50 protein-coding genes (2 of these 50 cut by a window edge) are annotated in these 57,671 nt (G+C 34.9%); 20 read left to right on the top strand and 30 right to left on the bottom strand.

What is annotated here, in order from left to right:
- The 3 genes in view from rimO to B0A64_RS06435 are tightly spaced (at most 43 nt apart) and all read left to right on the top strand, a layout consistent with a single transcriptional unit that may run on beyond the window.
- Positions 1 to 1,057, top strand: the 3' portion of a protein-coding gene (rimO, locus tag B0A64_RS06445) for a 30S ribosomal protein S12 methylthiotransferase RimO (RefSeq protein ID WP_089478698.1). Its footprint begins 257 nt before the window's first position; the window shows 1,057 of its 1,314 coding nt (coding positions 258–1,314); its start codon lies beyond the left edge, outside the window; it ends in the stop codon at positions 1,055 to 1,057.
- Between the two features lie 43 nt (positions 1,058 to 1,100).
- Positions 1,101 to 1,673, top strand: coding sequence for a hypothetical protein (locus B0A64_RS06440; protein WP_089478773.1), 573 nt, complete (start codon positions 1,101 to 1,103; stop codon positions 1,671 to 1,673).
- Positions 1,674 to 1,706: 33 nt separating this feature from the next.
- Positions 1,707 to 2,612 (top strand): N-acetylmuramoyl-L-alanine amidase, encoded by a 906-nt coding sequence (locus tag B0A64_RS06435; protein ID WP_089478697.1) that lies wholly within the window; start codon positions 1,707 to 1,709, stop codon positions 2,610 to 2,612.
- A 402-nt stretch (positions 2,613 to 3,014) separates the two neighbouring features.
- Here the strand turns inward: B0A64_RS06435 and B0A64_RS06430 are convergent, their stop codons facing one another.
- The 7 genes from B0A64_RS06430 to B0A64_RS06400 form a co-directional block, all read right to left on the bottom strand.
- A complete protein-coding gene (locus B0A64_RS06430) occupies positions 3,015 to 4,088 on the bottom strand; it encodes an outer membrane beta-barrel protein (RefSeq protein ID WP_089478696.1) in 1,074 nt (357 codons plus the stop codon).
- A gap of 614 nt (positions 4,089 to 4,702) precedes the next feature.
- Entirely contained in the window at positions 4,703 to 5,668 is a 966-nt protein-coding gene (locus B0A64_RS06425) for a glycoside hydrolase family 5 protein (RefSeq protein WP_165769769.1), read from the bottom strand.
- Between the two features lie 10 nt (positions 5,669 to 5,678).
- Entirely contained in the window at positions 5,679 to 6,914 is a 1,236-nt protein-coding gene (locus B0A64_RS06420) for a glycoside hydrolase family 27 protein (protein ID WP_089478694.1), read from the bottom strand.
- Between the two features lie 92 nt (positions 6,915 to 7,006).
- Complete coding sequence (locus B0A64_RS06415; RefSeq protein ID WP_089478693.1) at positions 7,007 to 8,062, bottom strand: HAD family hydrolase; 1,056 nt, start codon at positions 8,060 to 8,062, stop codon at positions 7,007 to 7,009.
- A gap of 17 nt (positions 8,063 to 8,079) precedes the next feature.
- A complete protein-coding gene (locus B0A64_RS06410) occupies positions 8,080 to 9,678 on the bottom strand; it encodes a RagB/SusD family nutrient uptake outer membrane protein (protein ID WP_089478692.1) in 1,599 nt (532 codons plus the stop codon).
- 11 nt (positions 9,679 to 9,689) lie between these two features.
- Positions 9,690 to 12,887: a SusC/RagA family TonB-linked outer membrane protein gene (locus tag B0A64_RS06405; protein ID WP_089478691.1), complete on the bottom strand. Its 3,198-nt coding sequence runs from the start codon at positions 12,885 to 12,887 to the stop codon at positions 9,690 to 9,692.
- A gap of 314 nt (positions 12,888 to 13,201) precedes the next feature.
- The gene (locus B0A64_RS06400; protein ID WP_089478690.1) at positions 13,202 to 14,080 is read right to left on the bottom strand and encodes an AraC family transcriptional regulator; all 879 of its coding nucleotides are present in this window, start codon (positions 14,078 to 14,080) and stop codon (positions 13,202 to 13,204) included.
- Between the two features lie 331 nt (positions 14,081 to 14,411).
- Here B0A64_RS06400 and B0A64_RS06395 point away from each other — a divergent pair, with 331 nt between their 5' ends.
- From B0A64_RS06395 to B0A64_RS06360, 8 genes are all read left to right on the top strand, one after another.
- Entirely contained in the window at positions 14,412 to 15,512 is a 1,101-nt protein-coding gene (locus tag B0A64_RS06395; RefSeq protein ID WP_244285362.1) for a glycoside hydrolase family 26 protein, read from the top strand.
- A 283-nt stretch (positions 15,513 to 15,795) separates the two neighbouring features.
- Complete coding sequence (locus B0A64_RS06390) at positions 15,796 to 17,187, top strand: MFS transporter (RefSeq protein ID WP_089478688.1); 1,392 nt, start codon at positions 15,796 to 15,798, stop codon at positions 17,185 to 17,187.
- Positions 17,188 to 17,216: 29 nt separating this feature from the next.
- Entirely contained in the window at positions 17,217 to 18,407 is a 1,191-nt protein-coding gene (locus B0A64_RS06385; RefSeq protein WP_089478687.1) for a glycoside hydrolase family 130 protein, read from the top strand.
- Between the two features lie 6 nt (positions 18,408 to 18,413).
- Entirely contained in the window at positions 18,414 to 19,604 is a 1,191-nt protein-coding gene (locus B0A64_RS06380; RefSeq protein ID WP_089478686.1) for an AGE family epimerase/isomerase, read from the top strand.
- Positions 19,605 to 19,649: 45 nt separating this feature from the next.
- Complete coding sequence (locus tag B0A64_RS06375) at positions 19,650 to 20,171, top strand: carbohydrate binding domain-containing protein (protein ID WP_089478685.1); 522 nt, start codon at positions 19,650 to 19,652, stop codon at positions 20,169 to 20,171.
- Between the two features lies 1 nt (position 20,172).
- Positions 20,173 to 21,408, top strand: coding sequence for a glycoside hydrolase family 26 protein (locus B0A64_RS06370; RefSeq protein ID WP_089478684.1), 1,236 nt, complete (start codon positions 20,173 to 20,175; stop codon positions 21,406 to 21,408).
- A 220-nt stretch (positions 21,409 to 21,628) separates the two neighbouring features.
- Positions 21,629 to 22,918, top strand: coding sequence for a glycoside hydrolase 5 family protein (locus tag B0A64_RS06365; protein WP_089478683.1), 1,290 nt, complete (start codon positions 21,629 to 21,631; stop codon positions 22,916 to 22,918).
- 136 nt (positions 22,919 to 23,054) lie between these two features.
- Positions 23,055 to 25,040 (top strand): glycoside hydrolase family 97 protein, encoded by a 1,986-nt coding sequence (locus tag B0A64_RS06360; RefSeq protein WP_089478772.1) that lies wholly within the window; start codon positions 23,055 to 23,057, stop codon positions 25,038 to 25,040.
- Between the two features lie 40 nt (positions 25,041 to 25,080).
- Here the strand turns inward: B0A64_RS06360 and B0A64_RS06355 are convergent, their stop codons facing one another.
- The gene (locus B0A64_RS06355; protein WP_089478682.1) at positions 25,081 to 26,037 is read right to left on the bottom strand and encodes an aldo/keto reductase; all 957 of its coding nucleotides are present in this window, start codon (positions 26,035 to 26,037) and stop codon (positions 25,081 to 25,083) included.
- Positions 26,038 to 26,149: 112 nt separating this feature from the next.
- Here B0A64_RS06355 and B0A64_RS06350 point away from each other — a divergent pair, with 112 nt between their 5' ends.
- The gene (locus B0A64_RS06350) at positions 26,150 to 26,338 is read left to right on the top strand and encodes a DUF433 domain-containing protein (RefSeq protein ID WP_089478681.1); all 189 of its coding nucleotides are present in this window, start codon (positions 26,150 to 26,152) and stop codon (positions 26,336 to 26,338) included.
- A gap of 290 nt (positions 26,339 to 26,628) precedes the next feature.
- On the opposite strand, the gene B0A64_RS06345 is transcribed toward B0A64_RS06350, so the two are convergent.
- The 4 genes from B0A64_RS06345 to B0A64_RS06330 form a co-directional block, all read right to left on the bottom strand.
- Positions 26,629 to 27,207 carry an HdeD family acid-resistance protein gene (locus B0A64_RS06345; RefSeq protein ID WP_089478680.1) on the bottom strand — a complete coding sequence of 193 codons (579 nt, stop codon included), beginning with the start codon at positions 27,205 to 27,207 and terminating at the stop codon, positions 26,629 to 26,631.
- A 162-nt stretch (positions 27,208 to 27,369) separates the two neighbouring features.
- Positions 27,370 to 29,682, bottom strand: coding sequence for a beta-glucosidase BglX (gene bglX / locus B0A64_RS06340; RefSeq protein ID WP_089478679.1), 2,313 nt, complete (start codon positions 29,680 to 29,682; stop codon positions 27,370 to 27,372).
- 384 nt (positions 29,683 to 30,066) lie between these two features.
- On the bottom strand, positions 30,067 to 31,446 hold the full coding sequence (locus B0A64_RS06335) for a sialate O-acetylesterase (RefSeq protein WP_089478678.1): 1,380 nt from the start codon (positions 31,444 to 31,446) through the stop codon (positions 30,067 to 30,069).
- Positions 31,436 to 32,530 carry an SGNH/GDSL hydrolase family protein gene (locus tag B0A64_RS06330; protein WP_089478677.1) on the bottom strand — a complete coding sequence of 365 codons (1,095 nt, stop codon included), beginning with the start codon at positions 32,528 to 32,530 and terminating at the stop codon, positions 31,436 to 31,438. Before B0A64_RS06330 ends, B0A64_RS06335 begins: the two co-directional genes overlap by 11 nt.
- Positions 32,531 to 32,750: 220 nt before the next feature.
- Between B0A64_RS06330 and B0A64_RS06325 the strand changes: the two genes are divergently transcribed.
- Positions 32,751 to 33,257 carry a C40 family peptidase gene (locus B0A64_RS06325; RefSeq protein ID WP_089478676.1) on the top strand — a complete coding sequence of 169 codons (507 nt, stop codon included), beginning with the start codon at positions 32,751 to 32,753 and terminating at the stop codon, positions 33,255 to 33,257.
- Between the two features lie 163 nt (positions 33,258 to 33,420).
- Here the strand turns inward: B0A64_RS06325 and B0A64_RS06320 are convergent, their stop codons facing one another.
- Both B0A64_RS06320 and B0A64_RS06315 read right to left on the bottom strand, forming a co-directional pair.
- Positions 33,421 to 35,001, bottom strand: coding sequence for a L,D-transpeptidase family protein (locus B0A64_RS06320; RefSeq protein ID WP_089478675.1), 1,581 nt, complete (start codon positions 34,999 to 35,001; stop codon positions 33,421 to 33,423).
- A gap of 163 nt (positions 35,002 to 35,164) precedes the next feature.
- Complete coding sequence (locus B0A64_RS06315; protein ID WP_089478674.1) at positions 35,165 to 35,581, bottom strand: DUF1573 domain-containing protein; 417 nt, start codon at positions 35,579 to 35,581, stop codon at positions 35,165 to 35,167.
- Between the two features lie 161 nt (positions 35,582 to 35,742).
- Between B0A64_RS06315 and B0A64_RS06310 the strand changes: the two genes are divergently transcribed.
- From B0A64_RS06310 to B0A64_RS06300, 3 genes are all read left to right on the top strand, one after another.
- Entirely contained in the window at positions 35,743 to 37,005 is a 1,263-nt protein-coding gene (locus B0A64_RS06310; RefSeq protein ID WP_089478673.1) for a sensor histidine kinase, read from the top strand.
- Positions 37,002 to 37,685: a response regulator transcription factor gene (locus tag B0A64_RS06305; protein WP_089478672.1), complete on the top strand. Its 684-nt coding sequence runs from the start codon at positions 37,002 to 37,004 to the stop codon at positions 37,683 to 37,685. Before B0A64_RS06310 ends, B0A64_RS06305 begins: the two co-directional genes overlap by 4 nt.
- Positions 37,686 to 37,884: 199 nt before the next feature.
- The gene (locus B0A64_RS06300; RefSeq protein WP_089478671.1) at positions 37,885 to 38,649 is read left to right on the top strand and encodes an MBL fold metallo-hydrolase; all 765 of its coding nucleotides are present in this window, start codon (positions 37,885 to 37,887) and stop codon (positions 38,647 to 38,649) included.
- Position 38,650: 1 nt separating this feature from the next.
- On the opposite strand, the gene B0A64_RS06295 is transcribed toward B0A64_RS06300, so the two are convergent.
- The 5 genes from B0A64_RS06295 to B0A64_RS06275 all read right to left on the bottom strand — a co-directional run bounded on the left by B0A64_RS06295 (position 38,651) and on the right by B0A64_RS06275 (position 44,678).
- Positions 38,651 to 40,873, bottom strand: coding sequence for a B12-binding domain-containing radical SAM protein (locus B0A64_RS06295; protein WP_089478670.1), 2,223 nt, complete (start codon positions 40,871 to 40,873; stop codon positions 38,651 to 38,653).
- A gap of 96 nt (positions 40,874 to 40,969) precedes the next feature.
- Entirely contained in the window at positions 40,970 to 42,334 is a 1,365-nt protein-coding gene (locus B0A64_RS06290) for an alpha/beta hydrolase family protein (protein WP_089478669.1), read from the bottom strand.
- Positions 42,335 to 42,377: 43 nt separating this feature from the next.
- The gene (locus B0A64_RS06285; RefSeq protein WP_089478668.1) at positions 42,378 to 43,040 is read right to left on the bottom strand and encodes an SdpI family protein; all 663 of its coding nucleotides are present in this window, start codon (positions 43,038 to 43,040) and stop codon (positions 42,378 to 42,380) included.
- 3 nt (positions 43,041 to 43,043) lie between these two features.
- On the bottom strand, positions 43,044 to 43,298 hold the full coding sequence (locus B0A64_RS06280; RefSeq protein WP_089478667.1) for an autorepressor SdpR family transcription factor: 255 nt from the start codon (positions 43,296 to 43,298) through the stop codon (positions 43,044 to 43,046).
- A gap of 102 nt (positions 43,299 to 43,400) precedes the next feature.
- Positions 43,401 to 44,678, bottom strand: a complete 1,278-nt coding sequence (locus B0A64_RS06275; protein WP_089478666.1) for an MFS transporter — start codon at positions 44,676 to 44,678, stop codon at positions 43,401 to 43,403.
- 272 nt (positions 44,679 to 44,950) lie between these two features.
- On the opposite strand from B0A64_RS06275, the gene bshC reads away from it, so the two are divergent.
- The 3 genes from bshC to B0A64_RS06260 all read left to right on the top strand — a co-directional run bounded on the left by bshC (position 44,951) and on the right by B0A64_RS06260 (position 48,671).
- A complete protein-coding gene (bshC, locus tag B0A64_RS06270) occupies positions 44,951 to 46,540 on the top strand; it encodes a bacillithiol biosynthesis cysteine-adding enzyme BshC (protein WP_089478665.1) in 1,590 nt (529 codons plus the stop codon).
- A 231-nt stretch (positions 46,541 to 46,771) separates the two neighbouring features.
- The gene (locus B0A64_RS06265) at positions 46,772 to 48,043 is read left to right on the top strand and encodes an acyltransferase family protein (protein ID WP_089478664.1); all 1,272 of its coding nucleotides are present in this window, start codon (positions 46,772 to 46,774) and stop codon (positions 48,041 to 48,043) included.
- A gap of 208 nt (positions 48,044 to 48,251) precedes the next feature.
- Complete coding sequence (locus tag B0A64_RS06260; RefSeq protein WP_055095565.1) at positions 48,252 to 48,671, top strand: nucleoside-diphosphate kinase; 420 nt, start codon at positions 48,252 to 48,254, stop codon at positions 48,669 to 48,671.
- Between the two features lie 168 nt (positions 48,672 to 48,839).
- Here B0A64_RS06260 and B0A64_RS06255 read toward each other — a convergent pair whose 3' ends face one another.
- A complete protein-coding gene (locus B0A64_RS06255; RefSeq protein WP_089478663.1) occupies positions 48,840 to 49,136 on the bottom strand; it encodes a DUF721 domain-containing protein in 297 nt (98 codons plus the stop codon).
- The gene (locus tag B0A64_RS06250; protein ID WP_244285361.1) at positions 49,117 to 49,722 is read right to left on the bottom strand and encodes a hypothetical protein; all 606 of its coding nucleotides are present in this window, start codon (positions 49,720 to 49,722) and stop codon (positions 49,117 to 49,119) included. Before B0A64_RS06250 ends, B0A64_RS06255 begins: the two co-directional genes overlap by 20 nt.
- 117 nt (positions 49,723 to 49,839) lie before the next feature.
- Here B0A64_RS06250 and B0A64_RS06245 point away from each other — a divergent pair, with 117 nt between their 5' ends.
- Positions 49,840 to 50,904 carry a serine hydrolase domain-containing protein gene (locus tag B0A64_RS06245; protein ID WP_089478661.1) on the top strand — a complete coding sequence of 355 codons (1,065 nt, stop codon included), beginning with the start codon at positions 49,840 to 49,842 and terminating at the stop codon, positions 50,902 to 50,904.
- A gap of 185 nt (positions 50,905 to 51,089) precedes the next feature.
- Here B0A64_RS06245 and ftsY read toward each other — a convergent pair whose 3' ends face one another.
- The 9 genes from ftsY to B0A64_RS06195 all read right to left on the bottom strand — a co-directional run.
- Positions 51,090 to 52,043: a signal recognition particle-docking protein FtsY gene (ftsY, locus tag B0A64_RS06235; protein WP_089478659.1), complete on the bottom strand. Its 954-nt coding sequence runs from the start codon at positions 52,041 to 52,043 to the stop codon at positions 51,090 to 51,092.
- A gap of 270 nt (positions 52,044 to 52,313) precedes the next feature.
- Complete coding sequence (locus tag B0A64_RS06230; RefSeq protein WP_007805819.1) at positions 52,314 to 52,466, bottom strand: DUF4295 domain-containing protein; 153 nt, start codon at positions 52,464 to 52,466, stop codon at positions 52,314 to 52,316.
- A 120-nt stretch (positions 52,467 to 52,586) separates the two neighbouring features.
- Positions 52,587 to 52,769, bottom strand: coding sequence for a 50S ribosomal protein L33 (rpmG, locus tag B0A64_RS06225; protein WP_008253902.1), 183 nt, complete (start codon positions 52,767 to 52,769; stop codon positions 52,587 to 52,589).
- A gap of 27 nt (positions 52,770 to 52,796) precedes the next feature.
- Positions 52,797 to 53,033: a 50S ribosomal protein L28 gene (rpmB, locus tag B0A64_RS06220; protein ID WP_008468080.1), complete on the bottom strand. Its 237-nt coding sequence runs from the start codon at positions 53,031 to 53,033 to the stop codon at positions 52,797 to 52,799.
- A gap of 71 nt (positions 53,034 to 53,104) precedes the next feature.
- On the bottom strand, positions 53,105 to 54,358 hold the full coding sequence (locus B0A64_RS06215; RefSeq protein ID WP_089478658.1) for a CinA family nicotinamide mononucleotide deamidase-related protein: 1,254 nt from the start codon (positions 54,356 to 54,358) through the stop codon (positions 53,105 to 53,107).
- 229 nt (positions 54,359 to 54,587) lie between these two features.
- Complete coding sequence (locus B0A64_RS06210; protein ID WP_029272722.1) at positions 54,588 to 54,932, bottom strand: Hpt domain-containing protein; 345 nt, start codon at positions 54,930 to 54,932, stop codon at positions 54,588 to 54,590.
- Entirely contained in the window at positions 54,932 to 55,543 is a 612-nt protein-coding gene (locus B0A64_RS06205) for a fumarylacetoacetate hydrolase family protein (protein WP_056252334.1), read from the bottom strand. Before B0A64_RS06205 ends, B0A64_RS06210 begins: the two co-directional genes overlap by 1 nt.
- Positions 55,544 to 55,619: 76 nt before the next feature.
- The gene (locus B0A64_RS06200) at positions 55,620 to 56,390 is read right to left on the bottom strand and encodes a 3'-5' exonuclease (protein WP_089478657.1); all 771 of its coding nucleotides are present in this window, start codon (positions 56,388 to 56,390) and stop codon (positions 55,620 to 55,622) included.
- A 216-nt stretch (positions 56,391 to 56,606) separates the two neighbouring features.
- On the bottom strand, positions 56,607 to 57,671 hold the 3' portion of the coding sequence (locus B0A64_RS06195; protein WP_089478656.1) for a dihydrolipoamide acetyltransferase family protein. The gene runs 255 nt beyond the window's last position; 1,065 of the gene's 1,320 nt are visible here — the last part of the coding sequence; its start codon lies beyond the right edge, outside the window — the gene reads right to left on this strand; the stop codon is at positions 56,607 to 56,609.

The following is a 57,671-nucleotide window of genomic DNA, read 5'->3' as shown; positions in this document are numbered from 1 at the left end:
TTTTGTAACAGGATGTTTATCTGAGCGTTACAGACCTGATTTAGAAAAAGAAATTCCAAACGTAGATCAATATTTTGGTACAACTGAATTACCTCAATTATTGAAAGCTTTGGGAGCCGATTATAAACATGAACTATTAGGAGAACGTTTGACTACTACTCCTAAAAATTATGCTTACCTGAAAATTGCCGAAGGTTGCGACAGACCTTGTAGTTTTTGTGCAATCCCGTTAATGAGAGGTTCTCACATTTCGCAACCAATTGAAAAACTGGTTAAAGAAGCACAAGGCTTAGCCAAAAATGGGGTTAAAGAACTAATTTTAATAGCGCAAGACTTAACGTATTATGGTCTTGATATTTATAAAAAGAGAAATCTTGCTGAACTTTTAGAAGAATTAGCAAAAGTAGAAGGCATCGAATGGATTCGTTTGCATTATGCCTACCCTACCGGTTTCCCGATGGATGTTCTGGAATTAATGAAACGCGAACCTAAAATTTGTAATTACATAGATATTCCGTTACAACATATCTCAGATTCTATTTTAAAATCAATGCGCCGTGGTACTACTCAGGCAAAAACGACTCAATTGTTGAAAGACTTTCGTGCTGCGGTTCCAGGAATGGCAATCAGAACGACTCTAATTGTTGGATATCCCGGAGAAACGAAGGAAGATTTTGAAATCCTGAAAGATTTTGTTCAGGAAATGAAATTTGACAGAATGGGATGTTTTGCGTATTCTCATGAAGAAAACACACACGCTTATTTACTGGAAGATGATGTTCCGGACGATGTAAAACAAGCAAGAGCAAATGAAATAATGGAATTGCAATCGCAAATTTCATGGGATTTGAACCAGGAAAAAGTGGGACAGGTTTTCAAATGTATCATTGACAGAAAAGAAGGTGCTCATTTTGTTGGAAGAACAGAGTTTGATAGCCCGGATGTAGACAATGAAGTATTGATTGACGCCTCTAAACATTATGTAAAAACAGGTGAATTTGTTAATATAAGAATAATTGAGGCAACAGAATTTGATTTATACGGAGAACCTGCTTAAATTTACGCTAAACAATTATCAATTTTTAGATAAAAAGAATTTTATGAAACCTATACAATCTTTATTTCTTTTGGCTTTTACTGTATTCTGTTTCAATTCTGTTTCGGCTCAATACGGAAATGGATACAATAATGGCGGTTACGGCGGCGGCGGCGGATATGGCAACAATGGCTACGGAAGAGGTAGCGGGATGGGTATGGACAGAAGTATGATGGGAGGCCCACAAGGCAACACCAGCAAACCTAAAGAAATACCACCGGAAGAAACTGCAGCTAAAATTGTTGAGCAAATGAAACCGGTACTAAATCTTGATGAACTTCAGGCAATTGCGATCACGAATGTTTTTACAGACAGTATGAAAGAACAAGGTATTCTTTTGAAAAACGAAAGCAGCAGCCAGGATGAAAAAATGGAGCAAATTAAAGCGCTAAGAGAAAGTACTACTAAAAAGGCAACTGCTTTTTTGAATCCGGATCAAGTAGAAAAATACACTGCCTTTATGGCTGATTTTAAAGAAATTAAAAAAACTTCTAAATCAAAAAAGAAAAAAGATTCTAAAGACAAAGACACTAAAGAAGTTAAAGAAGACACAGAAACAAAAAAAATCGAAGAATAATTGTTTCAACCTCATCTTAAAATGTACTTAACCATGGCAAAAAAACATTTTTGTTATCTGATTTTAGCACTTATTATTACTGCTTGCTCGACAAACCCTTACAAAACAACAGAAAAGGTTTACGATCAGCAACTTAAAACTTTAGAAAATCAAATTACCAATAAAGAAGCTCAACCAATACCTGCCGTTAGCCCTGTAGTGATAGACACTACTTATGCACAGCAATTGGGTATTGTAAAAGACACTTTATCAAAAACAGGCTCTACTTATTTACTAAACGGTATCAATACAGAATGGATTGGAACTGTAAACTTCAATTTAAGAAAACCCAGTTTCATTATTATTCATCATACTGCACAGGATTCTATTCAGCAAACTATAAAGACATTTACTAAAACTAAAACACAAGTAAGTGCTCATTATGTAATTTCTGAAAACGGAAAAGTGGTTCAGATGCTAAATGATTATTTAAGAGCATGGCATGCAGGAGCATCAACTTGGGGAAAAAATACAGACTTAAATTCATCTTCTATCGGTATAGAACTGGACAATAATGGTTTTAAACCTTTTACAGAAGCACAAATTAGCAGTTTGGTAGCTCTTTTGACAAAACTAAAAAAAGACTACAATATTCCAACTCAAAATATATTAGGTCACGCAGATATTGCTCCAGGCAGAAAACAAGACCCGAGTGCTTTATTCCCATGGAAAACCCTTGCGGAAAAAGGATTTGGAATCTGGCCGGATCCAGTTTTGGAAGAAGCTCCTTTTGATTTTAAAATCGAACAGGCGTTAAGAATTATTGGTTATAATACCAAAAATCTTTCGGCAGCAATTATGGCATTCAAACTACATTATATTCAAACCGATGTAACTGCTACTCTGGATCGAAAAACAATAGACACCATCTATTCGATTTACAAAAAACAGATTCAATAATAAGAGAACTTATAAAATACAAAGCGCGTTTCTAAAAATTTAGAAACGCGCTTTGTATTTGTAGTTGGTTGGTAAAAGTTTGCCACTAATTACACGAATTAGCACAAATTAAAACAGTGAGACAGATTAAAAGAATTTAAAAAGATTGTTTTTATCCTTTTAGCACAAAGAATTAAAACTGGATTGTAATATTTACTTCAACAAGCAACAATTCCCTTTGCTTGAAAATATTTAAAAATTAGTGGGAATTCGTGTAATTTGCGGCTAAAAAAATCTTCAAAAGAACAAACCAATCTCTTTAAATCCTTTTAATCAGCAAAAAAAATACAAATAAAAAAGCTGCCAAAACATTAGTGTATTTTGACAGCTCCAAAAAAAAAAAAAAAATATCAATCTTTATCTCTAGAAAGAGTATGTTGTAGCAATTAATCCAAAGAATGATCCTCCTGTTGGAGCAGCATCTTTATCTAAAAAGATATCCTCTGATGCAGCATCGTATCTTAGCTCAGGAATAATTGTCAGTTTTCCTACTTTATAATTTAATGAAACCGTATTTGCAAAAACATTTGATCCTGTTAATGTTCCTAAACTTGCAGCAGCATCTTTGGCATCAAAATATTCCATTCTGTATGCCAGGCTCAAAGAGGGTTTGAAAGCATAATTAGCATATCCTACCAATGCAAACCAATCACCATCTAAATCACTATCAAAATCATTTTTAGTTTTAGCATAAGTAGCATTAAATCCTAAAGAAAATGCATCCGTTATTGTTTTTGATGCAACAAAATCGATTTGCGTTTTATTTTCATCAGATGCAGGGTTACTGCTACCTGAAGTAAAGTTTAAATAAGCACTTCCGGTATCACCAATATATCCTACTTGTGCGATGTATGTTTTTTGACTTGAGCCGGCATCCATTGCCGATTTAAAATCAGTAGGATTTGTGATCCCAAACATTGCCGTAAACTTCCCTGAAGTATATTGTGCTTTTACTCCGGTATTAAAGAACGGTCCATAAGAAAATGCATAAGACATACTGTAGTTTTTATTATCTACGGCATCTAATACTTCATACCCTATATGTGTTCCAAAACTACCTGCCACTACTTTGAATTTGTCTGTTATTTGATAGGTGAAAAATAATTGTTTAATTAAAAATTTTGCTGCAATATCTTTATCTGTTGTTTCATTATAGGAGAACTCTCCTGCTCTTTTTCCGAAACCTAAATCTACAAAAACAGAAGCTTTCCCGAACGTGTGGCTTGCTTCAATCGAAGCCATTCCTAATTCGAATGAATCTTGTGAGTTGGTAAAGCTCGTTAATCCATTCATTTGTTTTGAAAAATCATATTTATAGTAAGCGTCTGCTGATCCTCCCCAAGTGGTTGCCGGTGAAACTGAAGATTCAGTATCGTCTTGGGCAAAAGCAAAAGAACTTGTTAACATCGCGGCTAAAATGTGAAATACTTTTTTCATGTGTTAATTGGTTTTTAGTTATTAATTGATTCTGGTTAGTTAATCTTTTATATATCTATTCTTAATAGTATAAGTCATTTCTAAAACCTCTTATTCGCCTCTAAAACATCTTCATTTTCATTAGCGAATTTATTAACTTTTGTATGAGTAGAAGAATCGATATCTGTTTTTTTGCCCATTTCCGGAAAGAATTATGGATTACAAAAATTAACATGGCTATAATCGTGATTTGACATTTATACTTATTTATTTTTGAAAATTCAATAACCAATTTTCATGGTTTTGGCACATTTTACACAACAAAACAGCACGTACACCCATAAAAAACAAAGACAAATCAACATAAAATCATCTTTAAAAATAAATACCCCTATAAAAAATAGGGGTATTAAATTAAAACACTAAAAAATAAAAAATAAAAAACATCTCTGGAAAAGAATAGAACCCATAAAACCAGACACTGATAATTCCTACAAAAAAAACACATTCAAAAAATCTAAAACAACCTTCAATTTCAAATCTCTTCTCAAGAAACGATTTATATTTTTTTAACTAAAGCAAAAAAAAACCTGCTCAAAACGAAACAGGCTTTTCTAACTTTTATACAACTATCACTATTGCTGCGTATTGTACTTTCGTAAAAATTCACGAACTTTTATTCCGGATTCTTTAAGATCTTCGTCTTTCCATTTTCCTTCAGATTTAGCTGACTTTTTTAGGATAGAACAGGTTTCGTCTTTGTCAGATACAGACCAGGTGATATAGCTCAATTTTCGAGCTTCCATCCAATCTATATATTCCTGCCAGGATTTCATATTCAAAGGTCCGTCACCGGAAGCTTCCATACCGGCAGATTCTGAAACAAAAATTGGCAAGCCCTTTTTTATAGCATCATCTGTTCTGTCTCTTAATTCCTTGCCGTGTGTTGCAGCATAAAAATGCATGGTATACATTATATTATCAAATCCTTTTATGGGATCTGCAGCCGGAAGATTAACATCCTGATCCCAATGTGGAGATCCTACCAAAATAATATTCTTCGGATCATTTTTACGAATAACTTTGATCACTTCTTCGGCATAAGCCTTAACCTCTGACCAGGTTTCATAATCAGGCTCGTTAAAAACCTCATATATAATGTTAGGATACTTGGCGTACTTTTTAGAAAATTCATCAAAAAATGCTTTTGCTTCTTCTAAATTAATATTATGGCTGTGCCAATCGACAATAACATATATATCAGCTTTTATAGCCCCGTTTATAACAGCTTCTATTTTTTGTTTTGAAAATTGTGGCTCCTTTATATAGGCCATCTCCCCTAACTCGACTCCCATTGCAGCACGAACAACATTGCAATTAAAATCTTTTTTTAGCCAGCCAACTGCTTTTTCGTTATAAAACCTTGGCCACATACTATGCCAGCCAAAACTTAGACCACGCAAGACAATTGGTTTATTATTTTTATCTGTCAACTGTGTTCCGCTAACGCTTAGCTGCCCATGATGTTTTACAAATTGTGCATTCGAAATCGAAAACATCAATAATAAGGTAAGCGTAAAAAGGTTTATTTTAGTTTTCATCATTTTACTTTTAAGGAATTAGTCGTAGCGCAATTACATCGTGAGGAGCAATATCAGCTGTAAAATTCTTTTTGGTATTTCCTGCCTCTTTATTCTTCCAAAGATCTTTTAACTTAAAAATTGTTGTACTAAAATTGGCTTCATAACCAAAATCAGCATCTTTGATCGTATGTTTTTTCCAATCAAAATTAATTTTTTTAGCGACTTCACTTCTGTTTAAAAAGGTTACTGCCCAGTTTCCGTCGGATAACGGTTTTACCCAAACTTCTAAACCATCCTCAGCAGAATATTTAAAACCCTGAATCCCTAATTTATCCTGGTCTACTGCAATTAATTCTTTGTTTGTTAAAATAGCCAAAGTTTCTTTAGACATTTTTCTAAAATCATTTCCGGCAACAAGTGGCGACGCCATCATGCACCACATCGAAAAATGTGATTTATCTTCGGTATCATTCATTTCATTTCCTACCTCCATCATATCAAAATCATTCCAATGGTCGGGACCGGAATATTTACGAATATCTTTTCTCATTTCTACGATTTTCATAAATCCCCAGGACGACCAATTTCCTTCTTCGTGTTTGTATTCACAGTCGAAACAAGGATAAATATCTCCTGAAATTCTCCATAAATTGCCAACTGGTTTTCCCCATTCCCAAGGCTTGTTATCTCCCCATTCGCAAAGACTGAATATGATAGGTTTTCCGGCAGTTTTAAGCGCATTACTCATGGTTGTGTAGGCTTCTTTGGCTGTAATTCCTTGTGTATTGCACCAATCATATTTTAAGAAATCTATGCCTAGTTTTGCATAAAAACGAGCATCCTGATATTCATAACCACGCGTTCCCGGATATCCGGCACAAGTTTGCGTCCCGGCACAATTGTACAATCCAAATTTTAACCCTTTACTGTGTACATAATCAATTACAGCTTTCATACCATTAGGAAATTTAACCGGATCAGGAATCAAATCACCGTTTATATCACGTTCTCTGGTCATCCAGCCATCGTCAAGTACAATATAATTATATCCTGCAGCAGCCATTCCGGACGAAACCATAATATCTGCCGTTTCCTTGACAAGTTTTTCATCGATACTTGTCCCAAAAGTATTCCAGGAGTTCCAACCCATTGGCGGGGTCATTGCCAAACCTTCGAACTTTCCGGCAACTTGCGTATGTGTATTTCCCTGGCCAAAACCTAAACTTACTACGCTTAAAGCGAATACTAAAATGATTTTTTTCATTCTTAAAAATTCAAATTAATTATATTAAAAAAAGTATTCCCTAATTGAGTGGATTAGGGAATACTTAAAACAAAACTCAAAACAAAAATGCTCTATTTGAGAACAAAGCCAAGATCATCAAACAATACTGTATTACCGCCATCGTTATTTGATTCCTGAAACGTAAGCTTAGTAACACTTGTAGGGTTTCCTAGTTTACTTAACGGAATTTCAAGATAAACCCAGGTTGTCGTAACTGGTATAACATAATTAGGTCCATCATTGATATTAAAATTAACCTGACCATTTTTAGAACCTTTTACAGCGATTCTCATTGCTTTATAAGGTGAAAGATCATAGTCAAAACCAAAATTTCCTCCGTCCCACGGTCCAAAAGTCCATTGCCAGGATTTTTCGCCCTGATAAGCATCTCCGTCAAAATCGAAGTTAATTCCTTTACCAGACCAGGGCCCGCCCCATTGCATACCATACATTTTATCATCGTACAAGGCAGTCCCGATAGCTTCAAGAGAAGTTGCAGTTCCGGATATATTGGTTACGGCAAGGTTTCTGTATTTTGCATTAGCAGGTATTTTTACAACGATTTGTTCTAATGTCGAAGAGATTACAGTAACAGGAACAGCAGGTTCTGTAGCTGTTTTGGCAAGTGTTACAATAGGATCTAAGAAATATTTACCTTTTATAGTTACCTCATCACCCTCTGCACAATTTATAAAATTAAAACTGCTGAATGTTGGCACTGGAGGAGCAACTTTAAAATCAAAAGTAGCGGTACCACTTCCTGTAACTACTTTTAATTGATTTGAAGCATCTGCAAAAGGGGTGTTTTCATCAATCAATACGATTATATCTGTATCTGTTACAAAAGTTGGCCTGAAATAAGTGTCAAAATCATTAAAATATACTTTCGTCGTCGAAAGTAGTCCTTTACCATGAATGATATAATAGTTTTTTGGATCGCCTATTGTTACAGGTGTTGATGGCAAAATTTTACCATCTAAGTCATAACCGGAACGCGATACAGATTCTATAACGGGTGCACCGGTATATGCTGAAGCACCATCATCATTTGAGCATGAAGCAAAAAACATTAAGGATAACATCCATGCCATACATGCTGTTAACGAAACAATTTTTATATTTTTCATATTTTTATTTTTAAAAATTATTTAAAAGTATACGGTGCTACTTCTGTCAATTTTGGATTTTTGATTAAATCATCTGCCGGATAAGGCAATAAAAGGTTTGTTGCAGAAATTGAGATGTGTTTTTCTGTCACTTTATCTCCTCTGTTTTGTGCTTCTAATATTGCTTTGGCTTTAGCAAAAGGCAAACGCCCCAGGTCAAAATAATAATCGCCTTCGCAGGCTAATTCTGCACGTCTTTCTTTAAAAATATCATCAAACGAAATGGATGCTTTTGCCGGAAGTCCAGCTCTTTTGCGAACCGCATTGAATGATTTTAGTGCCAAAGCATCTGTAGTACTACCTGATTGTCCGCCCAAAATAGCTTCGGCATGAATCAATAACAATTCGGCATAACGCATCATATAACTATTCATACTGCTTTCCCCGTTAAACGGAGGATTAAACTGACCTGTAATTGGTAAATTTTGTTTTCCGATTACATATTTTTTCAATCCCGCACCGGAGCTTTGAGCCTCATTTTCTACTGCAAATGTATACCCTAAAACCAATGGAGAATCTACATCAAGCGTTTTTGCATAGGTCAGGTTTGGATAGTAATCTCCCGGCAACATAAAGGTTTCTATTCTACGTTTGTCTCCATTTTCAAAACCATTTTTGATCAAATCCTGAGATGGTGCGATCTGACCTGAATACGTAGTCTCCACCAATCTGTTTTCCGGAGCAAATAAGGTATTCGAAAAATTACCTTCAAAATAAGTTCCTGCTCCTGTCCATTGCCATGAAAAGATTGACTCTTCGTTATTATTGTTTTTCTGCAAAAATAAATCAGCAAAAGATTTCGCAGGCAATTCATCCCCACCTAATAATTTAAACTCGCCACTACTAATTACGTCCTGAGCCATTGCTCTGGCTAAGTCATATTTTTTTTGATACAAGTATACTTTTGCCAAAAAAGCTTTGGCTGACCCGCTTGATACGTGCGCATTGGCAGCATAGTCTGAGCCTCTGTTTTTACTTCTTAAATTGGCTATTGCAAATTTAAGATCGTTTTCTATAAACTTATAAACATCTTCTGTAGGATTACTCGGGATCACGAAGTTTTTAGAATAATCTGCATTGTTTTCGATAATTGGCACATTGCCCCATAATCTTACTAAGAAGAAATAAGAAAAAGCTCTGATAAAATGAGATTCTCCCAAGGCATTATTCAAGGCTTCTTTGGTAACATTAGGCCCAACACTCTGAGGCAAATTACTAATGTAAGCATTAGAGTTTGCAATAGCTCCAAAACAAGATCTCCAGGCATCAGAAATAAAAGCTTGCGAATTGGTAAAACTCAAATCTGTAAACTTACCAAAGTCATTATACTGGCTTGCATACATATTACCGGAGATTACATCTGTAATACCGTAAAAAGCTGATTTATTCAAATTAAACCATACAATACCATACAATCCGTTACTGGCATTATCCAATTTTGTATCTGAGTCGTAATAATTACCTACTGTAGGTGTTCCTTCTGCCGGTACATCCAGAAAATCCTGAGAACAAGACGATGAGATCAGCAATAGCAATGCCATAGCAACAGCACTGTTTATTTTTAGTATATTTTTCATATTAATTCGTATTAAAATTCAACATTAAAACCAAACGTTATTTGTCTTGGCGTTGGGTAACGACCGTTATCGACCCCAGACAGCAATGCATCCTGGTTATAAGAACCTACTTCAGGATCATATCCTTTGTATTTTGTAAACGTAAATAAGTTTTGTCCCGAAGCATAAAGTCTTAATCTTGATAATTTTAGTTTTGAAATCATATCAGACGGTAGAGAATATCCTAAAGTCACGTTCTGAATTCTTAAATAAGATCCGTTTTCGATATAACGTGTCGAGATTGCGTTATTTATATTATCGTAAGTTGAGGGTCTAGGCAACGAAGCATTTATGTTTGAAGGGGAATAAAAATCTGCCGCTTCTTCTAAATAATTTGTTCCCAAGTTGCTATTCATGGTACCGGATAAACGTGTTAAGTTCATTAGTTTATTACCGGCTGATCCTTGCACAAAAACAGACAAATCGACATTTTTATATCTAAAGTTATTGGTAAATCCGTAAGTAAATTTAGGATTTGGGTTTCCAATAGCAACCATATCTTTTAGGTCAATAACACCATCGTTGTTTTGATCTTTATAAATAACATCTCCTTTTTGAAAACTTGGCAATAATGAGTTTGTTCCGTTTTTTAGAACCACTTTAGTTCCTGTACCATCATTATGACCGTAAGTTGTCAAATCATCATCTGTTCTGTAAATTCCCAAAGCTTCATAACCAACAAAAGAACCTATTGGTAAACCTTCTTGTGTTCTTGAAACTGTTACAGTATTATAAGCGAGTGTCCCCATTGTTTTTACAATATTTAACCCTGCCATATTCGTAACCTCATTTACATATTTAGTAAAGTTTAAATTAGCATTCCAGGAAAAATTCTCTGTAAATTTTTCAGTGTACCCCAATGTAATCTCAATACCTTTATTTTGCATGCTCCCCAGATTAAAATACGGAGGGTTTACACCACCTTCATAATCTCCACCACCGGAAAGGTAGTTAGGCAAAGGAACCTGATACAAGAAGTTTTTAGATACTTTTTTATACAAATCTACCGATGCTGTAAGTTTAGATTTAAACAAAGCAAAATCTAATCCTAAGTTGGTCTGATCCTGAGTTTCCCATTTCAAATCTTTATTTGGTGTATTCGATGGCAAATACGAAGTTCCCATTGAACTATTGATTAAGTGCAAGTTAGAATCATATAAATTATTACCAATTTGATTGTTTCCTGTTTGTCCCCAACCAAATCTAATTTTTATACCGTCAACATATTTTTTAGTACTTTCCATAAATTCCTCATTCGAAAGCTTCCATGAACCACCTACAGAACTAAAAACGCCCCATTTGTTTCCAACAAAAAACTTCGAAGATCCATCTGTTCTAACAGCTGCCGAAATTCCGTATTTATCACCATAATCATAAACTACCCTTCCTAAATAAGAAGCCAATGTTTGCGTTCCTGAATAAACACCGCTCGTTACTGCTTTAGACAAATCTGAAGCCGCCAGCGATTTATCATTATTGTCTTTATATCCATAACCTGTTATAGAATATCCTTCCCAATGTGCTCTGTTAGATTCCTGTACAGCCAAAACCGTAAAGTTGTGTTTACCAATAGTGTTTCTGTAAGTAAGCATGTTTTTTAAGTTCCATGAATTACCGCTGGATGGGTTGTAATATAAGTTGGCATAACTTTTTACAGCATTGCCCAATGAATACATAGGATCAAAACGCTTTCCTAAATTATCGTAGATATAACCACCCGCTTCAAAACGATATTCTAAACCCTTAAGTAAATCTATCTGAGTATAAAAGTTTCCGGAATAATTTTTTCTTACCAAAGTATTAGATCCTAATAAAGAAGTTGCTACGGGATTTACAAACGATGTTGCACCTCCTGCCGGCGGACCTGCAAAAGCACCTGATAACTCTCTGACAGCTACATCCGGAGTTGCTAATAATGAAGTCGCAACAACACCATTAAATTGTCCGTTTAGTGTTAATTTTTCATCTGTAAGCGCACCACTAATATTAACACCTACTTTAATGAATTTATTAACTCTTGCATCTATGTTACTTCTAAAATTGTATCTTTTAAATCCGGATTCGATTACAATACCATCCTGATTTAATACACCACCCGATATATAATAATTGATTCCCTCTTTACCACCTGAAAAAGACAACTGGTTCGAAGTCATAATTCCGGTTTCGTAAATTGCATCTTGCCAATCTGTCCCTTTTCCTAAAAGTTCAGGATGAGCAAATTCAGGACGTTTTGCAGTAGGATCATAAACATCTGCCAAAGCATTTTGATGTGTCGCATATTGCTGCAAGTTCATGGAATGCAATTTTTTGGGAAGATTGCTGATAGAATAAGAATTTTCGAAAGACAATTTGCCTGTCCCTTTTTTACCTGATTTTGTAGTCACGATCACAACTCCGTTTGCACCTCGTGAACCATAAATAGCAGTAGCCGAAGCATCTTTCAGGATATCGATAGACTCAATATCACTTGGGTTGATAAGTGCCAAAGGGCTTAAAGTAATATTACCTGAGTTCGAAAAGTTAGAATTTCCGGATGCATTTCTCCCCGAAGTCGAAGAGTTACGGGCATCACCGGAAATTGGCACACCATCTATAACATACAACGGCTCATTTGTACCTGTTAGAGACGAAACCCCTCTAATTTTTACAGACACATTACTTCCCGGCTCTCCTGAATTGCTGCTTACAACAACTCCGGCAGCTTTACCCTGCATCATCTGGTCGAATGAAACTACCTTTAAATTTTCAATATCTTTAGAACTAATACTCGAAATAGCACTATTGATGTCTTTTCTTTTCTGAGTTCCATAACCAATAACAACAACATCTTTTAAGTCTTCGGCATTTGTTTTTAAAACTACATTAATAGTTCTGTTAGTCCCTACAGTTATCTTTTGGGTATTGAATCCGATAAAAGAAAATACCAACGTAGCATTTGCAGGAACATCAATGGTATATTTTCCGTCAAAATCAGTGGAAACAGTTGTTTTTTGCCCCACAACCGAAATATTTGCTCCCGGAATCGATAGTCCTTTTTCATCTGCAACAATTCCTGATATTTTTACCTGAGCCGTAATAAAATTACTCGTCAGTAACAAAAATAAAATCAAAGGAACTGCTCTGTGGTTAGCATTCCAATGAATGAAGTTAGTCATTAGTTTTTTCATAATAAATGTTTGGTTAGTTTAAATTTGTTATTCTAATTCAAGTCATAAAACAGAGTGGTATTTATTTTCTTAAATTATTTAACAAATCTATAACACAAGAAAACATTAAATCGATAGTATTATATCATTTAATGATAATATTTTTACTATAGCGCTTTAAAAAAACACATATCAAAATAAAAGCATAAAAAAAATGTATTATTCTCAAAGACAACCTATAAAACCACTTCAAATTATAAATTAAAATTAACGAATCAGCGAAAAAGCAAACGATTTCGTTAAAAATAATATTTGTTTCTGCAAAAAAAGTATCATTACAGAATGCGCTTTAATCCAGAAAAATCTTCTCTATATTGACTGGGCGTACAATTTTTAGTAGCCTTAAAGCTACGATTGAAGTTTGCGATATTATTAAAGCCGGATTTAAATGCAACCTCAGAAACGCTCATGTCTTTTTCTACAAGCCAACGGGCTGCATATCCTATACGAATATCATTTATATAATTGACAAAGGTTTTCCCCGTACGTTTTTTTATAAACCTGTTAAAAGAGATAATAGACATGCTTGCAACATTGGCAACATCTTCAAGAGTGATCTTTTCTGCAAAATGTTTTTGCACATATTCATACACCAGTTTCATTTTATCATAATCATCAAACGTATCATAATCTACTGTATAAGTCGAAAGCAAACGTTGATTTCTGGAATTTGCCAAATCATATAATAAAGAAGTAATTTCAAGAAAATAGTCCATACCATCTAGTTTAGAAAGCCTTACTAATCTTGGTGTTAATTCTTCGGCTACTTTTTTAGAAAATAGAATACCATGAATAGATCTGTTGAACATGTCCCGGATAGGATTCATAATACGTCTTGACAAAAAAGATTCATGAAACAAATCGTTATGAAACTGAATGGTTATTTCGTGTATTTTTTTGCTCGTACATTTATTTAATTCCCAACCGTGATATAAATTTGGACCAATCAAAACCAATTCGACATTGTCAATTTCTTCGATATTATCTCCAACAACACGCTTTACGCCTTTACCGTTTAAAATAAAATTAATCTCGAATTCCGGATGATAATGCACCGGAAAATCAAAGCTGTCTTTTACCCTGTCGAAAACTAAAAAACTATCTCCTGCGGATAACGGAGCGATTTCTCTGTAAAAATTTTTGGAACTACTCATCTTAAAAAACTATTTTAGGAAACGTTATTGGATTTTTTATTTGCAATAATATGATATATAATTGATAAAATAATATTAATTAGACGATAAACATCCTATTATCTTTGAAAAATAGAATTATCATTTTTACAAAAACAACATTGATAATAAACATTAATCATTTTTAATGCAATATCTTTTTATAGTTTTGATAATTTTAGTCCAAAAATGATATTGAATATTCGATCAGAAAATTAGTCGTTTTTTCGAGGTCATTCAATTTATAAATTTGCAGGTATTGCATTGAACAACACGTATATTCATAATGAAAAAAAACATCATAACAGTAATAATGGCAGTATTCATAGGGACTTCGTGTTCTGCTGCACCTATTGTCACTAATACTAATTTGTCACTTTCAGATAAAAAAGCAACACCTGAAACTGTTTCTTTATATAAAAAACTAAATGAACTGACTCAAAAAGGATATTTATTTGGGCATCAGGATGATCTTGCTTATGGTGTAAACTGGAAATATGAAAGCAACCGCAGTGATATAAAAGATGTTGTTGGCGATTATCCCGCAGTGTATGGCTGGGATATTGCCGGACTTGAAAAAGATGCTGTTACTAATATCGACGGAGTTCCGTTTGATAAGATGAAACAATACATTAAAGAAGCCAATGAAAGAGGCGGAATTTCTACCGTAAGCTGGCACTTTGATAATCCTGCAACCGGAAAAAGTGCCTGGGATAATACCCCAAATTCATTAAAAACGGTTTTACCCGGTGGAGAAAATCATCAAAAATTTACTTCCTGGCTAGACAAAGCTGCTACGTTCTTTTTGTCCCTGAAAGACAAAAAAGGAAAAAATATTCCAATTCTCTTCAGACCCTTTCATGAGCTTACCGGTGGCTGGTTTTGGTGGGGAAAAGGAAATTGTACTCCGGAAGAATTTAAAACGCTTTGGAAATTTACCTTTGATTATTTACAGAAAAAAGGAGTTCACAATTTAATTTACATATATAATACAGGAGGTTTTAGCTCAGAACAAGATTTTCTAACCAATTATCCCGGTGATAATTATGCTGATCTTTTAAGTTTTGATTCTTATCAGAATGCTAGTGACAAAGAAGGAAAAAAATTCATTGAGGAAGTGCAACGCCAACTTAAAATTCTAAACGAAATTGGTACCAAACAACATAAATTAATTGCGATAGCCGAAGCAGGTTACGAAGCAATTCCGGACCCAAATTGGTGGACAGGAACTTTGTCTAAAGCCATTGGTTCTTATAAAATTTCTTATGTTTTATTATGGAGAAACCACGGCTGGCAGGAGAAAGAGCAAAAAATGCATTATTATGTGCCTTATTCCGGCCAGATAAGCGAGAAAGATTTTATAGAGTATTATAAACTGGATAACACCTTATTCGAAAAAGATATTAAAAAATAAAATCAGCTTAAATCTGTGTGCAAAAAAATTCAACACATAGAAACATAGATTTTAAGTCTAAAAAAGAATACAAAAAGAAACATATTTCTTTCACATAGTTGGCTATGTTCATTTAAACAAGTGAAACGCCTTTTTTAAGTTCAAAAACCTATGTTTCTATGTGTTTAAATATCGTATTCAAAATAAAATCTGTTTTTATCCGCGTTTTTACGAAGTAAATCCGTTTTATCCGCGTCAAAAAAACACACAGAAACATTAAAATAATTAACCAAACAAAAGCCTAATGCACGACAAAATTAGTTTAAAAGAAAAAGTAGGTTACGGTCTTGGAGATGCTGCATCATCCATGTTCTGGAAAATCTTCAGTATGTACCTCCTCTTTTTCTATACCGACGTTTTCGGACTGGCGCCTGCCGTTGTAGGAACCATGTTTTTGATTACCCGAATCTGGGATTCCTGCTTTGATCCTATTGTGGGAATCATCGCTGACAGAACAAAAACCAGATGGGGAAAATTCAGACCTTATTTATTATGGGTTGCCGTGCCCTTTGCCGTAATTGGAGTGTTGACTTTTTATACGCCGGATTTTGACGAAAAAGGAAAAATAATTTATGCCTATGTCACCTATTCTGCCATGATGATGATCTATTCGTTAATCAACGTTCCGTATGCATCACTTTTGGGCGTAATGTCGTCTGACCGAAAAGAAAGAACTACTTTATCGTCTTACCGAATGGTTTTTGCCTTTGGAGGAAGTTTATTAGCGCTTTGGTTAATTGAGCCTTTGGTCAATTATTTTGGAGGAAGCCTTAATTCAAAAACAGGCTGGCTTGCAACAATTTCAGTGTTTGGAGTACTTACAACGGCTTTTTTCTGGGGTTGTTTTTTCTTTACCAAAGAAAGAGTTAAACCAATCTCTGATGAGAAAAACAATCTAAAAGAAGATCTAAAAGATTTATTAAAAAATAAGCCGTGGTGGATTTTACTGGGAGCCGGAATCGGCGCTTTAGTATTCAATTCTATTCGGGACGGAGCTGCCGTTTATTACTTTAAATATTATGTAAGCAGCAGCGTAAACTTCGATTTCTCGCTTTTTGGAACAGATTTTCACATGACACCTACTTCTATTTATCTGGTTTTAGGACAAGCGGCAAATATTATTGGAGTAATAATCGCAACACCAATTGCCAATAAAATAGGTAAAAAGAACACCTTTTTTGGCGCAATGGCTTTAGCCGCAATTCTGAGCCTGGTTTTCTATCTCTTCGGGAAAGAAGAGGTGCTGCTCATTATGAGTTTTCAGGTTTTAATCAGCATTTGTGCCGGTTGCATTTTTCCGTTAATCTGGTCAATGTATGCAGATAGTGCCGATTATTCTGAATGGAAACAAGGCCGCAGAGCAACAGGACTGGTTTTCTCTGCCTCATCAATGTCACAAAAATTTGGCTGGACCATTGGTGGTGCCGGAACCGGATGGCTTTTGGGTTATTATGGTTTTCAGGCCAATGTAGAACAAACCGCAGTAACTCAAAACGGAATTCAGTTAATGTTGAGCATACTCCCTGCGATCGCAGCCGTAATATCAGTAGCTTTTATTTTGTTCTATCCTTTATCCGAAGAAAAACTTCAAATCATAGAACAAGATTTAGACGCAAAAAGAGACCAGAGCAATTAAAATAATTATCCATACCGAAATCAAATTATATGACAACAATAACCTCTTCAGCTACATTTCAAGATAGAAAAATAGCATTAGAAAAAGAACATAAAACACTGATCGAGCTTCAAAATGCTCCTCAGGATCATGCCGGAAACGGTATTTACGAACGCTACAAACACCCGGTTGTTACTGCTAATCACGTACCGCTAAACTGGCGTTTTGACTTAGACGAGCAAACCAATCCTTTCTTGCAGGAGCGAATTGGGATAAATGCCGCTTTTAATGCCGGCGCCATGAAATGGAACGGAAAATATTTGCTTGCCGTTCGTGTAGAAGGAATCGACAGAAAATCATTTTTTGCGATAGCCGAAAGTCCAAACGGAGTAGATAATTTTAAGTTTTGGGCAAAACCGTGCGTTATCCCGCAAACCGAAGAACCGGATACCAATGTATATGATATGCGCCTTATTCATCATGAAGATGGCTGGGTTTATGGTATTTTTTGTACAGAACGAAAAGATCCAAAAGCTCCAAAAGGAGACACGAGCTCCGCTATTGCCAATGCCGGAATTGTTCGCTCAAAAGATTTGGTAAACTGGGAAAGATTGCCGGATTTAATTTCGAATACAGGACAACAGCGCAATGTGGTTTTGCACCCGGAATTTGTAAACGGAAAATATGCCTTGTATACGCGTCCGCAAGATGGTTTTATTGATGTTGGAGCTGGTGGCGGAATTGGTCTGGGATATGTAGATGACATGACAAACCCTGTCGTAAAAGACGAAAAAATCATTTTTGGAAAACACTACCATACGATTTACGAACTTAAAAATGGTCTTGGCCCTGCTCCTATCAAAACCGAAAAAGGCTGGTTGCATCTGGCACACGGAGTTCGTAACACCGCAGCAGGATTGCGCTACACTCTATATATGTTCATGACAGACCTGCACGACATTAGCAAAGTAACACACGTTCCGGCAGGACATTTTATGGGGCCTGAAGGAATCGAAAGAGTTGGCGATGTATCGAATGTTTTATTCTCAAACGGATGGATTGAAGACCATGACGGAACTGTTTATGTTTATTATGCTTCATCAGACACCAGAATGCATGTTGCAGTTTCATCTGTAGAAAAACTAGTTGATTATGTGACCAATGCACCCGCAGATACCTTTATTTCTGCCGGGTCTGTAAAAACAATCATCAGCCAGATCGAAAAAAACAATACAATTTAATTTACCGTGTCAGTAAAACTAAAGCAACTTAAATCTGAATTATCAGCAGAACTTGAAGCAATATTAAAATATTGGTCCAAACATACCTTAGACAATGAAAATGGCGGTTTTGTTGGTCAAATTGATTTCGATGAACACATAATTGCCCATACCGAAAAAGGTTCTGTTTTGAATGCCCGAATTTTATGGACTTTTTCGTCTGCATACAAACACACCAAAAACGAAAACCATAAAAAGATCGCCAAACGTGCTTTTGAGTTTCTCTCAAACCACTTTTACGATCCTGAATTTGGTGGTTTATTCTGGAGTATTAATGCTGATAAAACCCCCAAGGATACCAAAAATCAGATCTATGCTTTAGCTTTTGCCATCTACGGATTATCTGAATATTATGCTATTTCTAAAGAAGATAAAGCTTTAGAAATAGCCATAAATTTATATTTGCAAATACAAAAACACAGTTATGATCCTGTAAACAAAGGCTATTTTGAAGCCTTAACCAGAGATTGGCAACCTATCGAAGATTTACGTTTGAGCAATAAGGATGCCAACGAAAAGAAAACCATGAATACACATTTGCATATTGTCGAAGCGTATGCAAACTTGTTTAAGGTCTGGAAAGACACAACACTTCAAAGTGATATTATAGTGCTATTAGAAACTATAGAAAAACATTTTATTAATACAAAAACGGGGCATTTACGTTTGTTTTTTGATGAAAACTGGATCGAAAAACCAGATGTTATCTCCTATGGTCACGATATAGAAGCTGCATGGCTATTGTTGCAATGTGCCGAAATTTCTGAAGATAAAACTCTTATAGAAAATTATACCAAACACGCCATTCAAATGGCCGAAGTTACCAAAGAAGGAATTGATGTCGATGGTGGTTTATGGTATGAATTTGATCCTGAAAAAAATAAAATAATTGCCGAGAAACATTGGTGGGTTCAGGCCGAAGCACTAATTGGGTTTTATAATGCCTACCAATTAACAGGCAAAGAAAGCTACTTAAACATTGTTTATAAAAATTGGAAGTTTATAAAAAAATACATTTTAGACAAGCAAAATGGCGAATGGTTTTGGGGAATTGACAAGGAATACTCTTTGATCGAAAAAGACAAGGCCGGTTTCTGGAAATGCCCTTATCATAATGGTCGCGCTTGTATGGAGCTTATTGACAGAATAAAAACTTAAACATTTAGTCTCAAAAATTAATTTATTGTATTAAAAATAATAATCATGAAACAATTTCTTTTTTTTAGTTTACTATTTCTCACTACAATAACAAACGCTCAAACCAATCTGGTAAAAAATGGCGGTTTTGAAAGTGACTTAACAAATTGGCGTGGCGAAGAAATTGCTACAATCTCGCCTTATGATATAAAATCAGGGCAAAAAAGCGCTGTAATCAATCAATTTGTTGGCGAAGACTGGAAAGGCATTGATCAGATTATAAACATTCCTAAAAACACAGCTGCCTTAGAATGCAGTATCTGGATTAAATCTGAAAGTATTGAGGAGAAAAAAGAATCTTATAAAGCTGGTGTCATGATCGCTGAATTTACGGATAATAGCGAAAAGAAAATTACCTCAGAAAATATTGCCGAAGTAAAAGGAACAACCACATGGACCTTGTACAAAAAAACATTAACTGTTCCTGAAAATGCTAAGAAAATCAGGATTATGCTCGCATTGGCACAAACCAGCGGATCTGTTTATTTTGATGATATTAAAGTAATTGCTACACCAAAACAAATTTAAAATGAAAACTACTTTTCTAAAAACAGCATTTTTAAGCCTCTCGATTTTGGCAATTTCAAGCTGTTCCTCAAACGGAGAATCAAGTCCTGAAAGTATCGTTGCCCCGACAATTACGGTTGCGATTGATCCGTTGACCACCCAAAATGTTACCAATTATATGGTCGACGCAACTGCTACGAAAGAAACAATAGCTTTGTTTTATAATTTAAAAACACTTTCAAAAACCAAAGTTGCCATTGGTCAGCAAGACGCTTTTAATAGTTTTTATCAGGATAATGCAGGTGATTCTGATATCAAAAAAAATACGGGTTACGATCCTGCACTTCTGGGTTCTGATTTTATATTTATTACGGACAAAAACAATAATAACCAGGCCGATAATTGGTTTTATCAGCAGGAACAAAAAACGGTTAGCGATGTAAAAGCCGCTTACGCAAAAGGCATCATCAATACTTTTAGCTGGCATTTGAGAGAACCCAATAAAGAAGATTCTTTTTATGCTGCAGATATGACTGCTGACCAAAAAGCAACCGCTTTTAAAAGTATTTTACCCGGTGGAACCAATCATGAATGGTTCAGGAAAAAGTTGGATAAAATAGCCAGCGTAGTTTTAAATTTAAAAGGTTCAAACGGCGAATTGATCCCCATAATCTTTAGACCCTTTCATGAATTTGATGGAAGTTGGTTCTGGTGGGGAGCAAGTTTTTGCACGCCGGAGGACTATAAAACAGCTTACAAGTTTACGGTCGATTATCTAAAAAACACAAAAGGTGTTCATAATATCCTGTATGCTTTTTCGCCGGACAACTCTTATACCACAGAAACTGATTATTTAAGCAGATATCCGGGTGATAAATATGTAGATATTTTAGGAATGGATAATTATGGTGATTTTGATAATCAGGGACAAACGGGCGCTACAAGAGCAAATTCTAAATTAAAAATACTAGCTGATCTGGCAAAAACCAAAGTAAAAATTGCCGCATTGACAGAAACCGGTTATCAGGTTACAACAGCAAAAACACCAATAACAGATTGGTTTTCGACTTATTTATACAGCGCCTTAACAGCCAATGATATTCAGATTAGTTATGTAATGTTCTGGAATAATACTAAAGACGGGTATTATGTACCAAACGGTTCGGTTTCGAATACAGCAGATTTCAAGACGTTTGCTACAAAACCAAAATCGGCATTATTGAATTCTGTGCCTAAAATATACGAATTGCCAAAGTAAGATATAATCTATTTACATAGTGAGTCAGTGCGAAGAACGAAGCAAACACGCTAACAATAAGCAAACTTACTAAACTAAATGAGATTGCTTCGTTCCTCGCAATGATGAATTAAAACCGTAAACCCTAGCCCTGATAGAAATGGAAATCCTTTAATTTTTTTTCTTCAAAAAAATTAAAGATTGAAATGGATAGCAGGATTAGCTCCAAAAAAAATAACCAATGAAAAATAGATTTCTTAAAACTCTTGGATTAGCTTTAATTTTTTCTGCGATCGCTTGTCAGGCGCAGGAAAGAATTACAGTAAAAGGAACGCAATTTTACAAGGGCAATAAACCGTATGCTTATATTGGTACCAATTATTGGTACGGAAGTTTACTGGCTTCTAAAAAAGTAGGCGATAGAAAAAGATTACTTCGTGAACTGGACCTGATGCAGAAAAACGGAATCGATAATTTAAGGATCCTTGTTGGCGGTGATGGCGGAAAGTATGATTTTACGGTTCGTCCGGCGTTGCAATATGAACAAGGAAAGTATGACAACGACTTGCTAGACGGGCTGGATTTCCTGATCAATGAAATGAGCAAACGCAAGATGTATGCCGTTTTGTACTTGACAAATAACTGGGAATGGTCTGGCGGAATGTCGCAATATCTGGAGTGGAATGGCAAAGGTGCGGTTCCGGTTCCGGCGATCCCGCCCAATACATGGCCGCAATTTATGTCGTATACAGCGCAATTTCATAGTTGTGCGCCTTGCATGCAAGCATTAGAAAATCATGTGAAATTTATTATGGGCAGAACCAACAAATATTCTAAAAAGAAATATACTGAAGATAATACGATTATGGCGTGGCAAGTAGGGAATGAACCCCGAACTTTTACGCCCGAAAACGAAGCAAAATTCACAAAATGGCTTAATAATATTGTGGATTTAATAGACCGTTTAGACAAAAATCATTTGGTTTCTACCGGTTCTGAAGGAAAAAACAGCTCGAACGATAGCATGGAAATCTTTGAAAGAACCCACAAAAATCCGAATATTGATTATCTGACGATGCACATCTGGCCTAAAAACTGGAATTGGTTTAAGGCGGATAATGCCGAAAAAACGTTGCCAACAACGCTCGAAAATGCCGGAAAATATATCGACGATCATATAAAAGTCGCCAATAACTTAAAACGACCAATTATTATCGAAGAGTTTGGTTTGCCAAGAGAAAACGAAAGTTTACTGGCAAGTTCATCCGTAACAAATAGGGATATTTTTTATAACTATATTTTTAGCCGCGTGGCAGAAAGCGTTAAAAATAATGGTCCGTTGCAGGCAGCAAACTTTTGGGGATTTGGTGGCGAAGGCAAAGCAATTAATAAAGACGGAAAATGGAATCCGGGCGATCCATTAACAACAGATCCGCCGCAGGAACCACAAGGTTTAAATTCTGTTTTTTCGAGTGACAAATCGACTTTGGATATTGTAAAAAAATATAACTTAGAGCTACAAAAAAAATAATTTAATTTTTACGCTATTAGTAATATAAGTTCATTTAAAAAGTACTGCCCTTATTTTTTAACACATAGAAACATAGTTTATAAAGTTTAAACTAAAATGAACTTACATCACTTATATGGTTACAAAACATTCCAACATGAAAAAAATATTTCTTGGTCTTTGCCTTTTACTCCTAAATATTTCTTTTTCGCAAAAGAAACAGAATTTTACTCTGACTTCTCCAAACGGGAAAATCGAAATTAAAATTGCTGTAAATGATTCAATAAGCTGGGCAATTTCTCATGAAAAAGAGGTAATTCTGGCTCCGTCGACAATGTCAATGACTTTGGACGAAAATGTGGTTTTAGGACAAAACGCGGTAGTTTTAAACTCAAAAAAAGAAAGTATTGATGCTTCGTTTGATACGCCGTTTTATAAAAAGAAAGCAATCCAGAACAAGTACAATCAGCTTACTTTGAATTGCAGGAATGATTACAGCATCGAATATCGTGCTTTTGATGATGGTGTTGCCTATCGTTTTAGTACTAAAAAGAAAAAAGAAATTACCGTAAAGTCAGAAAAAGTTGTTTTAAATTTCGATCAGGATTACCATACATTAATGCCTTATGTTCGGGATTTAAGAAACCCAAAAGATCCTTACATTTCCTCTTTTGAAGCTCATTATGAAAATAAAAAAATAAGTGAATTTTCTAGAGATACTCTGGCTTTCCTTCCGTTTCTAATTGATTATAAAAACCATAAAAAAGCGGTTTTTCTGGAAGCGAATCTTGACGATTATCCGGGATTGTTTGTTACCAATAATAGTTCTAAATCTGGTTTTGAATCTCGTTTTTCTAAATATCCTTTGCAGGAAAAAAACGGAGGTTTCAATACTATCAACCGTTTGATTACCCAACGAGCAGATTATCTGGTAAAGACAAAAGGAACACGGAGTTTTCCGTGGAGAATTATTGTAATCTCTCAAAACGACAAGGATTTAGCTAATAATGATATGGTTCAGAAATTATCTGAGCCTTCAAAAATAAAAGATATTTCGTGGATAAAACCCGGAAAAGTAGCCTGGGATTGGTGGAACGACTGGAATATTTACAATATCGATTTCAAAGCCGGAATTAATACGCAAACCTATCAATATTACATCGATTTTGCCTCAAAAAACAAAGTCGAATATGTGGTTCTGGACGAGGGCTGGAGTCTCGAAGACGATATTATGAAACACAATCACAATGTAGATCTCGAAGCTTTGATCGCTTACGGAAAAGAGCGAAACGTTGGAATTATTTTGTGGAGTTCGTGGATGGCTTTGACAAAAAATACCGAAGGGATTTTTAAAAATTATGCCAATCTGGGAATCAAAGGATTCAAGGTCGATTTCTTAGATCGTGATGATGCCAAAATGGTCAATTCCGTTTATGATATTGCACAAAAAGCCGCAGATAATAAATTGCTTTTAGATTTTCATGGCATGTACAAACCAACCGGAATTCAAAGAACTTTTCCGAACATTCTGAATTTTGAAGGTGTCAAAGGATTAGAAAATAATAAATGGACACCCAATGATGATGTTCCGTTATACGATTGTACCATTCCGTATATCCGCATGATGGCCGGACCAATGGACTATACGCCGGGTGCTATGCGCAATGCGACTAAAAGCGAATTTAAACCCAGTCATTCTAACCCCGTAAGTCAGGGAACAAGATGCCATCAGTTAGCGCTTTATACTCTATTTGAAGCGCCTTTGCAAATGATGGCCGATAGTCCGACAGCGTATATGAAAGAACAGGAAAGTACTGATTTTATAGCCAAAATTCCAACCACTTTTGATGAAACAGTTGCTTTAGACGGCGAAGTAGGAAAACTTGTTTCAATTGCCAGAAAAAAAGGTGATATCTGGTATTTAGGGACCATTACAAATTGGGATTCCAGAGAAGTTACTATTGATTTTTCTTTTCTGGAAAAAGGAAAAAAATTCGAAGCCACGATTTTCTCCGACGGATTAAACGCTGATAAAGCGGCAGTAGATTATAAAAGAGAAATTATAACCGTTGATGCTACAACCCAATTAAAATATAAATTGGCAAGTGGCGGCGGATTAGCAATGCTTATTGAACCCAAATAAAAAATAAACCCGACAGATTAAAAACCTGTCGGGTTAAAAATTATGATAGTATCTTTTCAATCGCATTCAATTCATCTTGCGTAAACTCTAAACCTTGCAAACAATCAATATTATTATTTAATTGTCTCACAGAACTTGCACCTATTAAAACTGATGTAATTCGTTTGTCTTTTTGCAACCACGCCAGTGCCATTTGTGCCAGAGATTGATTCCTGTTTTGCGCAATTTCGTTGAGCTGTACCAATTTCTGAATACGTTCTTGCGTAACCTCATCTTCTTTTAAATGTCCGTTTGGGTTATGCGCTCTTGAATTCTCCGGAATTCCGTTTAGGTATTTATCCGTTAAAAGTCCTTGTGCCAAAGGCGAAAACGCAATGCAGCCAACTCCTTTTTCTTCCAGAACGTCCAGTAAACCATTTTCTACCCAACGCTCTAACATCGAATATTTGGCCTGATGAATCAAACAAGGAGTTCCCAATTGTTTTAAAACATCAACTGCTACTCTGGTTTCTTCTGCCGAGTAGTTACTGATACCTACATACAATGCTTTTCCGCTTCTTACAGCATAGTCAAGCGCCATCATGGTTTCTTCAATTGGCGTTTCGGGATCAGGACGATGCGAATAAAAAATATCTACATAATCGACTTTCATTCTTTTCAGACTTTGGTCTAAACTTGATAGTAAATATTTTCTTGAGCCCCAATCGCCATAAGGTCCGTCCCACATTGTGTAACCTGCTTTTGTCGAAATGATGATTTCATCGCGTAAGTTTCCCTGAAAATTATGCCATAGAATTTTACCAAAATTAGTTTCGGCAGATCCCGGAACGGGTCCGTAATTGTTTGCTAAATCAAAATGGGTAATTCCTTTATCAAATGCTTCAACCGCAATACTTTCGGCATTTTCAAAATTATCTACTGATCCAAAGTTGTGCCATAATCCTAAAGAAATTTCAGGTAACAGTAACCCGCTTTTTCCACATCTGTTGTATTTCATTATTTTAGTTTAATGGTTGAGAGTTTATAGGTTTTAAAGGTAAAAACAATCACATTTATTTTAAAACCAAATTAGCATTAAATTTGTGTAAATTTGTATAAATAACAAAATTATGGATCATAACTGGCAAAATTTAATTTCTATAAATCCGGATATCAGATTTGGTAAACCTATTATTACTGGAACCAGAATTTGTGTTTCGGATATTCTTTCCTGGTTGTCTACAGGAATGTCTTTTGAAGAGATTATTGAAGATTTTCCTGAATTAAAAAGGGAACATATTCTTGCAGCATTAGCATAATCTCGCAAAGAAAAGGTGCCAAAGTTTTTTTTAAAAAAGTTAAGATTGAGTAGTATCCAGCTTTAGCTGGATGGAAATATAAACACAATCGAAAGGGCTTTAGCCAAACTTTATTAGTTTGGCTAAAGCCCTTTTCAATTCAACTCTTATTCTCTATTAAAAAATAGAAATCTCCGCGAATTCACAAATTTTTAAACAATTGATTCGTGAATTCGTGGCAAAAAAAAACTTTACGCCTTTGGAGAATAATTAAATAATTATCTCTTTAGAAGCTAATCTTATCCATTGATTCATTTATGACTTTCAGTAATATCGTGTATTCTTTTTAGTTTGAAAGAGAAATAAATATAAAAAAGCCCAATTGCAATAAAAGCAAAAGCAGTCCAATATACTAATGAAAGTCCTGCAAAAAGGGGATTCCATAATAACAGTAACGAAAAAATTGTTCCAAGTATTCCTAAAGCCAGAAGGTTTTTCCAGTCAGAAACGGCATAACTCTTTAAGTTAAAAGCAATACCTATTGCTGTAACAGAACGAAATAAAATGACAAATCCTACATACATTGGCAGGAGTGTAATCGAAATTAACGGATTAATAACCAGCAAAATCCCCACAATTAACCCTACAATTCCGGATGCCAGAGTCCAGCCCCAATTGTCAATATTCTTGCGGTTGGAAAGAGCAAAAATAACTTCAAAAATTCCGCTGACCAAAAATGAAATACTAAAAAGAAATGCAAGTGTCAGATAAGCTCCCAAAGGTGTTACAAAAGACCAAACTCCAATTCCCACAAAAAGCAACCCAACTAACAATAAGATGTACCAATAATCAATCGCTTTTTCAACTTTTTTAAACAAAGAATTTTCCATAACAATATTTTAAAATCACGCCTACTCTATAAAGTTTTCAGCTTACCCTTAAAAATTAACTTCGCAGAAAAAAATGATCTTACATTAAAATCCTTTCCTTTTGAAGCTTATCAAAGGTACCAAATAAAACTTTATTTTATAGGTTTTAACTTACAAATAATATTATTTTAACTCAAAGCGATTTTCTAATCCTTTGTCAGAACTTCCTCCAACCATGATTTTAAAAGTTCCCGGTTCTACCAAATAATTGCCGTCATTGTCATAAAAACCAAGTTCTTTTTCTGTCAGAATAAAAGTCACGGTTTTAGTTTCTCCTTTTTTCAAATTCACCAATTCAAAACCTTTCAATTCTTTTATTGGTCGAATAATACTTGCGTATTCATCGTGAATATACAATTGCACAACCTCTTTCCCGTCATAATTGCCTGAGTTGGTAACGGCAATACTAATCTGGACATTTTCTCCTTTTGCAAAAACAGTTTTATTTAATTTTAAATCATTATAATCGAAGGTTGTATAACTCAACCCAAACCCAAACGGAAATTGAGGTGTTTTCTCGACATCTGTATAATGCGACCAAAACACATTTTTATCACTGTCAATTGGTCTTCCTGTGCTGTATTTGTTATAATAAATTGGTACCTGACCTACATTTCTCGGGAAAGACATTGGCAATTTCCCACTTGGGTTATAATCACCATATAAAACCTGAGCCACAGCGTTTCCGGTTTGAGTACCTAACTGCCAGGCTTCTACAATTGCAGGAATATGCTCTGCTGCCCACGGGATACTTAACGGACGACCATTGTTTAAAACCAAAACGATATTTGGATTTACTTTATAAATTTCTTCTAATAATTCCTGCTGAACACCCGGCAAATTAAGATCTGTTCTACTGCGTCCTTCCCCACTCTGAAAACCATGTTCCCCCAGAACCATCACCACAACATTGGCATTTTTTGCAGCTGTTTTTGCAGCTTCAAATCCTGTTTTGTCTGTTGTATTAAAAACAACCTCATCCAAAAATGAAATTTTTCCAACAGTTAAGTCAGCCCCTTTTTCAAAAGTCAACTGATTGTCTTTGTATTGCTGCATTCCTTCTAAAACCGAAACTGCCGTATTATTATCAGATGCAATTCTCCAGCTTCCCAGCGGGCTGTTTTTATCATTTGCCAAAGCACCAATCAAAGCAATTTTTTGTCCTGATTTTTTTAGCGGAAGCAAACTTTCCTTTTTCCCCTCCGGATAAGCATTCTTTAACAATACAATTGATTTTTTTGCCATGTCCAGAACACCGTCATTATTGGCTTTACTGCCTATAACAGCTTTTTCGCGTTTCTCATCACAATATTTGTACGGATCATCAAATAATCCCAATTCAAATTTTACACGCAAAATTCTGCGAATAGCATCATCAACCAAGGCTTCTTTTACTTTTCCTTCTTTTACCAAATTGGCCAATTTTGCCACATACAAATACGATTCCATATCCATGTCAGAACCTGCGATTACAGCTTTTGCAGTAGCATCATCCTCATCTTTTGCATAACCGTGGGCAATCATTTCGCGAATCGAAGCATAATCTGAAATTACAAAACCATCAAACTTCCATTTTCCTTTTAAGATATCCCGTTGCAGGAAAACATTTCCCGTTGCAGGAACACCATTGAGTGTATTAAATGAATTCATAAACGTACGGACTCCGGCTTGAACCGTAGCTTCAAATGGGGGCAAAACCGAATTGTACAATTTAGAATTGCTTATATCTACAACATTATATTCCAGTCCTGCCTCTACATATCCGTAAGCTGCAAAGTGTTTTGCACAAGCCGCAATAGTATTTACTTTAGCCAGATCTGCAATTGTTTCGCCCTGAAAACCATGAACCCTTGCAATCGCAATTTTACTTCCCAAATACGGATCTTCTCCCGCACCTTCCATCACACGCCCCCAACGCGCATCGTTTGCTACATCGACATTAGGACCAAAAGTCCAGTTTATTCCGGATGCCGATGCTTCATCTGCCGCAATCGCTGCCGATTTTTTGATGGCTTCCAAATCCCAACTTGCAGCTTCGGCCAACGGGATCGGGCTTAATGTTTTATACCCATGAATAACGTCAAAACCTATAATTAACGGAATTCCCAAACGGGTTTCTTCGACTGCAATTTTCTGTACGGCACGCACTTCTTTTACACCACGAACCGTAAGCATAGAACCCACCCAGCCTTTGCGCAAATGTTCGTATTTTAACGCTTCACTTCCGCCTTTTGGCGCTGGTCCCGTTACATCCCAGAATCCGTTATATTGATTCATTTGTCCCACTTTTTCCTCTAAAGTCATTAACGGTAAAAGCAAATCGATGCGTTGTTCAATTGTTTTATTTTTATCCAGATAGGGTTTCTTTTGTGCATTCATATTTCCAACAGTAAAAAGGGCGAAAACCCCAACAGTTATTAATTTTTTATTTTTCATAATGGTATTTTTTCAAATGCGCTAAGCTCCTGAGATACTAAGGTTCTAAGTTTAGTTTGGGCGTGTCCCTCCCAAAAAGTCGGGTCGGGCTATGCGTTTCAAGTCCTCGCACTTCCTTCGTCAGGCTGTGGGCTTTTCTCTTCTATCCCTCACGCAAACGGATTAATGAGATGTTTTTGTTAAGTTCTTTTTCGCCACGAATTCACGAATTTAATTTCCAATCTTTGTCGAGTTACTTGCAGGGATTCCTCGTTCCTCAAAATGACAAACTTTGTGTCTCCCTTTGGGGGTTTGACTACGCTAAGTTTGACAAAGAAATGATAAAAAATAGGCCAAATATCTAAAGTCTAAAATCTTTACCCTTTCTTCTTTATTCTAAAATCATCACTCCGAAACAAAACATGAAGCAGGTAAATTCGCTTTATTAAACAAATCTGACTGAATTGTATTTCCCCACGCAAATCTCACTTTTACCGGAGCACCTACTTTTTTACTGATCAAAATCACCTGATTGTTTTTTATCGAAGCTTCTGCCGGATAGAAAGTTCCATCGGCTCCCGCTACTTCAAACTGATTCGAGTTTTTAGTTTTAAAATATAATCCCTCCGAATAATCAAACGAAACGATTACTTTGTTTTTATCGATTTTAATGTCTTTAAAAAGCGGGCTGTTCACCAAATTGGCATTGACTTTATAAGTTTCTGCCAGAGCCAGATTTGCCAAACGAATTCCTACTGCTTTTTTGTTTTTTGGATGAATATCTATCGTATCCGAAACATCGCTAATCACGACCATTCCGGTTTTAGAAACTTCTTTCAGGATTTTTCGCTGAGAATCTCTTACCGTAACATTCGAGAAGTTGTTACTGCCTGTTTTATAAGGTGCTATTTGCACATAATAAAAAGGGAAATCCTCTTGCCAGGCTTTTCTCCAGGAGGTAATCAAAGCCGATAGTGTTTGATCATAAACCAATGAACCCACATTTGATTCGCCCTGATACCAAAGCGTTCCTGCAATTTTGAACCCCACAAAAGGATAAATCATCGCATTGTAAGCACGTCCGGGTTGGCGTGGTCCATATTCCTGTTCGTTTAGTTTTTTGGCATTTTCTAATAAAACAGGATCATTTTGTACTACTTCTTCCGGCATCCAGATCTCAGCAGGTGTTCCGCCCCAATTGGATGAAATTAACCCGATTGGGACATTTTTTAAATCTTCTTGTAAGCGTTTGGCAAAAAAGTAACCAATCGCACTAAAATATTTCATGGTTTCCGGAGTCGACTCTGTCCAGTTTCCTGACAAGTTGTTTTGAGGTGATGTCGCAGTTAATTTAGGAACGCTAAAAAAACGAATAGTAGGATTTGTAGCATTCTTAGCCTCTTCCTCACCATTATCGATTCCCCAACTCACAGACATTTCCATATTCGATTGTCCGGAGCAAACCCAAACTTCTCCTATCAGGATATTTTTCAAAACAACTTCGTTATATCCTTTTATAGAAATGGTATAAGGCCCTCCGGCTTCGGGAGTTTTTATATGCAGTTCCCATTGTGCCTGATTGTTGGCAACCACTTTATACTCCTGATTGTTCCAGCCTGAAACCAATTTGATTTCTTCTTTAGGATTTGCCCAACCCCAAATTTTAACTTCAGAGTTGCGTTGTAAAACCATATTGTCGCCAAAAATATTGGGAAGCGTAACGTTTGCCATCATAGTACTGGAAATCATCAGAATGAAAACAAACTTAAATATATTATTTTTCATTTAGTAGCTTTTTTAAAAACGGAGCATATTCATTTGCCAAAACTTTATGATCTGCAACATCCGGATGTCCGGAACAACCTTTTGGGGTCATAGGTTTAAACTTAAAAATCAAAATGGGTTTATGGATTTTATCCGTTGCAAAAGCAGCTTTTACTTTATTTAGACAATCCTCAAAAACAACTCCTCTGTCTCCGCCCACCATTGGGCTGTTTGTAATCACAATTTGAGCATTGGGATTATGGATATACAACATTTTGATAAAGCTGATATAATTAGAAACATACTTGTCTGCATTAAACGGCAAACGTTCTTTTTTGCCATCTCCACCAGAAAAATCATTAGTTCCTAAAGCAATGCTGATAATATCAGGCCGAAAAGCAAAATCATATTTTGGTTTAGTGGTATCTTTTGTCAAATACAAATTCTGATACACATCCGGCATAATAGCTTCGTCTTTATTCTCATCATTCCAGTTGCGGTATATCCCAATTCCGGAGACAGAACTCATCAAATAATCGACACCAATTTCTCTCGAAAGTAAAGGGCCATAAGCATAATATCCGTTATGGTGATCAAAATACTCGCCTTTATCACAAGGAATATCAGACGGGTCACTCGCAGCTCCGCAAGTAATAGAATCTCCAATAAATTCGATTTTCTTTTTCTTTTTAGAGGTGATCGACGTTAGTTTAGCCGTTGTTCCTGCAAATAAAATTCCGCCGCTATGAGCTTCGGTAGTTTTATAAATTTCAAGATTATGCACTTTTTTGTTTGTAGTCGTTTTTACAGGAAAAGATTGTACTGCTCCTTTTTCGATTCGCAGTTTACCTATATATTTTCCGTCCAAAACTAACGAAACATAATTATGATGTTCCCACGAATCAACGCTTTGCAATGCAATAGAACAATCAGTTCCGGTAAAATTAAAAGATACAGACGAAGCAGTTCCTATTAAGATAACATTGCCATCCTGAAGTTTTTCTATACGGCCCTGATAAAGAAAGGTATCCGTTTTACTTTGTGAAATTGAAACAATCGAAATCAGCAAAAACGAAATTAAAAATGATATTTTTTTGAGAAACATAATTTATTTGTTAAAATATAAATACGATTCACAAATATATCTGAAATACGGTTTACAGAAAGATACTAAAACATCAAAAAGCAATAAAAAAACACCAAACTTACAAGACTATTTTATCGCTTTTATCGTTAGTTAATAAACCATATTGCAAATCCTATCCTTTGTTATTCAAAAGCAACGGTATATCTTTATCAATTCAATTTTACAATCCCTCTTAAAAATGAAATCAACCCTATATATTGCATTTGCAGCAACGCTTATATTCTCGTCTTTTACTGTAAAAACGAAAAAAAACAGTGAAATCAGTTCTATCAAAACAACACAAAACACAATAAACCGGGATTCTATTATTCTGTATGCCAGACAATATTTAGGAACCCCTTATTTGTATGCAGGAAATGACCCTAAAAAAGGATTTGATTGTTCCGGTTTTGTAAATTATGTTTTTAAAAATTACAACATTACTTTACCAAGAAGTTCCAGTGGTTTCAAAAATTTAGGTACAAAATTATCTCCCGAAGATTTTAAAGTGGGAGATATTTTAGTTTTTTACGGTTACAGGGACAGAACAATTGTGGGTCATGTGGGGATTATCTGTGAGGCAAACGGCATGCATTCAAAATTTATTCATGCCTCGTCCGGAAAAGCCGGCAGCGTAACGATCAGTGATTTAGATTCTGACCATTATAGCAAACGTTATTATAAATGTATTAATGTATTGCCTTGATTTTTTTCGCCACTAATTCATCGATTTTTTTTTCACGCAGATTTAAAAGGATTTTAACAGATGTGTACAGATTTATTTATTGTAATATTTCAAAAAATCGTTTTAAATCTGTCTCAATCTGCTAGATCTGCGTGAAAATTAATGCCGTTTATTCGCAAACATTTTACTCTTCAGTCAATAGTTTTATCAAGCTTTCGTCTCTTTGATAGACATCTTTATAAAAATTAAGGTTTCCGTCCCGATCTACCCAAGCCGTAAAATAACCAATATAAACAGGCACTTTCTTTTTTAAACTATACCAGCTTTCTTTACCGGCATGCATCGCCTTATCGATTCTTGCGGGAGTCCAGGCAGGATCTTGTTTTAGTAGTTCGATTGCCAATTCTCTGGGTTTCCCTACACGAACACAGCCGTGACTAAAAGCTCTGCTTTCTCTTTCGAACAAACTTTTTGCCGGCGTGTCATGCAAATAAATATTATTTGAATTTGGGAACAAAAACTTCACCAAACCAAGCGAATTGTTTTTTCCCGGTAACTGACGTACTGCTCCATTATTCCATTCCAGATTTTTCTGTGCCAGATAATTTTTATTTTTAGCCATTCCGGGTTTGATCTCCTTATTAATGATACTCGTAGGAACATTCCAATACGGACTAAAAACAATATTATTCATCAATCCGCTAAAAATTACGGTTTTCGTCATCGCTTTTCCTACCACTACCGGAGACACAAAAGCAATTTGGTGATCGCGAATCAAATACAATTTAAACTCCGGAATATTAACTTCTATATATTCCTTTCCTTTTTCGAGCGCAGGATCAATCCATCTGCAACGCTCCATGTTTGCAATTATAGTTTTGATTCTGTCCGAAACCGGAATATTCAATTCTGCAATATGTTCCGGAATGATTGTATTCTTAGGTGTTAATCCGTGATGTAATTCGTAGTTTTTAATTGCCTTAATCAAAAGGGTATCGCAAATATTGCTTTTGCTGTTTTCTTTAAGATCTCCTGTTATATAAAGCCTTTCTCTAATCTGACCTATGGTCGCAACAGAATCGCCCAACTTAAGACTTTTAAAATCATCCCCTGCTTCGATGGTTTTCCAGCCCCCTTTTTTTTCAATTTCTCTATATTGATGAAGTGCATCGCGAAGTTTATAATACTGGCTAAACATTTTGCTTTTTTTATCATCGCTAATCGTCGCTTTTTTATAAATAGAATCTGAAAAAACCTGATAATTTACCTTTTTACGCGGCAAAAGCCACTCTAGTGCTCTTGTTGTTTTTTCGTCTACACCCGAAACTTTCTGTACATAATAAAAGTATAAGTTTGACAAGATCAAATCTGTATCAACCTGCGATAATTTGTTTACAGAAGTATGTTCAAAAATAGGACTGACTTGTTCATTGTAAGGAAAATTAGCTTTCAAGCCCTCGCGATCCAATCCTTTATATTTATTAAATAAAGTGTTTCCGTATTCTACAACTCCTTTATTATCTAACCATAATTGAGTAGAATGGTTTTTCTTGTATAAAGCCAAAACATCATTCTGAAATTTAACCAATTTAGGATACGTTTCATAAAAAGTGGTAATCTTAGCACTGTCGATTGTAATTTTAAGTTCCGGGATTACTTTCTCTGAGGTCTTTTTTGACTGGTCGTCTTTTTTGTCTGCTTTTTTGTTACACGAAATAGCAGCAAAAAGAAGGACTACAGACAGAAGAGCATATAAAGTTTTCATACTAATTTTTTTAATAAAAATAGAAAAGTTTTACTGAAATCAAAGCATTTCCAAAAAAAATAACAGGGTATTTATGATCCTGATATTCTGAAAAAAAAGCATAAAAAAAACTCCAAATACTTTACGCATTTGGAGCTTTTCACTTTATAATCAACCTTTATTTTTAGATTACTGTACCTTTTAGCGTAAGGATTTTTGGTGCTGTTTCGGCACTTGTTGTTACAGTAACTGTTTTTGTAAAACCTCCTTTGTTTGCTGCATTGTATGTGGCAGTTACTTTAGCCGATTTGCCTGGTAATATGGGCTCTTTTGTATAATCTGTTGCAGTACAACCACAAGATCCCTGAACATTTGTAATAACAACTGCCGTTTTTCCTGTGTTTTTAAATTCGTAAACAATTGCTTTTGGTGTTCCTTGCGGAATTTCGCCTACATCAACTGTTTCTGCTTTCCAGACAATTACAGAAGCTGCTGTTGCTTCAACTTTAGTTTCAGAGCTGATCGCTTTTATGGGTGCAATTGCTGAAAAAGACATTAAGCTTAAGGCTAAGGCTAACATCGAAATTTTGATAATTTTCATAGTTTTATTTATTAATGGTTTATAGTTCAAATTGATTTTTCAAAGATAATTCAGACAAATTCAGATCGCTGTTAACCGCTTTCAAATCTTTGTTAACGACTTGTTAATTGGTATTTTTAAGTCTAAATTTGATTAATATTACACTCTCAAACACCGTTTTCTTGAAAATAAACAAACTCAATAGTATTATCCTTCTGGGACTTGTTGCCATTATTAGTATATTGGTTGCACAACTGCTTTGGACAAAAGAGGCTTTTACTTTAGAACAAAAAAAACTGAGCCAGAAAGCAAATATTGCTTTACTCGAAGTTGCCCGTAAATTATATGAAGGAAAAGATCACGAATCTTCCTGTCAGAATCCTGTTCAAAAAATATCAAACGATTATTACATCGTAAACATTCAAAATGCTTTTGAACCGGACGTTTTAGAATTCTATCTGAGATCAGAGTTTAAAAAAATGAATATTACAACTGATTTTGAATACGCCGTTTACAATTGCCAGAGTGATGAAATGGTGTATGGAAAGTATATTTCGTTTGCCGAAAAACAAGAAGAAAAGAAAACAGTTTCGTTCCCCAAGCATAAAAACTTAGTCTATTATTTTGCGATCCGTTTTCCTAATGAAACCACTTATTTATTTAGTTCGATGCGATTTTGGTTTATACTTTCGATCGCCTTAATCCTAATTTTATTGATCTATGTTTATTCTATTTTTACTCTTTTACAACAAAAGAAGTATTCTGAATTGCAACGGGATTTTATCAATAATATGACACACGAATTCAAAACGCCTTTGTCTTCTATTTTAATCGCTTCGAAATATTTAAGCGAGCAAAATCCAATTAAAGAAGATAAAAAACTGCATACCTATGCTACCATTATCATCAATCAAAGCCACAAACTAAACAATCATATTGAGAAGATTTTAAACATTGCCAAATCTGATTATGCCCCTTTAGAATTAAAAAAAGAAACCGTTTTGATTGTTCCTATTATCGAAGAAACCATTGAGAATATTCAGTTAAAATATCCTGACGCAATGATTCGAATTGAAACTTTATCGAACGAATATCATATCGAAACGGATGTTTTTCATTTTACGAATCTCCTTTATAATTTAATCGATAATGCCATAAAATATTGTACTGAAAAACCGGAAATAACGATTGGAATTGGAACGGAGAATTCTACTTTAAAACTAACTTTTACGGATAACGGAATTGGTATTTCTACCAAAAATATTTCTTTTATCTTTGATAAATTCTATCGCGCCCAAAACGAGAAAAGCAATGAAGTAAACGGTTTTGGTCTGGGTTTGTATTATGTTAAAGAAATTTGCAATTTGCATAACTGGAAAATAAAAGCCCAAAATAACGCTACAAATGGCATCACTATAACTTTGTCAATTCCTTATAAAAAATGAAACAATTCAAGATCCTTTATACCGAAGATGACGAAACACTGGCATTTTTGACCAAAGATAATTTAGAACAAAACAATTATGAAGTTGTTCATTGTTGCGACGGAAATTTAGGTTTGGAAGCCTTTAAAAAAGAAAGTTTCGACATTTGTATCTTTGATATCATGATGCCTAAAATGGATGGTTTTGAACTGGCTACTGAAATTAGAAAAACAAATACTGATATTCCTATTATTTTTCTCTCGGCCAAAACCTTAAAAGAAGATCGTATTAAAGGATTGCGTTTAGGGGCCGATGATTATTTGGTAAAGCCTTTTAGTATTGAAGAATTATTGCTGAAAATTGAGATTTTCCTAAAGCGTTCCCAGAAAAATACGGCAATAGAAAAAGCTTTTTACACCATTGGAAAGTATCAATTTGATATTAATAATTTTATCCTTTTTAATGAATCTGAAAAAATAACGCTCACACAACGCGAAGCCGAATTACTAAAATTGTTTCTGGACAACAAAAATTCAGTTTTAAAAAGAGAACAAATTTTAACCTCGCTTTGGGGAACAGATGATTACTTTATGGGGAGAAGCCTGGATGTTTTTATTTCACGTCTGCGTAAAATCCTGACCAATGAAAAAGGTATTGCTATAGAAAACCTGCACGGAATAGGATTTCGATTTACGATGTAAATTTAACTTTATTGCCTTTTTTATCACTGTTTAAAAAACAATTTTCTCTTTATTATCCGTAATAAAAATACAATAATTACGAAAAACAGATTATAAATGCATAATCTCAAAAAGTTTTAGTTTTAATACAAATAAAGAAAAAACTGTAAAATTAATTTTAAAAAACTTTTGTAATTTTAATATCTAATTTTTCGCCGATATGAAATTACATCACTTACGCAACGCCACTTTAGTTATCGAAACTGAAACCGATGTTATATTGGTTGATCCAATGTTAGGGAAGAGAAAAACGATTCCGCCTTTTACCATTTTTCGTTATAAGCCCAAAAGAAACCCACTTGTTGCTTTGCCTAAAAACAGCAGGGATATTTTGAGCAAAGTTACTGTTTGCCTCATTACACATTTGCATCCCGATCATATCGACAAAGCGGGTGAAGTTTTTTTAAGACGAAAAAGCATTCCTGTCATTTGCAGTACAAAAGATGAAAAGGTATTAGCAAAAAGAGGATTAAATATTGCTCAGAGTTTGAATTACTGGGAACAACAAGAATTTTTAGGTGGCAAAATTACCGGAATTCCTGCTATTCACGGCTATGGCTTTATTGCTAAATTAATGGGTAATGTAATGGGTTTTTATATTGAATTGCCCAATCAAAAATCAATTTATATAAGCTCCGATACTATTTTTACAGAACACGTACAAAAAGTTCTTATCGAATTTAAACCTGATATTGCTACAGTTGCCTGTGGCACTGCAAGGTTAGATTTTGGTCAGCCTTTGTTGATGCGAATGAACGACATTTTGAAGTTTACGGCATTGGCGCCGGGTAAAGTTTTTGCGAATCATTTAGAGGCTTTAAACCATTGCCCAACCACACGATCTGAACTAAGGCAAGCCCTTTCTGAAAACAATCTTTTAGATAAAATTGCCATTCCAAGCGACGGTACAAGTGTTGAGTATTGATTTATAAAACCAACAACCCAAATTCGCGTAAAGTATTAATTGGTTTTGAATACCAAAACAATTCAAAATCTTCTAAATTGGTTTCAAAATCAGCCTTTACTTCCTGAAAAGTATAGTTTTTAGAATTTGCGATTGTTATTTTAGTTAAAATTTCAATCAGCCATTGCCCTTCATCTTTATTGGTCTGAAGGGTAAAACTTTCTTTTTTATCATGAAAAGTAAAAGCCATCATTTCCCACGAATTCCCTTTTTTAGATTTTGTAAAAGTTTCTGCAAAAGGTTTTCCTCCTAGCCAAACTACTTTTGCATTTGGTTTTGTATTAAAATCATTTCCTTCTTCAAGGGCATTAAAAATAAAATCGGGATCAATTTTAGTTTTCGGAATTTTAAAATCGAACCAGTCCTGCAATTCGTAATCAAAACAAATTCCGTGCATGAAATTAAAGAGCGATTTCTTTAATCCAAAACTAAATTTATCGTGATTGATTCCTGTAGAATCGGTATAATCAATATCATTATTGGCAAAAGTACCAATAGCTTCAGTTATTTTTGTTACACCAAATTTCTCCGGATATAACCCAACCGGACTGTGCGCTGTCATGGCAAATTGATGCCAAAATCCTGATTGTAGAATTCCGGCTTCGAATAACTGACGTACCATTTCCAGACTGTCAACCGTTTCCTGAATCGTTTGTGTTGGATATCCGTACATTAAATAAGCATGAACCATGATTCCGGCTTCGGTAAAATTTCGGGTTACTTTTGCTACTTGTTCTACGGTTACCCCTTTATCGATTAATTTTAATAAGCGATCAGAAGCTACTTCCAAACCACCAGAAACAGCAATACAACCCGATGCTTTTAGTAACAAGCATAAATCTTTAGAAAAACTTTTCTCGAATCGAATATTTGTCCACCAGGTTACTGCCAGTTTTCGTCTTAAAATTTCGAGAGCCAAAGCGCGCATTAAGGCTGGCGGAGCAGCTTCGTCTACAAAATGAAATCCGTTTTGCCCCGTTTGCAACATCATATCTTCCATACGATCGCACAACAAATTGGCAGCAACAGGCTCATATACTTTGATATAATCTAACGAAATATCACAAAAAGTACATTTCCCCCAATAGCAACCGTGCGCCATCGTAAGTTTATTCCAGCGTCCGTCGCTCCACATTCTGTGCATTGGATTCACAATTTCGATTACCGAAATATATTTATCCAAAGGCAAATCAGTATAATCCGGCGTTCCTACGTAGGCTTGTTTGTAATCGTGTTTTAACGAATTGTTTTTGTAAACTACTTTACCGTCTTCCAAAAGAAATGTTCGTTTGTACCGCTTCTCGTCGCTCGAAGTAACATCATTTGGGTTTTCGAGATTGAAAATTAATTCTTCTATCGGAACTTCTCCATCATCTAAAGTAATAAAATCGAAAAATTCAAAAACACGTGCATCAGAAAGAGAACGTAACTCAGTATTAGGGAAACCGCCACCCATAGAAATTTTAATTTCCGGATGGTGTTGTTTAATCCATTGTGCACATCGAAAAGCGCTGTATAAATTACCCGGAAAAGGAACTGAAATTAAAAAAAATGTAGGTTGAACAAGCTCGATTTTAGCTTTTAAAATCGAAATTAGAATGGCATCTATATAAGTTGGTTCTTGTTGTAAGGCTTCGTATAATTCATCAAAAGAATTGGCACTTCGTCCTAAACGCTCTGCATATCGGCTAAAACCAAAATTCTCATCGACACATTCTACAATATAATCCGAGATATCTTCAAGATACAAAGTCGCTAAGTGTTTTCCCTTATCCTGAGTTCCCATCGTTCCAAAAGCCCAATCGAGCTCTTCTAATTGTGCAAAACGAGATGCTTCCGGCAAAAAATCTTCCTGACAAATTTGTAATGCCAAAGTGGGATTTTTTCCCTGCAAAAACTGAATTACAGCATCAATCGTTTTGATATATTCGTCCTGTAATGCAAAAATACGTTTTGAATTGTCTGAAACTTCAGAACCTGACACTTGAAACTTTGAACTTGAAAAAGCAAACAAATCAATCAAACCTTTCTTCGAAAACAATTCTAAAATTACATCAATACCTAAATCTGCCTGAGCCGATTCGATATTTTTTGTGTTTAGAAATCCTTTTATATACGCTGTTGCCGGATACGGTGTATTCAGTTGCGTAAAAGGAGGCGTAACGACAAAGAGTTTGGTTTTCAAGGCGACATTATTTTTTGCAAAAATACAGCATATTTAGAGACTTTTCAGGAAAAGATTCAACATGTGATTTTAGTTTTCTATTACGTGAATTTTGCTTTATTTGGTTTGTACCAAAATCCAGGTTGCTATTTCGTCTAAGGCGATTGGAGAAAAAGTCTGTTCGATTTTTTCATACTCTTCGGGAGAACCGGTTTTGCACTCCTGAAAAAAATGATTTAAGCTAGGAAACTCTTTAGTGGTTACATTTTTGTTTCCTGCTTTAAGCAACGTTTTTTTTATAGCTTCCAGATTAACGGTTGCAGGAACTTGTAAATCTTTGCTGCCGTTGAGCGCCAAAACAGGACATTTTACTTTTGCTAAAGCCGTCGCAGGATCCATTTTTAAAATAACATAGATCCAGTTATTTGTAATTTGTCCCGTTAATGCCTTTGCATAATTCTCCTCATATTTTGACTTAAAATAAGTATTTACGCTATTTTTTAAATTTTCATCATTTATAGAAGAGGCGAGAATAATATCGTAGGCGCCTCTATAAATTTCTCGTCCTTTTTGGATCTCACTTTCAGAAACACCACTTTGCCTTTCTATCAGTTCTTTTTGCAGCAGCAATAATTTATCGCCACGAAGTCCTGTTCCAGCGAGTAAAACAATAAAATTAACAGCTGTTGAATTTCCGGCAACAATTGGGGCAATTATCCCGCCCTCGCTATGACCAATTAATCCAATTTTATTTTTATTAATTTCTTTTCTTGTTTTTAAATAATCAACTCCTGCCTGAACATCTCTCGCAAAGTCAATCGTAGTTGCTTTTGCAAAATCACCGGTAGATTCTCCGGCACCACGATCATCAAAACGTAATACTGCGATACCTTTTCTCGTTAGATAATCGGCTAAAACCAGAAATGATTTATGCCCTAAAAGTTCTGCATCTCTATTTTGTTGGCCACTTCCTGTGATTAAAAGCACAACCGGAAAATTGCCTGTTTTTTCAGGCAACGACAGCGTTCCGGCTAAAATAATATTATCTGCTTTATTTTCGAATTTAACTTCTTCAGTATAATACGGATACGGTTTTTGGGGTTCCTGAGGTCTTGCATAAACTGTTTTTTCAAGGACTTCTTTAGACAAATTAAGTTCAGAAGATCGTCCACCCTGCGTAAATTTCCCAACAATAATATTGTCTTTATTTAATATTCCTTCATAAGAAATTTGAGCCCCCGGAATTTCTAATTTTAAAATTGAATTCTCAAAAGTGGTTTTTTCAACAGGAATTCCAGCTACTTTCTGATCCGGACTATCCATTGTTGTCTTATAACCATTTTCTGTTTTATTGACATGAAACACAACTCTTAACTGAGTTCCGGGTACTTTTAAAAATCCATTCCATTGTCCTGAAATTTCTTGTGCGTTACTTAAAAAAGAAGCTAAAGTTGTTAGTAGAAGAAGTATTGTTTTTACCATTTTTATTGAAATAAGTGAGATGATTTTAATTGTGGATCAGGAATTATAATTTTTTCTGCTTTTTCTCTAATTGCCTGTATTTAAAAAAAGAATAAGCTACTGGCAGAAACGCCACAATAAAACCAATCGTAACAAGGGCTTTTGAAAATACAAAACCGGAAAAAATGATTCCTCCCAAAACGATAATCAAACCACCAAAAAGCCAAATTTTACCTGCAAATACATGTGTAGCTTTCCAAACCTCTTCATTTTCCAGCGTCCAGGGTGTTCTGATTCCAATAAAATAGCCCGGTCGTATTACTTTAAAATAATTACCCATGATCATTAATAAAACTCCCACCAAAACATACATCAAAGCCGGATCTGAAAAAGATTGATTTTTTGTGATATATATAATAATTAAAGCCAGTAAAGACTTAAACAACACCAGAAAAAACTTCAATTGAGAAAACTTTCTTCCCATTGAAGCAGTCCTGTTTTTAGGATCAAATTTTGCGGCAGCAAACAGCACTGTATATGTCAAAACCGGCAGCATACATACTACTAAAATTAAGATAATCTTGCTTCCCCAATGGGCAATTTCCCCATCCATATTCCAATTAATCGGAATCCTTTCGGGAAGACTCTTCCAAATAGATGCTAAATACACAAACGGGATAATAACTATTCCGATAATTGGAAGCTCTTTTTTTAATTCTAAATTCATTTTTTATTTTTTAAAGGTTAGTATCCATTGCAAAACATCTTCCATTATGGTGGTATTGATGGAGTAGATGATAAATTGCCCGTTTTTTTGAGAAGTAATTAAATCTGCTCGTTTTAAAATATCCAAATGATGCGAAATGCTGGGCTTTGATATATTGAAAGCATCGGCAATCTCTCCGGCTGATAAATCTTTCTCTTTTAATAGTTCCAGAATTTCTCTTCGGGTCGCATCATTTAAGGCTTTGAAAATCTCATTCATCATTTATATATTTAGACAAATATCTAAATACTTTTTCAATCCACAAAAAAAATGAGCAACAATTTATATTGTTGCCCATTTTATAAGGTTTATAAATTGAGTTTAAAACTGATGTACCTTCTTAGAAATCACTAAAAATGATATTAAAGAAATCAAAGCAGCAGTAGTAAGATAAAAGCCTACATAGTTTAAACCGTAAGTACTTGCCAGCCAAATTGCAATTAGTGGCGCAAATGCAGCACCCAGAATTCCTGCCATATTAAAAGTCAATGAAGCACCGGAATAACGAACTGTGGTAGGAAATAATTCTGACAAAAAAGTTCCCAACGGTCCATAAGTAAACCCCATCAACGACATACCGATACAAACAAATGATGTTACCATAACAGGGTTTCCTGAGTTAAGAAAGAACGAAAAGAAAAATCCGAAAATAGCAATTGCCACCGTAGTAATGATTAGTATTTTTCGACGACCAATTTTATCAGCGACTACCGCAGAAACAGGAATAAAAATAGCAAAAAATAATACGGAGAAGAGCTGTATCAACAAACCATCTCTTTTTGTAAAACCTAAATCTGAGGTCGCCCAGCTTAATGTAAAAACCGTCATTAAATAAAATACCAAAAAGGTTGTAATGGCAGATAATGTCCCAAAAATCAATTGATTTTTATAGGATTTCAGTAAGGTAAAAAACGGAATTGCAACTTCTTTCTGTTCCAGTTTAGAGTTTTTAAAAGCGGGAGTTTCACTAATTTTCAAACGAATATAAAACCCTACAATTACCAAAAGAGAACTTGCGATAAACGGAATTCTCCAGCCATAATCCATAAAAGCTTCGCTGGTCATAGAATCTGTTAATAATAAAAAAGTTCCTCCTGAAAGCAACAATCCAATAGGCGCACCTAATTGCGGAAACATTCCATACCAGGCACGTTTATGTGGCGGTGCATTTTCGATCGCCAATAAAACGGCACCACCCCACTCGCCTCCTAAACCAACTCCCTGACCAAACCTGCATAACATTAACAAAATTGGCGCAGCGATCCCGATACTTGCATAACCTGGTAAAAAACCAATTGCAATGGTCGATAACCCCATCGTTAGCAATGCAACTACAAGAGTTACTTTACGTCCAATTTTATCTCCATAATGTCCAAAAATGGCTGAACCTATTGGTCGGGATAAAAAGGCTATCGAAAAAGTCGCCAACGATTCAAGGGTAGAATTTGTACTACTGGCTCCCGGAAAAAATAATTGCGGAAAAACCAATACGGCAGCATTGGCATATATGTAAAAGTCGAAAAACTCGATTGTGGTACCAATTAAGGAACCAAAAAGAACATGTCGTAACGAGTTCTCCTGATTAGGGTTATTTTTCATGTAAAACTGATATATCGTTTTTTTTGCTTACAAAAATATAATTTCGATGCTAATAATTCACACTTTAGATAAATAGTTTTAAAACATTACTATACATTTAACAAAAAACCTGTATTCTTCATTTTTTGCAGCATTAAATAACGTAACATTAAAAACCTGATTAGAGGAACTTTAAAATAAAAACAAAAAATCAAATCATAACCAATCGTTAAAACTGTATTTAACTACATATTTTCATTAAATTTACAGCTGTCAAAAATAAATTTAAAATTATGCCAACCGACTGTATCAGCTATCAAACTTCAGGATATTTTTCTAGATTGATACACGATTATTTAGATCAAAAACCAGCGTTAAAACCACTGTACAATTATTTTCCGACTTTAGAAAATTTCGAAAAACAAATTGCTGAAAAAGCTGCTAACTTTGATCATAACAACCGAATTGCTTTGGTTGAAACTTTAAAAAAGCAATATCATCATATCGAAATCTCTGATTCGACAAAGCAAAATATCGAGCTTTTAGCACTTTCAAATACGTTTACAATAACCACCGGACATCAATTAAATTTGTTTAGTGGTCCCTTGTATTTTTTATATAAAATTATCTCGACAATTAATCTGACCAAGGAATTAAAGCTAAAATATCCGGCAAATAATTTTGTCCCGGTTTATTGGATGGCAACTGAAGATCATGATTTTGAGGAGATCAATTATTTTAATTTTAAAGGAAAAAAATTCCGATGGAATAAAGAAAGTACGGGTCCTGTTGGAAGACTTTCGACTGAAGGCTTAGCTGAATTTTTCGAGATATATTCGAAAGAATTGGGATCAAGCACAAATGCCGGAGTTCTAAAAAAACTATTTGAAGAAGCATATTTAAATCATGAAAGCCTTGCAGATGCAACACGCTTTTTAGCCAATAGTTTGTTTGCAAATTATGGCTTGGTAATTTTAGATGCTGACGATGCCAATCTGAAACAAGCTTTTATTCCGTATATCAAAGAAGAGCTGCAACAACAAACTTCGTTTAAAGCTGTTCAGGAAACGATTTCTCAATTTCAGAATTATACTGTACAGGTAAATCCGCGTGAAATCAATTTATTTTATATTGAAGACGATTTACGGGAACGAATTATTTTTGAAAACGATAAATACTTTGTCAACAATACTAAAATCTCATTTTCGAAAGAAGAAATTCTAAAAAAACTACATAGCAATCCGGAGAAATTTAGCCCTAATGTTATTATGCGTCCGTTATATCAGGAAATTATCCTGCCTAATTTATGCTACATTGGCGGAGGCGGAGAAATTGCCTATTGGTTAGAGTTAAAGTCTTTTTTCGATGCTGTAAAGATCACTTTCCCGATGCTTCTTGTTCGTAATTCTGTATTATTATCAACAGAAAAACAAGCAAAAAAAGCCGACAAATTAAACCTGACATGGGCATCTTTATTTACAAAACCAGCTGATTTAATTAATGTCATCACTCATAAACTATCTGCTTTTCCTATTGATTTAACCCCTCAAAAAGAAGCGTTAGAAAAACAATTTGAATATCTTTACGAATTAGCACAACAAACAGATCAATCGTTTACGGGAGCTGTAAAAGCTCAGGAAGTCAAACAAAAGAAAGGTTTGGACAATCTTGAAAAACGATTACTAAAAGCGCAAAAACGCAAATTAGATTCAGAGCTGCAACGGGTTGTAGATTTACAATGCGAGTTGTTCCCTAATCAAAGTTTACAGGAACGTCAAACTAATTTCTCAGAATTTTATCTGGAAAAAGGAGAACAATTGATCCCGCTTTTAATACAAAAATTAAAACCTTTAGAAACTAATTTTAATATCATAACAATATAAAAAACAAAAAAAACAGCCACAAATCCCACTAATTTTCGCGAATTAATGTTTCTTTCATAAAAATTAGATTGGTGTAAATTCCTGTAATTGGTGGCAAAAAAACAACCTGCTTAGCAGATTAAAATAAAGTAATAATTCTCTGAAATAAATAACCACTCCTTCTAAGATTATTGCCTCTCTAAACCAAATAGTAACTTTTAAAAAACAAAAATTAACCTATTTACCAAAATTATGACCAGAGAGCGCTTGATATCTTTAGATGTCTTTAGAGGATTAACAATTTTATTAATGACTATTGTTAACAATCCCGGAGATTGGGGACATGTTTATGCCCCTTTATTACATTCAGAATGGCATGGCTGTACGCCAACAGATTTAGTTTTTCCTTTTTTTATCTTTATTATGGGAGTTGCTGTTCCTCTGGCAATGCCCACTAAAACTTGGGACGACTCAACTTTCAATAAAATTCTGGTTCGTTCGTTGCGAATGTTCTGCCTTGGGATTTTCTTTAATTATTTTGCCAAAATACAACTTTTTGGACTCGATGGTATCTCACTTCTTATAGGCCGACTACTAATTACCGTTGCAGTTGGTTATGCATTAATGGGCAATTTTAGTTCAAAAGTCAAAAACATTCTGGCTTTTTCGATTCTGATTATTTATCTCTTTTTGGCTTACAGCGGTATCGAAGCTTATCAAAATGTGCGCTTGCCGGGAGTTCTGCAACGCATTGCAATAGTTTATTTTGTAGTTTCTCTATTATACTTAAAAACGACCAAAAAAACACAAATCATTACGGGAATAGTTTTATTGTTGGGCTATTGGGCACTAATGACTTTGGTTCCTGTTCCTGGAATTGGAGCTGCAAATCTTGAAAAAGGAACCAATCTTGCTTCATGGGTTGACAGCATCTTACTAAAAGGACACATGTATCGTGAAACAATTACCTGGGACCCTGAAGGGATTTTAAGCACTTTGCCATCAATTGTAAACGGAATCATTGGTTTATTAATTGGACAAATAGTACAACGCGAAATTACCAAAACCCAAAAAGCCACTAAAATTGCCATTGCAGGAATAACACTTATTATTGCAGGTTTGCTTTGGGATATCGTTTTCCCGATAAACAAATCTCTTTGGACCAGCAGCTACGTTTTATACACTACCGGATTAGCCGCAACTTGTTTGTCGATCTTGTATTATGTAATTGATATTGCAGATTATAAAAAAGGATTCAAATTATTTTTGATCTGGGGAGTAAATCCAATGATCGTGTTTTTCTTCTCACAGATTATACCGCAGGCCCTGGTAATGATTCAGGTCAAAAATCCACAAAATCCTGCAGAGCAAATTAATCTTCTTAACTATTTATATCACTTTGGGATTGCACCATTTTTCAGCAATCCAATGACCGCATCTTTGGCGGGAGCATTGGTTTACGTAGCAATATGGACGTTTATTTTATGGATATTTTATAAAAACAAATTAATATTCAAAGTATAAATTTTTTATCATATAAGACGCACAGCAGTGCGTCTTTTTTTATTAAATATTACTTTGTGTCAGATGCACTGCTGTGCATCTCTACTATCACTTATATCGTTTAAAAAAATCACATAAGCATTATTTTTTACTGTTTAATTATGAATTTATTAAAATCAATTCATAAAAAAAGTATACTTTTGCACAAAATTAAAAATAAGCAATAAAAATGGCAACAAATAGAACTTTTACAATGATTAAGCCAGATGCAGTTCAAAACGGACACATCGGTAATATCTTAGCAATGATTACTAATGGAGGTTTCAAAATCGTTTCATTAAAATTAACTCAATTAACTGTAGCTGATGCTAAAGCATTTTATGCAGTTCACGCAGAAAGACCTTTCTACGGAGAATTAGTTGAATTCATGTCTCGTGGACCAATTGTTGCTGCAATTTTAGAAAAAGACAACGCAGTAGAAGATTTCAGAACTTTAATAGGAGCTACAAATCCTGCTGAAGCTGCTGAAGGAACTATTCGTAAAGCATACGCAACTTCTATTGGAGAAAATGCAGTTCACGGTTCTGATAGCGACGAAAACGCTGCAATCGAAGGTGCATTTCATTTTGCAGGAAGAGAGCAGTTCTAATAAGTTTACAGTCACAGTATTCAGTGACAGTTTACATCATAAAAAAAACCTGTTTCAAATTGAAACAGGTTTTTTTTATGATATTTTTTTGTGAGACTGAATACTGAGACTGAATACTGAGACTGAATACTGAGACTGAATACTGAGACTGTAAACTGTAACTGAATACTATCTCAAAACTACATCCTTAACTACTTCGCGCCCTAACTCATCGTTGATCATTTTTACGATTTTAGATTTTCCATGACTCAATTCTTCTCTCAAAACGGCAGATCCTAATTCTACGTACAACGTACTTCCTTTTAGTACCACATTTTTTGTATACGTATTTACACCATTCCCCATCAACTGTCTCCAAGCCTCTTTTACATCTATCTGATCCATTCCGGCACCTAACTTATTAACCTGGATGATTTGTTGTAAAACAGCCCCGATTGTACTTTGATTATTTAGCCTTTTTGCCATCGTTTAATAAATTTATTGCTCCCGCTTTTTTATAATGATATTCTTTATTCTGCTCATTTTTGACTACCAATTCCGTATCCGAAACCGAAATCAATTCTTCACTCCATTTTGCATAATCCGTTTTATAATCCAGAAAAACCTGATCGCCTTTAAACCGAACCGAAACGTTTTCAAAAGAATCACTCGTCAAAAAAGTTCCATCAAGCTGAGGCATCACCTTCTTTCGGATTCCTTTACTACTACTTTTAATATCAAAATAATCAAAACTCTCATTCATTCCGTAATCCTTTTGTTCCCCTTTATCAAAAACTACCTTCTCAATTTCCCAGTAACCATTTAGTTTTGCAATATCTGCGGGTTTAATTTCCTGCCTGCAACTTACAAGCAAAAGAGATAAAACCAAAATTATAAAAGTGTTTTTCATACTATATTTATTAAATTCAATAATAATCTTTCTAAGCCACTCCCGACAACTATCAGAATAAGGGTTAGGAGCTATTTCCTGCTGTATGCTATATCTTTTGTTTCCGCAAAAGCGAACACAAAAGGATACCGCTCCCATCAGGGCTAGGACTCCGGTTTTCAAAAGAAAATTTTGTAATACAAAGTTAAGCTTATAAAATTTAAAAGAAATAAAATATTAAAAAACCCATTAAACTATTTTACATATTTTTGGTCATAGATTAAAGCAAAACCAAAAAACATGACCAAAACTATTTGTACAATCCTGACAATCTTGCTATTTACCGGATGCAGTTCAGATTCGACTGAACCATCACCTCCAACATCCGAAACGGCCTATTTCCCTCCATTAACAGGAAATACTTGGGAAACGAAATCTATTAGCGACCTTAAATGGAATCAAAATGCAGTACAGCCACTTTTAGATTATTTAGAACTCAAACATTCTAAATCATTTATAATCCTGATAAACGGCCGCATTGTTTTAGAAAATTATTTTAATGGTCACTCCCCTACTACCAATTGGTATTGGGCAAGTGCCGGAAAAACACTAACCTCGACAATGGCAGGAATTGCACAGCAAGAGAACTTAATAAATATCAACAATAAAGTTTCGCAATATATTGGCACAAAATGGACAAATGAAACATTGACACAAGAAAACCTGATTACCTGCAAAAACTTACTTACAATGACTTCAGGACTTGATGACAGTACGGATGACGTAGATCCCGCAAGTTTAATCTATAAAGCAGATGCCGGAAATCGTTGGGCATATCACAATGTATATGTAAAATTGCAAGATGTTATCGCAAAAGCCAGCGGACAAACCTGGGAGAATTATTTTAACGCCAAACTAAGAGATAAAATTGGCATGAATGGTTCGTGGGTACAAATTGGCAACAATACTGTTTATACCAGCACATCAAGAAGCATGGCACGATTTGGACTTTTAATGCTCAATAAAGGAAAATGGGACAATACCCAAATACTAAATGAAACCTATTTTAAGGAAGCAACAACTACTTCGCAAAACATCAATTTAGGTTATGGCTATTTATGGTGGCTAAACGGAAAAGCAAATTATCATTTGCCACAATCACAACTTAGTTTTCAGGGAAGTGTGATTCCAACTGCCCCAAACGATATGTTTATGGCATTAGGTAAAAACGACCAGAAAATATATGTAGTACCAAGCAAAAACATGGTCATTATCAGGATGGGGGACGCAGCTGACGACGTCAACTTAGCACTATCTGACTTTGACAAAACGTTATGGACAAAAATTAATACCTTATATGAGTAAACTATCGTTTAGTACGCAATCTTTTTAAGATTCCCATAAAGAAGAAAACCAGCCCCAAGACCAATAAAATATAATAAGAAGAAAGACTTTTGTCTCTCAATACATTTGCTAAAACGAAACAAATAACGCTTCCGAAATAAAAAGTAAGAGGCGTTATATTTTTTAAAGAAGAAAAACTCATACGATTACTTAAAAAAACTATCTACAAATTCATATTTATTAAAGACTTGCAAATCTTCGATTCCCTCGCCTACACCAATGTATTTTACAGGAATCTTAAACTGATCTGAAATACCAATAACAACACCACCTTTTGCAGTTCCGTCCAGTTTAGTTACCGCAAGAGAGGTAACCTCTGTTGCAGCTGTAAATTGTTTAGCCTGCTCAAAAGCATTTTGACCAGTAGAACCATCCAAAACCAAAAGCACATCATGAGGCGCATCTGCAACAACTTTTTGCATGACACGTTTTACTTTGGTAAGCTCGTTCATCAAATTGACTTTATTGTGCAAACGTCCGGCAGTATCTATAATAACAATATCGGCATTTTGTGCTACAGCAGACTGTAAGGTATCAAAAGCTACAGAAGCAGGATCACTTCCCATATTTTGTCTCACAATTGGCACATCTACACGATCTGCCCAAACTTGCAACTGATCGATAGCAGCAGCACGAAAAGTATCTGCGGCTCCCAGAACAACTTTATAACCTGCTTTTTTAAACTGATACGCCAGTTTACCAATTGTAGTGGTTTTACCAACTCCGTTAACACCAACTACCATTAAAACGTATGGCTTTTTGTCTTTAGGAATTTCAAATTCGGTTGCTTCGCCTGTGTTGGTTTCAGACAATAAAGCTCCTATTTCTTCACGCAGAATCTGATTCAATTCATCCGTACCTAAATACTTATCTTCAGATACGCGTTTTTCGATTCTTGAGATTACTTTCAAAGTGGTATTTACACCAACATCTGATGCTACAAGAATTTCTTCCAGATCATCTAAAACATCGTCATCGACTTTAGATTTTCCAGCAACAGCTTTGCTTAACTTTGAGAAAAAAGTAGTTTTTGATTTTTCAAGACCTTTGTCTAAAGTCTCTTTTTTATCAGTAGAGAATAATTTTTTAAAAAAACTCATTTTTTATAGGTTGTTAGTTTTTTAGACTATACGATTTTTTGACAATCTAAATAATCCTAATGTTTAAAGAAGATGAATTGCTTTTATGTTACTCCAACGAAAGACATCCGTTGATTTCCGCCATAGCGAACAGTAAAGATAAAAAGGATAGCGGGAACTATTGCTTAAAAAAAAGCCAATTGTTATATTTCTTTAAAATTTTAGACAAATATAAAAAATAAAAAAGCTACTTCCGAATGAAAGTAGCTTTTCTATATACTGTAATTGTTATTATTTCTTTTTCAAGAAAGTATCAACTTCTTCAGGAGCCATAATAGATTCTACGAATGTATATGCACCAGTTTTAGGAGATTTTACCATTTTGATGGCTTTTGATAATCTCTTAGAAGATGTTTGTAACGATGCTACGGTTTTCTTTGCCATGATTTAAATGTTATTGAAATTCAATAAATCTTTAAATATTTCTAATATTACCAGTAGTACTTATACTTCAAGTAGTACTAAATAATAAACACTTAAGATTATATTAAAATCTCTAAATTATTACTTAATTTCTTTGTGAACAGTTACACGTTTCAAGATTGGATTAAATTTTTTAATCTCTAATCTGTCTGGTGTATTTTTTTTGTTCTTAGTTGTAATGTATCTAGAAGTTCCTGGAACACCAGAAGTCTTGTGCTCAGTACATTCTAAAATTACTTGGATTCTATTACCTTTCTTTGCCATCTTGCTATATATTTATTTAGGAAAAGATTATTTGATAAATCCTTCTGACTGCGCTTTTTTCAAAACAGCAGTGATTCCATTTTTATTAATTGTTTTTATCGTAGATGCTGCTACTCTAAGAGTAATCCATCTATCTTCTTCTGGAAGATAAAAACGCTTTTTAACTAAGTTTACAGAAAACTTTCTCTTAGTTTTGTTCATAGCGTGAGAAACGTTATTTCCTACCATCGCTCTTTTACCTGTAAGGTCACAAACTCTTGACATTATACTTATCTTTTATCGTTATTCAAAATCAGGGTGCAAAGAAAAGAAAAATAAACGATTGAAACAAAAAATTATAGCACAATTTTTAAAATTTCTTTCTGTAATATTTCTAAACTCTTAATCACGGCTCTATCTATCACTTTTTCACGTGGTTGGCCAAAATTAAATTCTTCCACAATTATACCATCCGGAGTAGCCAATGCGATAAAAACAGCTCCAATTTCTGCATCCGAGTCTCCTTTTGTCGGTCCGGCATTCCCGGTTGTCGCAATTGCATAGTCTGTTTTAAGCATCTCTTTAGCCTTCAAAGCCATAGCCGATGCAACTTCTGCACTAACTACCGAAAATTGATCGACTAAATCTTGTGAGACACCGAGAACATTAACCTTCGCTTCTGTTGCATACGAAACTACACTACCCTTAAAGTAGTTAGAAGCTCCGGGAACCGCAGACAAAACAGCTGCTATTTTCCCTCCTGTAAAACTCTCTGCAGTCGAGATAGTTTTATTTTGTTTGGTTAAAATTTTACCTACCACAGATTCTATGGTTTCATTTTCTTCATACCCCACTATGATATCATGGATTATAGCATCTAATGACTTTACGTTTTCTTCGATTGCCGCTTCAAGCAATTCTTTATTTGTTCCTCTGGCAGACAAACGCAAACGAACTCTGCCGGGATTTGGCAAGTAGGCCAACTTAATAAATTCAGGCAAATTATTTTCCCAATCTTCTATACGTTCTGCCACTAGACTCTCGCCCTGACCATACGTCAAAATGGTTTTATGAATAATATACGGACGTTTGTACTCGCGAACTATTTTAGGAACAATCTCTTCTTCGATTAAATATTTCATCTCATACGGAACTCCGGGAAGCGAAATAAATACTGTATTTTCTTTCTTCATCCACATTCCTGGCGCAGTTCCCATTTTGTTATGCAAAACGGTACATTTTGACGGAACTAAGGCCTGATCTTTATTTAATTGTGAAATTGGTCGTTTATAAAAACCTTCGATCAATTCTGTCACGTGAGCCAGAACTTCAGGATTTACGACTAACTCATCGTCAAAATAATCGCAGAATGTTTTTTTTGTAATATCGTCTTTTGTAGGCCCTAAACCTCCGGTAATAACAACAACATCTACTTTGTTTTGCAATTGTGCAAAAGTATCTAAAATGTGTTTTTTATTATCGCTAATTGAAATCATTTCATGAACTTCAACACCAATCCGGTCAAGTGATTTGGCAATAAACCCTGAATTTGTATCTACAATTTGACCTATTAAAATTTCGTCTCCAATAGTAATGATAGTTGCTTTCATAGCTGTAGAATATTTTACTTATTATTTGTAAGTCCTTAATATAAAGTAGGTTGTTGTCGCAAGCATTTTGCGCAAGAAGCAGAAGTGGTGTTTTTTTTAACAAAAAGACACTTTTAATTAATGGAAAAATTGAGTAACAAAAAAGACAATCTCCAATAACGATCAGTAATTCCAGCCCTGTTTTTGACCTATATTTAAAAAGAGCAAAAACGGGACCGGGTTAGGGATTTTACAAATCAAAGTCTTTTTTGATTTCCTTAATTGCGTCTTTTACCTGTATTTTGATACTCTTAAAAGTTTCGACAATTTCTTTTTTCTTGCCTTCGGCCTTTGTCCAGGCTTCGACTTGCAGAATTTCTTCAAAGGCTACATTTAAACCCATCAAATCTAATGTTGGTTTTATTTTGTGCGCATAAGAATAGGCATATTTATGATCCTTTTTTTTAATTCCTTCTTTAATTTGTTTTAAATCTTCAGGAACTTCGGTAACAAATAATTTCAGAATTTCGTTTACAAATTCCGGATCATTGTCTGAAAGCGCATATACTTTCGAAAGGTTGTATTTTAAAGCCATTATTTTACTTGTATTCTAAATAATTTTTTATCTTCTAAAAAGCCTTCTAAAACATCATTTGGTTTAACCGAAGCTACACCTTCAGGAGTACCTGTAAAAATTATATCTCCAATTTTTAAGGTAAAAAATTGTGAGACATACGAAACAAGTTCATCGATCTTCCAAAGCATAAAACCCGTATTTCCTTTTTGAACTGTTTTAGAATTATTCGTCAATTCAAATGTAAGATTTTCCATCGAAACAAAATCTGTTTTAGGCAAAAAGTCTCCAATAACCGCCGAGCCGTCAAAGGCTTTTGCTTTCTCCCAAGGCAATCCCTTTGCCTTTAATTTATCTTGTAAATCTCTGGCAGTAAAATCAATACCTACACTTATTTCATCGTAATACTTATGTGCAAACTTAGGTTCAATATACTTCCCTACTTTGTTAATTTTAACAATTATTTCTATTTCGTGATGAATTTCTTCAGAAAATTCCGGAATTACAAATGGATGTTGCTTTAACAAAACTGCCGAATCCGGTTTCATGAATACTACCGGTTCTGTTGGTCGTTCGTTTTTTAATTCCTCAATATGATTGGTATAATTTCTACCGATACAAATAATCTTCATATTTATAGTTTTCAGTTTTTAGTCGCAGTTTTCAGTCACAGCTTACAAACTGAACACTGAGACTGCGACTGAAAACTTATTTCGTATTTAACTTTCTTAATTTTATTGCTGTCAAAACCTTTTTTGTATACAAAGGAAAATCAGCATTTTGAATCCAGCTAAAATATCCCGGTTCGGTTTCAAGGATTTTATCGACTTTGGCACCTTTATGTTTCCCGAAAGTAAAAATTTCTTCGTTGTCTTTATCAAAAGCAATCATTCCGGCAAAATCAGCGATTTTTTTACGGGTAGTAAATTCAGATAATGATTTCATATCATTTTCTAATTCAGGATAACGATCCAATTGCGCTTTTAAAATTTCGTATGTCGCCATTGTATCTGCTTCTGCAGAATGTGCGTTTTCTAAACTTTTTCCGCAATAAAATTTCAATGCAGCACTTAGAGTACGTTCTTCCATTTTATGAAAAATAGTCTGTACATCTACCGATACTTTATTTTTCATATCAAAGTCAACTCCGGCACGAAGCAACTCTTCTGCCAACAACGGAATATCAAAACGATCTGAATTAAAGCCTCCTAAATCACTATCCTTAATCATGCTATGAACCTGCGTTGCAAGTTCTGCAAATGTAGGTTCGTTTGCCACTTTTTCATCTGTGATACCATGAACAGCGGTAGTTTGCGGCGGAATTGGAATTGTAGGATTCACTAACCAGGTTTTACTTTCTTTATTTCCGTTTGGAAAAACTTTGAATATCGAAATTTCTACAATTCGATCTTTACCGATATCAATTCCGGTTGTTTCAAGATCAAAAAAGCAAATTGGTTTGTTGAGTTTGAGTTCCATTTTTAATTTTTATAAGATTACAAATGTAATTTTTAAAGCCGAATTTCCTCTTTTATTCTTGATTTTTTTAAACAAAAATAGATTCAATTTTAAGATTTCGACTTTTAAATTCTTTCTAAAACGCATACTAAGTTCATTTTCTTAACCTTTTCTTACAAACAAAAAACCCGGAAAATTATTAAAATTTCCCGGGTTTGAATTTATTCTTATATGATTTTAGAAGTCTCTGTCTACATCAAAAGCTTCTAAATATTCTGCTACTCTTTTTACAAAACTTCCACCTAAAGCTCCATCAACAACTCTGTGATCGTAGGAGTGCGACAAGAACATTTTTTGACGAATTCCGATAAAATCACCTTCCGGAGTTTCGATAACTGCAGGTACTTTACGAATTGCTCCTAAAGCTAAAATCCCAACTTGCGGCTGATTGATAATTGGCGTACCAAAAACACTACCAAAAGTCCCTACATTGGTCACGGTATAAGTTCCTCCTTGTGTATCGTCCGGTTTTAGTTTTCCTGCTTTTGCACGGTTTCCTAAATCATTAACCGCTTTTGCCATTCCGACAAGATTCAACTGGTCTGCATTTTTAATTACAGGCACAATTAAATTTCCGTTTGGTAAAGCCGCAGCCATTCCTAAATTTATATTTTTCTTTTTGATAATATAATCACCATCAACAGAAATATTCATTCCCGGAAAATCTTTCAACGCTTTTGCAACTGCTTCCATCATAATTGGCGTAAATGTTAACTTCTCACCTTCTCTTTTCTCGAAGGCTGTTTTAACTTTTTCTCTCCATTTTACAATATTCGTTACATCCACTTCAATAAAGGATTGTACGTGAGCCGAAGTTTGCACAGAAGCCACCATATAACCTGAAATCAGTTTGCGCATTCTGTCCATTTCGATAATTTCGTCACCTCCATTTACAGAAACCGGAACTGCTTGCTGGCTTTTTTGAACCTGAACTACCGGTTCTGCTACTTTTGGAGTAGGAACAACAGCTTTTGGAGCTTCAACAACACCTGATTTGCGATTTTCAATATATTTTAAAATATCTTCTTTTGTTACGCGACCATCTTTTCCTGATCCAGCAATATTTTCTAATTCAGCAACAGAAATACCTTCTTCTTTCGCAATATTTTTAACCAATGGAGAAAAGAATTTATCTGACCCTGAAAAATCCTGCGGAGCTGATGCAGTATCTTTAGCGGCTTCGATTGTTTGTTCTATCACAGCAACTTCTGCAGGAGCAGCAATTTGCTCAGTAGTATTTGC

Origin of the sequence: Flavobacterium araucananum (assembly GCF_002222055.1) — a bacterium.
Taxonomy (GTDB): domain Bacteria; phylum Bacteroidota; class Bacteroidia; order Flavobacteriales; family Flavobacteriaceae; genus Flavobacterium; species Flavobacterium araucananum.
Note: the sequence above shows the minus strand (reverse complement) of the source record. Positions and strands in the feature narration are given on the sequence as shown.

Coding starts and splice junctions, on each gene's coding strand:
- B0A64_RS06440 (WP_089478773.1), top strand. CDS start 1,101: ATGAAACCTATACAATCTTTATTTCTTTTGGCTTTTACTGTATTCTGT.
- B0A64_RS06435 (WP_089478697.1), top strand. CDS start 1,707: ATGGCAAAAAAACATTTTTGTTATCTGATTTTAGCACTTATTATTACT.
- B0A64_RS06430 (WP_089478696.1), bottom strand. CDS start 4,088: ATGAAAAAAGTATTTCACATTTTAGCCGCGATGTTAACAAGTTCTTTT.
- B0A64_RS06425 (WP_165769769.1), bottom strand. CDS start 5,668: ATGAAAACTAAAATAAACCTTTTTACGCTTACCTTATTATTGATGTTT.
- B0A64_RS06420 (WP_089478694.1), bottom strand. CDS start 6,914: ATGAAAAAAATCATTTTAGTATTCGCTTTAAGCGTAGTAAGTTTAGGT.
- B0A64_RS06415 (WP_089478693.1), bottom strand. CDS start 8,062: ATGAAAAATATAAAAATTGTTTCGTTAACAGCATGTATGGCATGGATG.
- B0A64_RS06410 (WP_089478692.1), bottom strand. CDS start 9,678: ATGAAAAATATACTAAAAATAAACAGTGCTGTTGCTATGGCATTGCTA.
- B0A64_RS06405 (WP_089478691.1), bottom strand. CDS start 12,887: ATGAAAAAACTAATGACTAACTTCATTCATTGGAATGCTAACCACAGA.
- B0A64_RS06400 (WP_089478690.1), bottom strand. CDS start 14,080: ATGAGTAGTTCCAAAAATTTTTACAGAGAAATCGCTCCGTTATCCGCA.
- B0A64_RS06395 (WP_244285362.1), top strand. CDS start 14,412: ATGGCAGTATTCATAGGGACTTCGTGTTCTGCTGCACCTATTGTCACT.
- B0A64_RS06390 (WP_089478688.1), top strand. CDS start 15,796: ATGCACGACAAAATTAGTTTAAAAGAAAAAGTAGGTTACGGTCTTGGA.
- B0A64_RS06385 (WP_089478687.1), top strand. CDS start 17,217: ATGACAACAATAACCTCTTCAGCTACATTTCAAGATAGAAAAATAGCA.
- B0A64_RS06375 (WP_089478685.1), top strand. CDS start 19,650: ATGAAACAATTTCTTTTTTTTAGTTTACTATTTCTCACTACAATAACA.
- B0A64_RS06370 (WP_089478684.1), top strand. CDS start 20,173: ATGAAAACTACTTTTCTAAAAACAGCATTTTTAAGCCTCTCGATTTTG.
- B0A64_RS06365 (WP_089478683.1), top strand. CDS start 21,629: ATGAAAAATAGATTTCTTAAAACTCTTGGATTAGCTTTAATTTTTTCT.
- B0A64_RS06360 (WP_089478772.1), top strand. CDS start 23,055: ATGAAAAAAATATTTCTTGGTCTTTGCCTTTTACTCCTAAATATTTCT.
- B0A64_RS06355 (WP_089478682.1), bottom strand. CDS start 26,037: ATGAAATACAACAGATGTGGAAAAAGCGGGTTACTGTTACCTGAAATT.
- B0A64_RS06350 (WP_089478681.1), top strand. CDS start 26,150: ATGGATCATAACTGGCAAAATTTAATTTCTATAAATCCGGATATCAGA.
- B0A64_RS06345 (WP_089478680.1), bottom strand. CDS start 27,207: ATGGAAAATTCTTTGTTTAAAAAAGTTGAAAAAGCGATTGATTATTGG.
- bglX (WP_089478679.1), bottom strand. CDS start 29,682: ATGAAAAATAAAAAATTAATAACTGTTGGGGTTTTCGCCCTTTTTACT.
- B0A64_RS06335 (WP_089478678.1), bottom strand. CDS start 31,446: ATGAAAAATAATATATTTAAGTTTGTTTTCATTCTGATGATTTCCAGT.
- B0A64_RS06330 (WP_089478677.1), bottom strand. CDS start 32,530: ATGTTTCTCAAAAAAATATCATTTTTAATTTCGTTTTTGCTGATTTCG.
- B0A64_RS06325 (WP_089478676.1), top strand. CDS start 32,751: ATGAAATCAACCCTATATATTGCATTTGCAGCAACGCTTATATTCTCG.
- B0A64_RS06320 (WP_089478675.1), bottom strand. CDS start 35,001: ATGAAAACTTTATATGCTCTTCTGTCTGTAGTCCTTCTTTTTGCTGCT.
- B0A64_RS06315 (WP_089478674.1), bottom strand. CDS start 35,581: ATGAAAATTATCAAAATTTCGATGTTAGCCTTAGCCTTAAGCTTAATG.
- B0A64_RS06305 (WP_089478672.1), top strand. CDS start 37,002: ATGAAACAATTCAAGATCCTTTATACCGAAGATGACGAAACACTGGCA.
- B0A64_RS06300 (WP_089478671.1), top strand. CDS start 37,885: ATGAAATTACATCACTTACGCAACGCCACTTTAGTTATCGAAACTGAA.
- B0A64_RS06290 (WP_089478669.1), bottom strand. CDS start 42,334: ATGGTAAAAACAATACTTCTTCTACTAACAACTTTAGCTTCTTTTTTA.
- B0A64_RS06285 (WP_089478668.1), bottom strand. CDS start 43,040: ATGAATTTAGAATTAAAAAAAGAGCTTCCAATTATCGGAATAGTTATT.
- B0A64_RS06280 (WP_089478667.1), bottom strand. CDS start 43,298: ATGAATGAGATTTTCAAAGCCTTAAATGATGCGACCCGAAGAGAAATT.
- B0A64_RS06275 (WP_089478666.1), bottom strand. CDS start 44,678: ATGAAAAATAACCCTAATCAGGAGAACTCGTTACGACATGTTCTTTTT.
- bshC (WP_089478665.1), top strand. CDS start 44,951: ATGCCAACCGACTGTATCAGCTATCAAACTTCAGGATATTTTTCTAGA.
- B0A64_RS06265 (WP_089478664.1), top strand. CDS start 46,772: ATGACCAGAGAGCGCTTGATATCTTTAGATGTCTTTAGAGGATTAACA.
- B0A64_RS06260 (WP_055095565.1), top strand. CDS start 48,252: ATGGCAACAAATAGAACTTTTACAATGATTAAGCCAGATGCAGTTCAA.
- B0A64_RS06255 (WP_089478663.1), bottom strand. CDS start 49,136: ATGGCAAAAAGGCTAAATAATCAAAGTACAATCGGGGCTGTTTTACAA.
- B0A64_RS06245 (WP_089478661.1), top strand. CDS start 49,840: ATGACCAAAACTATTTGTACAATCCTGACAATCTTGCTATTTACCGGA.
- ftsY (WP_089478659.1), bottom strand. CDS start 52,043: ATGAGTTTTTTTAAAAAATTATTCTCTACTGATAAAAAAGAGACTTTA.
- B0A64_RS06230 (WP_007805819.1), bottom strand. CDS start 52,466: ATGGCAAAGAAAACCGTAGCATCGTTACAAACATCTTCTAAGAGATTA.
- rpmG (WP_008253902.1), bottom strand. CDS start 52,769: ATGGCAAAGAAAGGTAATAGAATCCAAGTAATTTTAGAATGTACTGAG.
- rpmB (WP_008468080.1), bottom strand. CDS start 53,033: ATGTCAAGAGTTTGTGACCTTACAGGTAAAAGAGCGATGGTAGGAAAT.
- B0A64_RS06215 (WP_089478658.1), bottom strand. CDS start 54,358: ATGAAAGCAACTATCATTACTATTGGAGACGAAATTTTAATAGGTCAA.
- B0A64_RS06210 (WP_029272722.1), bottom strand. CDS start 54,932: ATGGCTTTAAAATACAACCTTTCGAAAGTATATGCGCTTTCAGACAAT.
- B0A64_RS06205 (WP_056252334.1), bottom strand. CDS start 55,543: ATGAAGATTATTTGTATCGGTAGAAATTATACCAATCATATTGAGGAA.
- B0A64_RS06200 (WP_089478657.1), bottom strand. CDS start 56,390: ATGGAACTCAAACTCAACAAACCAATTTGCTTTTTTGATCTTGAAACA.